At 64.2% G+C, this 56,048-nt stretch carries 56 protein-coding genes (1 of these 56 running past the window's edge); 28 read left to right on the top strand and 28 right to left on the bottom strand.

Annotated elements, in window-relative coordinates; all coding sequences use genetic code 11:
- From ACPUD7_RS13025 to ACPUD7_RS12995, 7 genes are all read right to left on the bottom strand, one after another.
- Positions 1–1,718, bottom strand: partial view of a glycosyltransferase gene (locus ACPUD7_RS13025; protein ID WP_425120145.1) — the 5' portion only. The gene continues 325 nt to the left of window position 1, outside the view; only the first 1,718 of its 2,043 coding nucleotides appear in the window; it begins with the start codon at positions 1,716–1,718; its stop codon lies beyond the left edge, outside the window.
- Positions 1,619–4,174 (bottom strand): hypothetical protein, encoded by a 2,556-nt coding sequence (locus tag ACPUD7_RS13020; protein ID WP_425120144.1) that lies wholly within the window; start codon positions 4,172–4,174, stop codon positions 1,619–1,621. Before ACPUD7_RS13020 ends, ACPUD7_RS13025 begins: the two co-directional genes overlap by 100 nt.
- 205 nt (positions 4,175–4,379) lie before the next feature.
- Positions 4,380–6,500, bottom strand: a complete 2,121-nt coding sequence (locus tag ACPUD7_RS13015; protein WP_425120158.1) for an acyltransferase family protein — start codon at positions 6,498–6,500, stop codon at positions 4,380–4,382.
- Between the two features lie 143 nt (positions 6,501–6,643).
- Positions 6,644–7,567, bottom strand: a complete 924-nt coding sequence (locus ACPUD7_RS13010; protein ID WP_425120143.1) for a glycosyltransferase family 2 protein — start codon at positions 7,565–7,567, stop codon at positions 6,644–6,646.
- Complete coding sequence (locus ACPUD7_RS13005) at positions 7,564–8,394, bottom strand: CDP-alcohol phosphatidyltransferase family protein (protein ID WP_425120142.1); 831 nt, start codon at positions 8,392–8,394, stop codon at positions 7,564–7,566. The genes ACPUD7_RS13010 and ACPUD7_RS13005 overlap by 4 nt, the downstream gene beginning before the upstream one ends.
- A 65-nt stretch (positions 8,395–8,459) precedes the next feature.
- Positions 8,460–8,849 carry a glycerol-3-phosphate cytidylyltransferase gene (gene tagD, locus ACPUD7_RS13000; protein ID WP_135538892.1) on the bottom strand — a complete coding sequence of 130 codons (390 nt, stop codon included), beginning with the start codon at positions 8,847–8,849 and terminating at the stop codon, positions 8,460–8,462.
- 103 nt (positions 8,850–8,952) lie between these two features.
- Positions 8,953–10,221 (bottom strand): CDP-glycerol glycerophosphotransferase family protein, encoded by a 1,269-nt coding sequence (locus ACPUD7_RS12995; protein WP_425120141.1) that lies wholly within the window; start codon positions 10,219–10,221, stop codon positions 8,953–8,955.
- A gap of 136 nt (positions 10,222–10,357) precedes the next feature.
- Here ACPUD7_RS12995 and ACPUD7_RS12990 point away from each other — a divergent pair, with 136 nt between their 5' ends.
- Together ACPUD7_RS12990 and ACPUD7_RS12985 are read left to right on the top strand one after the other, a co-directional pair.
- Entirely contained in the window at positions 10,358–11,098 is a 741-nt protein-coding gene (locus tag ACPUD7_RS12990) for an AfsR/SARP family transcriptional regulator (RefSeq protein WP_425120140.1), read from the top strand.
- A 9-nt stretch (positions 11,099–11,107) separates the two neighbouring features.
- The gene (locus ACPUD7_RS12985) at positions 11,108–13,489 is read left to right on the top strand and encodes an ATP-binding protein (protein ID WP_425120139.1); all 2,382 of its coding nucleotides are present in this window, start codon (positions 11,108–11,110) and stop codon (positions 13,487–13,489) included.
- Here ACPUD7_RS12985 and ACPUD7_RS12980 read toward each other — a convergent pair.
- The 3 genes from ACPUD7_RS12980 to ACPUD7_RS12970 all read right to left on the bottom strand — a co-directional run bounded on the left by ACPUD7_RS12980 (position 13,437) and on the right by ACPUD7_RS12970 (position 16,866).
- Positions 13,437–14,291 carry an ABC transporter permease gene (locus ACPUD7_RS12980; RefSeq protein WP_135538899.1) on the bottom strand — a complete coding sequence of 285 codons (855 nt, stop codon included), beginning with the start codon at positions 14,289–14,291 and terminating at the stop codon, positions 13,437–13,439. The genes ACPUD7_RS12985 and ACPUD7_RS12980 overlap by 53 nt on opposite strands.
- Complete coding sequence (locus ACPUD7_RS12975) at positions 14,288–15,328, bottom strand: ATP-binding cassette domain-containing protein (RefSeq protein WP_425120138.1); 1,041 nt, start codon at positions 15,326–15,328, stop codon at positions 14,288–14,290. The genes ACPUD7_RS12980 and ACPUD7_RS12975 overlap by 4 nt, the downstream gene beginning before the upstream one ends.
- Before the next feature lie 125 nt (positions 15,329–15,453).
- Positions 15,454–16,866 carry an MDR family MFS transporter gene (locus ACPUD7_RS12970; RefSeq protein ID WP_425120137.1) on the bottom strand — a complete coding sequence of 471 codons (1,413 nt, stop codon included), beginning with the start codon at positions 16,864–16,866 and terminating at the stop codon, positions 15,454–15,456.
- A gap of 69 nt (positions 16,867–16,935) precedes the next feature.
- Here ACPUD7_RS12970 and ACPUD7_RS12965 point away from each other — a divergent pair, with 69 nt between their 5' ends.
- The gene (locus ACPUD7_RS12965; protein WP_425120135.1) at positions 16,936–17,541 is read left to right on the top strand and encodes a TetR/AcrR family transcriptional regulator; all 606 of its coding nucleotides are present in this window, start codon (positions 16,936–16,938) and stop codon (positions 17,539–17,541) included.
- Between the two features lie 12 nt (positions 17,542–17,553).
- Here ACPUD7_RS12965 and ACPUD7_RS12960 read toward each other — a convergent pair whose 3' ends face one another.
- A complete protein-coding gene (locus ACPUD7_RS12960) occupies positions 17,554–18,489 on the bottom strand; it encodes a lysostaphin resistance A-like protein (protein ID WP_425120134.1) in 936 nt (311 codons plus the stop codon).
- Positions 18,490–18,514: 25 nt separating this feature from the next.
- A complete protein-coding gene (locus tag ACPUD7_RS12955; protein WP_425120133.1) occupies positions 18,515–19,762 on the bottom strand; it encodes a hypothetical protein in 1,248 nt (415 codons plus the stop codon).
- 127 nt (positions 19,763–19,889) lie between these two features.
- Between ACPUD7_RS12955 and ACPUD7_RS12950 the strand changes: the two genes are divergently transcribed.
- The 8 genes from ACPUD7_RS12950 (at position 19,890) to ACPUD7_RS12915 (ending at position 26,764) form a co-directional block, all read left to right on the top strand.
- Complete coding sequence (locus ACPUD7_RS12950; RefSeq protein WP_425120132.1) at positions 19,890–20,918, top strand: helix-turn-helix transcriptional regulator; 1,029 nt, start codon at positions 19,890–19,892, stop codon at positions 20,916–20,918.
- Positions 20,919–21,124: 206 nt separating this feature from the next.
- Positions 21,125–21,598: a hypothetical protein gene (locus ACPUD7_RS12945; protein ID WP_135538940.1), complete on the top strand. Its 474-nt coding sequence runs from the start codon at positions 21,125–21,127 to the stop codon at positions 21,596–21,598.
- The gene (locus ACPUD7_RS12940) at positions 21,595–22,092 is read left to right on the top strand and encodes a hypothetical protein (RefSeq protein ID WP_135538942.1); all 498 of its coding nucleotides are present in this window, start codon (positions 21,595–21,597) and stop codon (positions 22,090–22,092) included. Before ACPUD7_RS12945 ends, ACPUD7_RS12940 begins: the two co-directional genes overlap by 4 nt.
- Positions 22,093–22,259: 167 nt before the next feature.
- Positions 22,260–23,141, top strand: coding sequence for a glycerophosphodiester phosphodiesterase (locus ACPUD7_RS12935; protein WP_425120131.1), 882 nt, complete (start codon positions 22,260–22,262; stop codon positions 23,139–23,141).
- 13 nt (positions 23,142–23,154) lie between these two features.
- Positions 23,155–23,934, top strand: a complete 780-nt coding sequence (locus ACPUD7_RS12930; protein WP_425120130.1) for a dihydrofolate reductase family protein — start codon at positions 23,155–23,157, stop codon at positions 23,932–23,934.
- On the top strand, positions 23,931–24,440 hold the full coding sequence (locus ACPUD7_RS12925; protein WP_425120129.1) for a flavin reductase family protein: 510 nt from the start codon (positions 23,931–23,933) through the stop codon (positions 24,438–24,440). The genes ACPUD7_RS12930 and ACPUD7_RS12925 overlap by 4 nt, the downstream gene beginning before the upstream one ends.
- Positions 24,441–24,613: 173 nt before the next feature.
- Complete coding sequence (locus tag ACPUD7_RS12920) at positions 24,614–25,957, top strand: TrkH family potassium uptake protein (RefSeq protein ID WP_425120128.1); 1,344 nt, start codon at positions 24,614–24,616, stop codon at positions 25,955–25,957.
- Between the two features lie 66 nt (positions 25,958–26,023).
- Entirely contained in the window at positions 26,024–26,764 is a 741-nt protein-coding gene (locus ACPUD7_RS12915; protein WP_425120127.1) for a potassium channel family protein, read from the top strand.
- Between the two features lie 18 nt (positions 26,765–26,782).
- Here the strand turns inward: ACPUD7_RS12915 and ACPUD7_RS12910 are convergent, their stop codons facing one another.
- The 3 genes from ACPUD7_RS12910 to ACPUD7_RS12900 form a co-directional block, all read right to left on the bottom strand.
- A complete protein-coding gene (locus tag ACPUD7_RS12910) occupies positions 26,783–27,205 on the bottom strand; it encodes an organic hydroperoxide resistance protein (RefSeq protein ID WP_135538949.1) in 423 nt (140 codons plus the stop codon).
- A gap of 61 nt (positions 27,206–27,266) precedes the next feature.
- The gene (locus tag ACPUD7_RS12905) at positions 27,267–27,683 is read right to left on the bottom strand and encodes a ChaB family protein (protein ID WP_135538951.1); all 417 of its coding nucleotides are present in this window, start codon (positions 27,681–27,683) and stop codon (positions 27,267–27,269) included.
- A 101-nt stretch (positions 27,684–27,784) separates the two neighbouring features.
- A complete protein-coding gene (locus tag ACPUD7_RS12900) occupies positions 27,785–30,250 on the bottom strand; it encodes an ATP-dependent DNA ligase (protein ID WP_425120126.1) in 2,466 nt (821 codons plus the stop codon).
- A gap of 216 nt (positions 30,251–30,466) precedes the next feature.
- Between ACPUD7_RS12900 and ACPUD7_RS12895 the strand changes: the two genes are divergently transcribed.
- Complete coding sequence (locus ACPUD7_RS12895; protein ID WP_425120125.1) at positions 30,467–31,897, top strand: MFS transporter; 1,431 nt, start codon at positions 30,467–30,469, stop codon at positions 31,895–31,897.
- A 141-nt stretch (positions 31,898–32,038) separates the two neighbouring features.
- Positions 32,039–32,740, top strand: coding sequence for a Ku protein (locus ACPUD7_RS12890; RefSeq protein ID WP_425120124.1), 702 nt, complete (start codon positions 32,039–32,041; stop codon positions 32,738–32,740).
- 41 nt (positions 32,741–32,781) lie between these two features.
- On the opposite strand, the gene ACPUD7_RS12885 is transcribed toward ACPUD7_RS12890, so the two are convergent.
- Entirely contained in the window at positions 32,782–34,038 is a 1,257-nt protein-coding gene (locus tag ACPUD7_RS12885; RefSeq protein WP_240689697.1) for a phospholipase D-like domain-containing protein, read from the bottom strand.
- Positions 34,039–34,084: 46 nt separating this feature from the next.
- Here ACPUD7_RS12885 and ACPUD7_RS12880 point away from each other — a divergent pair, with 46 nt between their 5' ends.
- Positions 34,085–34,933, top strand: coding sequence for a hypothetical protein (locus tag ACPUD7_RS12880; protein ID WP_240689720.1), 849 nt, complete (start codon positions 34,085–34,087; stop codon positions 34,931–34,933).
- Between the two features lie 259 nt (positions 34,934–35,192).
- Here ACPUD7_RS12880 and ACPUD7_RS12875 read toward each other — a convergent pair whose 3' ends face one another.
- Entirely contained in the window at positions 35,193–35,603 is a 411-nt protein-coding gene (locus ACPUD7_RS12875; RefSeq protein ID WP_425120123.1) for a hypothetical protein, read from the bottom strand.
- Between the two features lie 103 nt (positions 35,604–35,706).
- Positions 35,707–36,066: a hypothetical protein gene (locus ACPUD7_RS12870; RefSeq protein WP_135538955.1), complete on the bottom strand. Its 360-nt coding sequence runs from the start codon at positions 36,064–36,066 to the stop codon at positions 35,707–35,709.
- A gap of 172 nt (positions 36,067–36,238) precedes the next feature.
- Between ACPUD7_RS12870 and ACPUD7_RS12865 the strand changes: the two genes are divergently transcribed.
- Positions 36,239–36,580: a hypothetical protein gene (locus ACPUD7_RS12865; protein ID WP_425120122.1), complete on the top strand. Its 342-nt coding sequence runs from the start codon at positions 36,239–36,241 to the stop codon at positions 36,578–36,580.
- A 50-nt stretch (positions 36,581–36,630) separates the two neighbouring features.
- Here the strand turns inward: ACPUD7_RS12865 and ACPUD7_RS12860 are convergent, their stop codons facing one another.
- Genes ACPUD7_RS12860 through ACPUD7_RS12850 form a run of 3 tightly spaced genes read right to left on the bottom strand, consistent with a single transcriptional unit; the run spans position 36,631 to position 38,557 of the window.
- Positions 36,631–37,614 (bottom strand): M56 family metallopeptidase, encoded by a 984-nt coding sequence (locus ACPUD7_RS12860; RefSeq protein ID WP_425120121.1) that lies wholly within the window; start codon positions 37,612–37,614, stop codon positions 36,631–36,633.
- Positions 37,611–38,000 carry a BlaI/MecI/CopY family transcriptional regulator gene (locus ACPUD7_RS12855; RefSeq protein ID WP_425120120.1) on the bottom strand — a complete coding sequence of 130 codons (390 nt, stop codon included), beginning with the start codon at positions 37,998–38,000 and terminating at the stop codon, positions 37,611–37,613. Before ACPUD7_RS12855 ends, ACPUD7_RS12860 begins: the two co-directional genes overlap by 4 nt.
- Complete coding sequence (locus ACPUD7_RS12850) at positions 37,997–38,557, bottom strand: hypothetical protein (protein WP_425120119.1); 561 nt, start codon at positions 38,555–38,557, stop codon at positions 37,997–37,999. Before ACPUD7_RS12850 ends, ACPUD7_RS12855 begins: the two co-directional genes overlap by 4 nt.
- A gap of 117 nt (positions 38,558–38,674) precedes the next feature.
- On the opposite strand from ACPUD7_RS12850, the gene ACPUD7_RS12845 reads away from it, so the two are divergent.
- The 5 genes from ACPUD7_RS12845 to ACPUD7_RS12825 all read left to right on the top strand — a co-directional run bounded on the left by ACPUD7_RS12845 (position 38,675) and on the right by ACPUD7_RS12825 (position 43,516).
- Positions 38,675–39,394 (top strand): DsbA family protein, encoded by a 720-nt coding sequence (locus tag ACPUD7_RS12845; protein ID WP_425120118.1) that lies wholly within the window; start codon positions 38,675–38,677, stop codon positions 39,392–39,394.
- Positions 39,395–39,397: 3 nt separating this feature from the next.
- Entirely contained in the window at positions 39,398–40,573 is a 1,176-nt protein-coding gene (locus tag ACPUD7_RS12840; protein WP_425120117.1) for a hypothetical protein, read from the top strand.
- Positions 40,574–40,652: 79 nt separating this feature from the next.
- A complete protein-coding gene (locus ACPUD7_RS12835) occupies positions 40,653–41,399 on the top strand; it encodes a DsbA family protein (protein WP_425120116.1) in 747 nt (248 codons plus the stop codon).
- A complete protein-coding gene (locus tag ACPUD7_RS12830; protein ID WP_135538970.1) occupies positions 41,399–42,355 on the top strand; it encodes a cytochrome c biogenesis CcdA family protein in 957 nt (318 codons plus the stop codon). The genes ACPUD7_RS12835 and ACPUD7_RS12830 overlap by 1 nt, the downstream gene beginning before the upstream one ends.
- Positions 42,356–42,358: 3 nt before the next feature.
- On the top strand, positions 42,359–43,516 hold the full coding sequence (locus ACPUD7_RS12825; RefSeq protein WP_135538971.1) for a hypothetical protein: 1,158 nt from the start codon (positions 42,359–42,361) through the stop codon (positions 43,514–43,516).
- 96 nt (positions 43,517–43,612) lie between these two features.
- Here the strand turns inward: ACPUD7_RS12825 and ACPUD7_RS12820 are convergent, their stop codons facing one another.
- Positions 43,613–43,990, bottom strand: coding sequence for an IclR family transcriptional regulator (locus ACPUD7_RS12820; RefSeq protein WP_167854389.1), 378 nt, complete (start codon positions 43,988–43,990; stop codon positions 43,613–43,615).
- Between ACPUD7_RS12820 and ACPUD7_RS12815 the strand changes: the two genes are divergently transcribed.
- The gene (locus tag ACPUD7_RS12815; protein WP_135538975.1) at positions 43,958–45,025 is read left to right on the top strand and encodes an enoyl-CoA hydratase-related protein; all 1,068 of its coding nucleotides are present in this window, start codon (positions 43,958–43,960) and stop codon (positions 45,023–45,025) included. The two genes, ACPUD7_RS12820 and ACPUD7_RS12815, sit on opposite strands and share 33 nt — an antisense overlap.
- Positions 45,026–45,059: 34 nt before the next feature.
- Here the strand turns inward: ACPUD7_RS12815 and ACPUD7_RS12810 are convergent, their stop codons facing one another.
- From ACPUD7_RS12810 to ACPUD7_RS12800, 3 genes are all read right to left on the bottom strand, one after another.
- Positions 45,060–46,343: an MFS transporter gene (locus ACPUD7_RS12810; RefSeq protein WP_135538977.1), complete on the bottom strand. Its 1,284-nt coding sequence runs from the start codon at positions 46,341–46,343 to the stop codon at positions 45,060–45,062.
- A gap of 97 nt (positions 46,344–46,440) precedes the next feature.
- Complete coding sequence (gene fdhD, locus ACPUD7_RS12805) at positions 46,441–47,322, bottom strand: formate dehydrogenase accessory sulfurtransferase FdhD (RefSeq protein WP_135538979.1); 882 nt, start codon at positions 47,320–47,322, stop codon at positions 46,441–46,443.
- A gap of 4 nt (positions 47,323–47,326) precedes the next feature.
- Positions 47,327–47,893, bottom strand: coding sequence for a MogA/MoaB family molybdenum cofactor biosynthesis protein (locus ACPUD7_RS12800; protein ID WP_425120115.1), 567 nt, complete (start codon positions 47,891–47,893; stop codon positions 47,327–47,329).
- Positions 47,894–48,089: 196 nt separating this feature from the next.
- On the opposite strand from ACPUD7_RS12800, the gene ftsW reads away from it, so the two are divergent.
- Together ftsW and ACPUD7_RS12790 are read left to right on the top strand one after the other, a co-directional pair.
- Positions 48,090–49,304, top strand: coding sequence for a putative lipid II flippase FtsW (gene ftsW, locus ACPUD7_RS12795; protein ID WP_425120114.1), 1,215 nt, complete (start codon positions 48,090–48,092; stop codon positions 49,302–49,304).
- Between the two features lie 78 nt (positions 49,305–49,382).
- On the top strand, positions 49,383–49,901 hold the full coding sequence (locus ACPUD7_RS12790) for a hypothetical protein (RefSeq protein WP_135538982.1): 519 nt from the start codon (positions 49,383–49,385) through the stop codon (positions 49,899–49,901).
- Between the two features lie 44 nt (positions 49,902–49,945).
- Here ACPUD7_RS12790 and ACPUD7_RS12785 read toward each other — a convergent pair whose 3' ends face one another.
- Positions 49,946–50,440, bottom strand: coding sequence for a hypothetical protein (locus ACPUD7_RS12785; RefSeq protein WP_135538984.1), 495 nt, complete (start codon positions 50,438–50,440; stop codon positions 49,946–49,948).
- Between the two features lie 452 nt (positions 50,441–50,892).
- Between ACPUD7_RS12785 and ACPUD7_RS12780 the strand changes: the two genes are divergently transcribed.
- From ACPUD7_RS12780 to ACPUD7_RS12765, 4 genes are all read left to right on the top strand, one after another.
- A complete protein-coding gene (locus ACPUD7_RS12780; protein ID WP_135538986.1) occupies positions 50,893–51,432 on the top strand; it encodes a MarR family winged helix-turn-helix transcriptional regulator in 540 nt (179 codons plus the stop codon).
- A 91-nt stretch (positions 51,433–51,523) separates the two neighbouring features.
- A complete protein-coding gene (locus ACPUD7_RS12775; RefSeq protein WP_205683329.1) occupies positions 51,524–52,666 on the top strand; it encodes an LLM class flavin-dependent oxidoreductase in 1,143 nt (380 codons plus the stop codon).
- Complete coding sequence (locus tag ACPUD7_RS12770; RefSeq protein ID WP_135538988.1) at positions 52,663–53,229, top strand: NADPH-dependent FMN reductase; 567 nt, start codon at positions 52,663–52,665, stop codon at positions 53,227–53,229. Before ACPUD7_RS12775 ends, ACPUD7_RS12770 begins: the two co-directional genes overlap by 4 nt.
- 110 nt (positions 53,230–53,339) lie before the next feature.
- Positions 53,340–53,816 carry a DoxX family protein gene (locus tag ACPUD7_RS12765; RefSeq protein ID WP_135538990.1) on the top strand — a complete coding sequence of 159 codons (477 nt, stop codon included), beginning with the start codon at positions 53,340–53,342 and terminating at the stop codon, positions 53,814–53,816.
- A 38-nt stretch (positions 53,817–53,854) separates the two neighbouring features.
- Here ACPUD7_RS12765 and ACPUD7_RS12760 read toward each other — a convergent pair whose 3' ends face one another.
- The gene (locus ACPUD7_RS12760; protein WP_135538991.1) at positions 53,855–54,481 is read right to left on the bottom strand and encodes a TetR/AcrR family transcriptional regulator; all 627 of its coding nucleotides are present in this window, start codon (positions 54,479–54,481) and stop codon (positions 53,855–53,857) included.
- Between the two features lie 81 nt (positions 54,482–54,562).
- Between ACPUD7_RS12760 and ACPUD7_RS12755 the strand changes: the two genes are divergently transcribed.
- Complete coding sequence (locus ACPUD7_RS12755; protein ID WP_135538993.1) at positions 54,563–55,117, top strand: DUF1453 family protein; 555 nt, start codon at positions 54,563–54,565, stop codon at positions 55,115–55,117.
- Positions 55,118–55,153: 36 nt separating this feature from the next.
- Here ACPUD7_RS12755 and ACPUD7_RS12750 read toward each other — a convergent pair whose 3' ends face one another.
- The gene (locus ACPUD7_RS12750) at positions 55,154–55,276 is read right to left on the bottom strand and encodes a hypothetical protein (protein WP_425120113.1); all 123 of its coding nucleotides are present in this window, start codon (positions 55,274–55,276) and stop codon (positions 55,154–55,156) included.
- Between the last annotated feature and the right edge of the window lie 772 nt (positions 55,277–56,048).

The raw sequence follows: 56,048 nt of genomic DNA, 5'->3' as shown, positions 1-56,048 counted from the left end.
TCGACCTCAAGCCGACTTCCACGAGGCGTCGACGCCGTCCGGAGCCTGCTTGACTCGATCGGTGGAACAGACTCACCGTCTTGGGTGCCGGGCAGCTGGGTAAGTCGTAGCTTCTCAATAGTTCTCTGCCACCGCCGGTATCCGGTTTCCGGGAGATAGCGTTCGACAGTCTTCATCGCCGCCCTCCGCATGCTCTCAACCTGGGCGGCGTCCAACGACAAGAACTGCTCAATCTGGTCAGCGAGCGCATCGACATCGCTCCACGGTGTGATGAAGCCATTGTGACCGTGATCGATCAGGTCCCTCGGCCCATACGTGATGTCATAGACGATGGGAACGCATCCGGCCCCCATCGCTTCCATGATCGACAGTGGAAGACCTTCACTCGTACTTGTCAGCATGGAGAATGACGCAGACTGCAAGCGGTCGGGGACGTCGTGCACATAACCTGGCAGATTGACACTGTCACCGAGGTCGAGTTCCTCGACGAGCTGTTCCAGATTCTGCCGCTCCGTGCCATCGCCGAGCACAGTCAATGAGACGCTGATGCCCCGGTCCCGCAACTTCGCGATTGCGCGAATCGAATGGTCCACTCGTTTGAGCTGGAGGAGGTTGGCGATCATCACAGCGTCGTTCGGTTCACGATGGACCGGCAGTTCAGACAGCACCGACCCAGACGGCAACTCCCCCGTGAGCAGCCTCAGGTTGGCGTCTGGGAGTCCAATGGCTCTGATCGCTTCAGCCTGTTGTTCGGTTTGGACACCGACAGCATCGAAACGGTCGAGATTGCGCACGGTATCCATACGCCGAGGGAGAATCTGTCCATGGTTGCCGTTCCACGGATGACGAAGATGCGTGCCGTGGAGGAAGAGGATGAGTCCGAAGCTCCGGTCGGGAATCTCGTGGATGAACTCGCTGACCTTCTTGTCATCGACGATGACAACAGCAGGACCTTCGGTGACAATCGACGAGATCCAGGCATTATAGAAGTCCCGTGGTCGCCGCCACTCGGCCATCGGCTCACCGCTCGCGGAATGCAGAACGAACCGTCGACCCATTTTCGGGTCCTGAACATCTGCAAGCAGCAGACTTCCGTCGCCCCTGAGATAGTTGCGACGAATGATCTTTCCCGTGGCGGGATTGCGGAAAGCGTCATAGTAGGCGGTGACGTTCTCGAGTTCACCGTCTTCTGCAGGCAGCGGAGCATTCGGCGATTGCCCCACAAGGGTCGACAGCTGAGATTCGGTCCTTTGTCGCAGCTCCTGCCAGATGTTCACGAGCTCGACGTCGTCTCGCATCTTTCCTTGCGAGATCAACCGATTGCGGATCTCATCGGTGTCCATCCGCGGGTCGAAGGTCAGAATGGTCTGCGACAGAGAGTTCCCGTATGTCTGAAAGCTCCGTATCCGGCGAAGGGCCGCGGTTGTCATGCCGCCCATCGACTCGGGAATCCCCCACAGCACGTTGTAGACATGGACCGCGTCGGTCCCGAACGGCGGATAGGGTTTGGATGCGGCGCCGCCGACGTCGGCAGTGCCAGATGTCTTTCGAACACTCAGGCTCACTAGTGGTACCTTTCCTCCGCGACGACTGCCGGCAGCGATATCAGGGGCGGGACTCAACGAGACAGAGCCATCTGCCCGAAGTGACGATCCTGACGCCGCCAATTGACGAGTTTCGGGGTGTCTGCAGCCTCCCACTGGGCCCGGATATTCCACTCGCTGTCGAGCTCCGAGTATCGGCCGCCGACAATCACCGGCATCGCATCGGCATAGCTGATTCCGTGGTCTGTCACGAGCCCGATCACTCTCTCGACGTTGCCGTCGTTGCGCAGACCTTCCAAGTTGAGCACGGCAACTTGTGAATCGAACGGGGTGAAGTCCTCGCTCATGCCTGCATGACTGGCAAAGACGAAGTCGAGGGCCCCGTCATGGTCGTCGCCGAAGGCGCTTGCGATTCTCCTCATCACGGTGAGTCCGCTCGAACGGTGCTTCCTGACGTCGTGCTTCGCCGCAGCCAGCGAATCCCCGAGATCGACGGTCGAGAGTTCAGCGATGTCCGCCGAGACCTCCGAGGCGGCCGGCACAACAATAAGACGTTCATGGTTGGGGAACAGCGCCGGCAGAATGGCCTGCACGAGGTCGGGATCGTTCTCCTGGCCGGCGATCGTCACCGTCGGAAGGACCTCGATCGTACCTTTCGACAGAAGTGACTGAATCTCGTCTGCCTGAGCAGCAGTGACCACACCGGCGCGCAGCCACACTCGGTAGTCTGCCGAGGCGTGAGCATCAATGGCGGCAGCCGCCCTCGCGATCAGTGGCGTCTCGCCCTTCTCCACGGTCATGAAGACATCGGTCACCTGCGGTTCGGGAGCGGGATGCTCAAGTCCCTCCACTGCCGCGGCGACGGTCGCAGGATCTGCGACTGGAAGCTCGGCTGTCGCCAGATATTCATCGGCTGCGGCCATATCGTCAGCGGTGATTTCGACCCACTTCGAGTAGATTTCGTCCTCTGAAGCGCCCGTGGCGATCAGGGGGATCAGCACTGAGAGTTTCTCGAGGATGCCGGCGCGAATGGCGTCGAATTCGACATCATCGATGCCGATGAGACCGCCGAAGCGGGAATCTGATTTGTTTTTGGGCTCGAAGTCGACGTCGGCACCGACTGAACGGGCAGGGAGATTGGCGTGCAGCCGGGAGGTGAGGACGTGCTTGTATTTGTACGCATAGTCCGCGACCCAATTGCGCGCCAGTTCGAGATTCTCAGGGAATGACTTGTCACGAATTGCTGTGACGGTCTGCTTCTTCTTCGGTCCTTTGTTGTCCTTCATCCAGTCCACTCGCAGAGTGCCTGCGCGGCGGTCGGCGGCAGGTGCGGGGAAGAGTGTGTCGACCGTGGTTGTCAGGCATCCGGAGAAGAAGGCGGGGACGCCGACTGCACGGAGCACCGCGACAGACTGCCAATCGCGACATCCGACCGGACCGTACTTCTTCAGATAGGCGATGGCGTCGGGCGTGAGCATTTCCGGATAGCGCACGAAGACCGACAGCAGAATCGGCCGAAGGTTCGGATGGAAGGGGATATTGAACGACTTTCCGAAGATGTCGTGCATGTACCATCCGAAGGCGATGTACCAGGTGTCGTCGGGAATGTCCTGATAGACGTTGCCGTCTCGATAGACCTCAACGAGGTTGAGCTCGGCCGGGGGGCCCGCATATTTTCGTTCGTCCTTGACCTCATCGCGAAGCTTTGCGAAAAGGTCGGTCAGACCTTCGTCCCCGGAGAACTGAAGGTTTTCGTAGCGGAGCAGGTGACCGATCGACGCAATCGTCTGAATGTAATCCCCGATGTTCCGAGACCGGATCCCCGGCTGGTCATAGCTGAGCACACCGAAGTTGCGTTTTCCCTCGGTCGTGGGCAGCGGCTCCAGATGCCGACCTCCGGGCAACCAGTCGAGTAGGCGCGTGAGTTCATAGTGAACGGCAGACTCGACGTCATCGGAATCGCGGTCGAGCCTGGATTCGACCAGAGTGCGCACATGGTCGAACGCGTTGATGCAGAACGCCGATTCGGCGGTGCGCAGCACGGCTCTGTCACTCCAGCGGTCTGTTTCTCCGGCTTCGTCGGAACGGTCGAGCAGCCTCAGGGCGTCTTCGCCGAGGGTGTCGATGGCTGTCGGATAGTATTCTTCGGCGGCCGAGACGATGAGGGCTCGGTCTGTCACGCCCGCGAATTGAGCCCATGCGACTTCCGGATCGGAAGAGCGTTGGTAGGCCATGCCCAGAAATATGCGGCCGGCTTCCTCGGACTCCGGCTTGCTGCGCAGATTCAACCCGATGGACACTGCTTCGGCTTGCAGCCCTTCGGCGAGGAGCGCTCGCCCCGCGTCGACTGCCGCGGCGTTGAGGGACGAGCCGTGGGCAAGAGACTCGGACAGCGTCGAGTGGGCTTTCAGCCGCGCCAGCTGACGTGATTTGGCAGCGACTTCCTGTCCAGAAGGAGCAGTCTTCCACCCGTCGGTCTCTTCGGACGTCTTGCCTTTGAGCCCGATCGCGAGCTGTCGGTAGGCACGAGCAGTCGCTGCGGCTGCCTTCTTCGAAGCTCCACCGGATTTCCCTGTTCCTCCGGCAGCGCGTTCACGCACGTATTTGGTTCCCGATGCCCTTTCGACCACAGGCAGAGCCCGCCGTGCGATCCCGTGAACCACGGGCTTCACCAGCTCTCTTCCCTTGCCGATGTATCGGTCAGCAGCTCTTCCTCTAGTGCTCAATCGTGACGTCCTTTGCAGAGATTTCGATGTTCGGTGGTTGGCTTGGAGCCGTTGGGGATGACGCTAACGGACTTGACTGTCAGTTCGATGAATAAGAACTCTCATCTGCTCAGTCGAACGTGCTGAGGCCGGTCCGGTGCAGACTCGCATCAAGCTGAGGTGCGAGAGTCTGTGCGTAGGTCGCGGTGATGTGGGCAGTATCGAAGTAGGTGATGACGCCCCCGATGACCGGCTCACATCGTCCTTCCGGGCAGAGCCAATCCTGCGGATAGATGATCGACATCCGCTTTGAGTCGATGGTCTTCGCCGAGGCAGCAAGAGGATCCATCCAATGCCACTCTTCCGGAGTCCCCGAACATTCTTCGGGATTGTCCTCATGCTTGGCGACGCAATCCGGCACGTTGATATCCGCGCCTCCTGGATAGGGAGTGTCTCGGATAACCACAACATCCAACTTCGCGTCGACCCAGCTCTGCAGAATGGGGCGGTGGCCTTCTGGAGCCTTCTCTTCAGTCTCGTCCCAGCCCATTCCCTGGAGCGGAGTCGACTGCCGTTCGGACGTGACGACGGCATCGAATCCGCCTTCGGTGGTGCGCTCGACAACCCAGTCGGAGTAGTCCTGGCAGCCCTTCGTGTCTTCCTCGGTCGACAGTTCCTGTGGCAGCGTCGACAGACTGCAGTTGGATGCCAAGAACGTTGTGATCGTCAGATCGTTCTCGTCGGCCAACCGTTCCAGAGTCGGCAGCCAATGGCCGGCGTGGGAGTTCCCGACCAGGGCCACATGTTTCGACCCATCGCCGTATGTGCATTCAGGTCTGTCCGCATATGGTGCGCTTGCCCAGCAGCCGTCGGCATAGGCTTTTGACTTGTCCTTCTTCGCGGCTGCCGGTTCCATCTGCAGCGTGTTTTTGTCGTCGCAGCGCGGATTGTCTTTCGCATCAGGCAGGAGAACCGCGGCACCGAGGCAGGAGTCCGGGTCGGCCAACTCTGATTGGAGCTTGTCCTCGTTCTGCTCGACGATTTTGTCGGCAACGACCATCTGGCTCAGGCCGAGGGCGGCGACCAGCGCCATAGCAAGTCCTGCGAAGGCAAAGGTCTTCTTCAAACTGCTCAGAAGGGCTGTCTTTCGGAACCTGTTCTCCACCCAGGTCGTCGACGCCCATGCGGCGAGAATCGACACGAGGATGATCGCGATGTTGTCGATCACCCCGAGGCTCTCTGATCGGCCCAGCTTGGCCGAGAGATAGGGCACGAGAACGATGAGAGGCCAATGCCAGAGGTAGACGGAATACGAGATGTCACCGAGGAACCGAATCGGCCGCAATGACAGGATCGGCAGCACAGAAGCACGGCCACGCGAATCTGCAAGGATGACCAGTGCGGTCGATACGACCGGAACGAGCGCGACATAGCCGGGGAACGGCATGTCTGCGCGGATGAGAAAAGCTCCTGCGACGATCCCGGCGAGTCCGATCCAACCGAGCAGCGAACTGAAGGGCAGACGCTCGGGACGGACGTAGAGAACGAAGACCGCGACCAGACCGCCCGCTGCCAATTCCCACATCCGCGTGGGGGTGACGAAGTAGGCCATGGCCGGCTCTGATGTCGTGTACCACACGGAGAAGACGAACGACGCGAGGAAGATCGCGACCACAGTGAGTCCGACAGCCAATTTGGATCGGCCGAGCTTCGTTCCGATGAGGAACGCCAACCCGATGATCATCGGCCAGACGAAGTAGAACTGTTCTTCGACGGACAGCGACCAGAAGTGCTGCACGGGTGAGGGAGCGTTGTCGGCCGCCAGATAATCGACACTGGAGATGGCGAAGTCCCAATTGACGACGTAGAGACCTGCGGAGAGGATCTGCCGGCCGGTGTCGGCCCATATCGACTGTGGAGCGACAAGGAACGTGGCGATCCCGACGAGGAAGAGCACGAGAAGTGAGGCCGGCAGAAGTCGTCGGATCCGTCGTGCCCAGAATTTGGCCACATCGGCCCAATTTCGCGGTGGGGTTTTGATGAGGTGGCTGGTGATGAGGAATCCCGAGATGACGAAGAAGACGTCAACTCCGGCGAAACCGCCGCGAAAGTGGGCCGGCCACAGGTGGTAGAGAAGAACCATTCCCACAGCCAGCGCACGCAGCCCCTGAATATCAGCGCGAAACCCGGTCGGCTTCGGCGCGGTGTTCCTTGTGGGGGAGTTTTCCGCGACGGGGGCTGTCGGCTGCATCAATCGGCTCCACTTGGTTTCTCAGTCGGATGGACAGGACCCGACTGCGGTCCCTGTCTTTACTCTGTTTCGCGATTCACGACGACCGGCGGCAAACGCGATGCGCAGATTCCGCATCTACCGGCGGCTGGGACCGTGCATGATCATACGATCGGCGGTCGACCGTGCCGCGACATGCGCAGCACCCCGCGTCCGGACAGCTTGCGGCGGTCTTCATCATCGGCCCAGGGGTCGAGCCGCCAACCGGCACGCCACCCTTCCATCCACGCCTTGAGCTGGTGAGGCTTATTCGCCCATTTGATGCACTGAATCACGGTCCACGAACCGACATAAGCCCAGCTGAATGGCCACGGCAGGTTGCGTCGTGCCAACCAGACGCGGTTCCTCGCGTTCATATAGAAGTACTCGTCGTGGCGTCTGGGGTCGATCACAGGGTGCGCGACGGTAAGGTCCCCCATGTACCAGACGATATAGCCGGCGTCCCAGACTCGCCACGCGAGTTCGATGCCCTCGTGGGCGTACCAGAACGGTCCCGGCCATCCGCCGCATTCGTCGAAGGCATGTCTCTGCATGCAGACCGCGCCTTCCCAGACTGAGAACACGTTCGACGAATGGTCGGCCGCGCCCTTCTTCAGTCGGGGGATCCAGCGTTTCGGTGAGTTCGGTCCGCCGGGCTCTTCGACGCGGGGCTGGACCAGCCCGATTCTCGGTTTGGTGCGCATCAGCTGGGCCATGCGCATCAGCGAAGTGTCATCGGGCAGCCAGGCGTCATCGTCGAGGAAGAACAGGAATTCACCCGAGACGTGGGGAACTCCGGCATTGCGACCTGCCGGTATTCCGAGGTTCTCCGGCAGTCCCAGCTTCTTGACCCCTTCGGGGATGCCCTCGGGTTCCCAGCCGTTGCCCACGCAGACGATGTCGAGGTCCACGCCCTTCTGCGCGAGAAGAGACTCGAACCCACGGTTGAGGTCGTCCAACCGTTTGCCCTGGCTCAAGACGACGACGCCGAATGTGTAGCGGCGGTTCTCTTCGGCCCGCTGAGAAAGGATGCGCGAGGAATCGTTCATGACAGTCGCCTCGACGCCATGATCGACAGGAAGTGTCCGATGACGGAGAGCATGCACAGTGGAGCCATGATGAGTACGAGCCAGCGTTCTCCGAACAGCGGACCGGCTCCCGCCGACACTGCGAACACGGTGACGATGCTTGAGATGAGTGCCATCAGCGACATCTCGACGGAGTGGAAGATGCGGTGGAACGGAACGAAGCGAGCAATGCGTTTGAGGGTGGCGACCATGCCGGGGTTGAGCGCGGTGGCTTCTTTCGAATCGGCGAGTTTGCCGAGACCGTTGAACGCCCTCGACACATGGACCATGTCGTTGAGTGCCTTGTTGAGAAGGACCAGTGCGGCCAGCGCCGTTCCGGCCAGCAGAAGCGGGTAGGAGCCGGCAGGGTCGTCGACGAGGTTGCTCCACTCCCCCACGGCTCTGACACCCAGGGCAACCGCGACGAGGCCTTCGGTCGTGTAATGGCCGACTTTGTCGAGGAACACACCTTTGGCTCCGCTGGTTCCCCTCCACCGAGCGACCTCACCGTCGCAGCAGTCGATGTACATCTGGACCTGGGAGAAGAACACAGCAAGAACTGCACCCCAGATCCCCGGGATCAGGAGACTGCCGGCGATGCACCAGCCGGCGAGGATCATCAGACCGGTGACGCCGTTGGCGCTGATCTTCGTGCGGACGAGCAGCATCGTGAAATAGATCGAGATGTGACGGAGGTAGAGCTGAGCGGTCCAGTGTTCGGCGTTCTTGCGGCTGCGGACTTCCACCGGCTGCGCCTTCGCCCGAAGCTCCGACAGAGTCGGATGTTTCGCCGGAGACTGTTCGGGCACGTCCGTTCCTCTCTGATCCTTGGATGGTGTCCAGCCACGATAGCGCGAAGACCGCGCCATCTCGGTCAGGACTTACCCAGCTCGCTCTTGATACGCGTCGTCGAGATCTCAGGCGTGCGCGGCAGATAGACGACCTCGCACTTGTCCTTGAGGAAGTCGAATTCGCCTTCCCAGTCGTCGCCCATCACGAAAGTGTCGATATGGAATTTTTCGACGTCGGTCGACTTCTGTTCCCAGTTGTCCTCGGGAATGACGAGGTCGACGTAGCGGATGGCTTCGAGCATGTGCTTGCGCTCTTCATAGGAGAAGTACGACTTCTTGCCCTTGCCAGCGTTGAATTCGTCGCTCGACAGGGCAACCACCAAGTAGTCGCCCTGTTCCTTGCACCTTTGGAGCAGTCGAATATGCCCGTAATGGAGCAGGTCGAAAGTTCCGTACGTGATGACTCGTTTCATTGCTGAATCCATCCAGTGTTCAAAGCCCAACTCGTGAGCCGCGGAAATGGTCCCGCGCTACTTTACCATTCTGTTACTTCAAGTTAAGAAACTGTAATGCGCTTCACTGACCGACCTTCTGCCGGTATTCCTCAGTCCTCAGCTCGATCACCCGTTCGCTCGAACGGATGAAGCGCGCGGTCTGCGCACCTGGTGCGGTGTCGCCGAGGTAGAACTCTGCCAGAACGGCGACCGAGCCGTCGCGGGACACGGCCAGATCGATGAGGTCGACGACGTCGTCCTGTCCCCCGGGCTCCACTGTCGGGCAGTGGTCCAAGAGACCTCCGTCGAGGACTTCTGCTCCGGGTTCGTGCGGTTGGACCATGACCAGAGGCTTCCCGGACGACAGCCAGTCGAAGGCCACGGACGTCATTTCGACGACAGCGACGTCAGCTTCCTCGAGCTGCCACGACACGTCTGGGCTCTGGTCCAGGTAGCCTCTCGGATCCGATTCCACGATCTCTTTGACTGTTTCCAGTGCCTTCTCGAAATCGTGTCGCATGACTCCGGTGCGTGGATGCGGTCGGAAGATCACTCGATACCCCGCTTCGAGCAGTGCGGTGACGATGGCCTCTCCGTTGAACGCGATGGTCCCGTACGACATCGAGGGTGAGTCGCCCTCCCACGTGGGAGCGTAGAATACCGTTTTCGCATCGGGTTGGGCAGTCTTGAACTCTTCCCATTCTCGAGGAATGGAGCGCGGCCGATCCAACTGCGGCCGTCCGACGTCATACATACGATCGTCACTGAGCCCATAGAGAGTCTGCTCGATGCGCTGTCGAGCGGCCTGTCCTGCCGTGAAGACGAAATCATAGCCCTTGAGCTGGTTGGAGATCATCGAGATCTTCTCACTCTCACCGTGGCTGAGGTGAATGTGAGCCGGCTCCGGATAGCGAAGCGCCTGGAAGTTGCTTGTCGCCTGATTGACATAGAAGACAGCCCGAAGGCTCGGCGACTGCATGAACTTGTCCAGGCCGGTGGTCAAACGCGAGAACCGCACCGGGAAGTCTGTGACGCCTTGCAGATACTCGGCGACCGGCGCGTTGCGGACGATGATTCCGAAAGGGCGACTGCTGTGACCGTTGTCTTTGAGACGAGCTTCCAACTGTTCGAAGGGCCACAGCCACTGTTCCAGCTGATATACCGAGCTCAGGTCTCCTGCGAAGTAGGCCGCCGCTACGAATTCGTCGTGATCCTGGGGGTCGAACTCATCCGAGAGCCGCGATTCGCGAACCCGCTCACGCAGTCTCTGCGCGACGAGTTTCGCCGCTCCCTGCGCGAAGTTGGCACCACGAACCGCGGTATGCGGCAGATCTGCCGGAAGAAGACTCATGGATCCTATTGTGCATGTCTGTCTGTGCTCATCCTGAATTCGTCCTCCACTCGAGCTTGATTACGTCACCCGCAGTCCCATGTCCGCGGGGAGCACGGGCACCCATTTGCGATGCAGCACAACTTAGACTGGACAGGTGAAGAACCCCCGGCTCAGACTCATTGAGGACGTCACCTGGGACGGCATCCCCGTCACGGGCGAGCGCATCAGGTCCCTGTTGCGCCTCCTCGCCGATGCCGGGCCCCGCGGGCTGTCAAGCTCGAGTCTGATCACAGCGATCTGGCCCGAATCACCGCCGGCACATCCGACCAAGGCCCTGCAGATCCTCGTCTCCCGTGCCCGCACCCTGGCTTCGGCAGAGGCGATCGCCCGCACCGAATCCGGTTACCGGCTCAACCTGGCCGACGAGGATGTCGACATCTGGGCGCTCGACTCGCTCCTCTCCGGCGCCGAGGAAGCGCTGGCGAACGGAGCGACGGACCGGGCACTCGAATCCGCTGAGATGGCCGCGGCTCTCGACAACGATGAGCGGGCAGCGAGGATCATCGCCATCGCGCGCTCTCGGCAGGGACGACGCCGTGAAGCTCTCCCCGAACTCGAGGCACTGGCCCAGGCCGATCCGCTCGATGAGGAACTCGCCGCCGAGCATCTTCGCACCCTCGCCGCGGTCAAAGGGCCCTCGGCTGCCCTTGAACGATTCGATAGGCTCCGCGGCCTGATGATCGAGTCGCTCGGCACGAGTCCAGGACACGTCCTGCGCAGAGTCCACGAGGAGCTGCTGGCCCTCGACCGACCCATGCGTTCCGGTCTCCGTCATTCCGTTGCGAGCCTCCTCGGCCGGCACCGAGACATCGAAGAGCTGTCCGGGCTGCTGTAGACGGCGCGCTTGATCTCGATCGTCGGGCCGGGCGGACTGGGCAAGACACGTCTGGCTCAGGAGCTCGCTCAGCTCAGCTCGCTCCCGCGCGTCCATGTCATCGAGCTCGCTGCCATCAGCCACGCCGATGAGATCCTCAACGCGATCGCCGACGGCCTCCGTGTCCGAGAGACCGTCAACCACCTTGATCGCAATTCCTCGGGCCCGGATCTGCGCCGCCGGGTCATCACAGCGTTGGGCACGGGACCGAACCTGCTCGTCCTCGACAACTGCGAGCATCTCATCGACGGAGTAGCCGCCATCGTCAACGACCTCCTCGCCGCTGTGGCCGACCTGCGGGTCCTCACCACCAGTCGCACTCCCCTGCGTCTCACGGCCGAACACGTCTACATGCTCGGGCAGCTGTCGCCGAGCGAGGCCGAGGAGCTCTTCATCCAACGTGCCCGTGCGGCACGACCGACCGTGACGATCGACGATGACACGGTCGCCTCCCTCGTCGGCCACCTAGACGGACTGCCGTTGGCCATCGAACTCGCGGCCGCGAAGACTCGCACACTCACTCCCGAAACGATCCTCGACAACCTCACCGATCGGTTCGTCCTTCTGCGCGGAGGTGACAGAACGGCGCCTGAGCGGCATCAGACCCTGCAGGCGGTCATCGACTGGTCCTGGCAGCTGCTCGACGACGACGCGAAGACGGCGCTGATGACGATGGCCCTCCTGCCCGATGCCTTCGGTGCGGACTGCGTCGAGGACATTCTCGAGGCCACGCCCATGCGGACGATCGAGGACCTCGTCGACCAGTCCCTGCTCACTGTCATCGAACGTGACGGCAGAGTACGTTTCCGAATGCTCGAGACCATCCGTGAATACGGCCACCTCCGCCGGGGCGAATCGGCAGAGGCCGAGCAGATCGAGAATGCCGTCGAACAGTGGGCGGTGGATACCTGTCAGAGCCTCATCGATGACATCCTCGGCCCCCGGCAGCTGCAGGCAGTGGGCAGGCTGCGAGCCGAGGAACACAACCTCACCCCTGTGCTCAGGCACCTCCTCGACTGCCGTGATGACAGATCCATCGTCATGCTCGCAGCGTTGCTGCCCTACTGGATGGTCGGTGGTGAGCATATCCGCATCATCGAGCATTTCCAGCTCCTCGAACGCTTCCTGAGCGACTGGACGATGCCGCGACACCTGGCCGAGCACACCCGCAGGGTACTCGCCGTTCAGACCACGACCTGGGGGATGCTTCCGCGCTGGCACGAGCTCCCGGCGACCTCTCAGCTGCTCGAAGAACTCGGGCCCGAGTCCGCCGATCCCCTCGTCCGTGCGATGGCTCGACTCGGGCTCGTCATCGTCAGGGCACCGAATACGAGCCAAACCTCGCCTGCCGCTGCCGAGCTGCGCGAGCTCACCGAATCCGCTGATCGCCTCACCCGTTTGGTCGCGTCCCCCTATCTGTCGGGAATCCAGGAGAACGCCGGGGAGTTGACCGAAGCCATCGCCCTGCTCGACAGCGCCTTCGCAGATTTCCAGGCCGATGACCCACCGTGGCTGCCCACGCGGTACCACGAGTCCCTGGCCCAGCTGCATCTTCAGCACGGTGACTTCGCCGAAGCCCGCGAGCACGCTATGGCCGCCCTGCCGACGCTTGCGCAGTTCGGCGACAGCATCGAATGCCGATCCTGGCTGGCCTTCGCCGATCTCGGTCTCGGTGAGCTCGAGCGCGCCGAGGCGGAACTCACGGCCCTCGCCGAGGCCGAGGAACAGAACGAGCCGTTCGGCAACCGCTATATGCTCCTCCTCGGTCGTGCCGAACTCGCACTGCTGCGCGGAGACGTCGCGGCCGGTCTCGAACTGCTCGCTGTGGTCCGGCGCACCGGACGCACCCGTCCCGCGCTCCCGGGAGTGCCGGACAGCGACGGGCTCGACCCATGGACTCTGCTCATCGGCGCGGTCTCAACCGTGGTCACCGCCCGGCATGAGCCCGAGTCCTCGGACGAATTTTTCGACTCGCTGATCGATCGAGCCGAACGCGCAACCGACCCGCACCGGGTGCATTACGATTTCCCGGTGCTGGGCACAGTCGCCTACGCCGTCGCCGTCTGGCTCCGGCAGCGCGGGCAGTGCGTGCACGGCATCGACGGTGAGCAGGTGAGCCGATTTGCGGCGCTGGCCGCCCGGTTCACCTTCAATCGGGTCTTTCCCTCACTCGACTGGACGAGGCTGACCAAGGAGCTCACCTCGGCGCAGATCGCTCGGTTGGACGAGATCACGACGGAGATCGATTCGCTCGACTTCGCCGAGGTGATCGCGCGTTATCACACCGACGCTCTCGCGCTCAGGCGCTCCGTTGGTACGACTTCACGGTCAGCGGCGCGAAGATCGCAATGACGACGGCGCAGCCGAGCAGGGCCCAACCTGCCTCGGCGGAGAAGGTCGCCGAGTTCGCCAGGTCCCGCACCCCGGACACGACGTGGGAGATCGGGTTGATGCCCACAAACCACTGCAGCCAGCCGGGCATGGATTCGACGGGGACGAAGGCATTGGACAGAAAGGTCAGTGGGAAGAGGATCATCATCGAAATGCCCTGCACCCCTTGGGCCGAGCGCACGATCGTGCCGATGTAGGCGAACGCCCAGGACAGGGACCACCCGGTGACGATGACGAGCACGATGGCCGAAACGACACCGATGAGGCCGCCTTCGGGTCGATAACCCATGGCGATGCCGGCGAGGAAGGTCACGGTCGCGGCGATCCCGTAGCGCAGCAGATCCGCGACCATCGGCCCGGCCAACGGCGCGATGCGAGCCACGGGCAGGGTCTTGAACCTGTCGAAGATGCCGGAGTCCATGTCTTCTCGCAGCTGCACTCCGGTGGCCATGCAAGCGGTCAGGCAGGTCATCGCGAGGATGCCGGGGACCATGATCGGCAGGTAGTTCGCGACGTCGCCGCTGATGGCACCGCCGAAGATGAAGCCGAACATCGCAGTGAACAGGACCGGTTGGATGAGCACGTCGGAGAACTGCTCGGGCTCACGGCGCATGTGTTTGAGTGCGCGCGAGGCGAAGCCCATGGTCTGGTTCCATGTCTCGGCAAGACCCGGCCGGCTGGGCAGGGAAGCGGTGTCTGTGTGGGTTCGGTCGATTGTCGTGGTCGATTCGGAAACGGATCGTTCAGCGGGGGCGGTTCTCATGCTGGGACTCCTTCTGTGATCTGAGGCTGGGCCGGACGGTCGGTCGACGCCGTGTCTCCTGTGATGGTGAGGAAGACATCGTCGAGGCTGGGTTCGGCGACCTTGATCGAAGCGACGTCGATGGAGGCCTCCCGCAGGGCGACGAGGACGGAGGCGGCCTCCCCGGCCTGCTGCAGGGGGACAGTGATCTCACCGGCACCTGAGGAATGGACAGCGGCCTCACCGACGACGTCGGCGGTGATCCTCAGCGCGCGGGCGATCTCGCCGGTCGACGATTCCGCGTCAAGGCCCACGTGGAGGCTGGATCCGCCGATCGAGGATTTGAGCTCGGCTGGCGTGCCCTGAGCGACGATCGTTCCGTGGTCGATGACGGCGATCCGATCGGCCAGCTGGTCGGCCTCCTCGAGGTACTGCGTCGTCAGCAGCACGGTGACTCCGGAGGCGACGAGACCGCGGATGGTCTCCCACATCTGGTTCCGGGTCCGCGGGTCGAGGCCGGTGGTCGGTTCGTCGAGGAAGATCAGCGGCGGACGGCTGATCAGGCTCACCGCCAGGTCCAATCGTCGACGCATCCCACCTGAGAACGTCGACAGCGGTTTGTCGGCGGCCTTCTCCAAGCCGAACTCGTCGAGGAGTTCGGCCGCGATCGACTGTGCCGCGCTGCGGGACAGCCCTTGCAACCGGGCGATGAGTCGGAGATTCTCGCGGCCGGTAAGCTTCTCATCGACCGAGGCGTACTGGCCGGTGACTCCGATGAGCTGGCGAACTCGATGCGGGTTGCGGGCGACATCGACTCCGAAGATCTCCGCCACTCCCCCGCCGATCGTCAGCAGGGTCGAGAGCATATTGATCGTCGTCGTCTTCCCGGCACCGTTGGGTCCGAGCAGTCCGAAGACCTCCCCGGGGCGGATGTCGAGGTCGATTCCGTCAACGGCGGTGAAGTCTCCGAAGGACTTGCGCAGTCCTCGGATCGACACCGCCGGAATAGTTGATCGGTCCTGTGCGCGTCCGGTGGACGCTGTGCGTGTTTCATTCATGCCGCCAGTGTTCGCCACTGCGGTTTCAGCGTGGTTTCACGGATGGAGCACGATGGTTTCAGCAGTTCGGGCCGGGCTGAAATCGCGGTGAGTTCCGGCGACAGTGACTCGAAGCAGGAGTGGAGTCACTCGGCTTCTTCGGGATTCCTCCGCGGCAGCGACACGGAGAGCACCGCGCCGAGCGCAGCAAGCCCCGTTGCCCACCAGAACGCCTGATCAAAGCCGAGCGCGAGCTCGCCGATTGTCGAGGCGCCGTGGGTGGAAGCGGCAAGGACAACCGCGAGCAGTCCAGCCCCGAAGGCTCCGCCGAGCTGACTGGCGATTCTGGTGATGATGCTGGCATCGGGCATCTGGGCGCGGTCGAGTCCGCGGAATCCCAATGCCATGAGCGGAACGGTGACCACGCCGAGACCGGCTCCGCGGACGAGGAGCGAGAGCATGATCAGCCATCGGCTCGTGCCGGTGCCGACGAAGGCGAACGGCAGTGTTCCGAGTACGACGATGACGAAGCCGATGACGACGAGCCAGCGCGGACCCATCGCGTCCGAGAGGCGGCCGGCGATCGACCGGCTGGCCAGAGTGCCGATGCCCTGCGGGATGAGCAGCATTCCCGCCTCGAGCACGCTGGAGCCGTGCACCTGTTGAAAGAACAGCGGCAGAAGGATCATGGCACCGTAGAGCGCTGTACCCGAAAGGAAGAGCAGCAGCGATGCCGAGGCCAGCGGCCGGCTCTTCAGCAGACGGATATCGACGAGCGGCTGCTCCTTCGTTTTCAGCGTGTGAACGGCGAAGAGGACCACGAGCACCACGCCGGCGATCAGGGGAAGGAGAACATCGACTCTGGCGAAGCCACCGGGCTCGCCGGAATTCGACAGCGCCCACAGGAGCCCGGCGAGCCCTGGAGCCAACAGCACGAAGCCGAGGCCGTCGAAGGGGACACGTCGGAACGGCTGGTCTCTGGGCAGGATGATGATCGCGAGCGCGATCCCGATGACGCAGAAGGGCACATTCACCCAGAACATCCACGACCAATGCAGGTGCTGGAGAATCGCGCCGCCGACGACCGGTCCGAGGATCGGGCCGAGAACCGCCGGAAGGCTCACCACAGACATGACCTTCCCGATGTTCCTCCCGTGTGCCGCCTGCATGACGATGGTGGCCATGAGCGGCAGCATGATTCCCCCGCCCAAGCCCTGGATGACGCGGAAGGCGATGAGACTGCCGGCGCTCCAGGCGAGACTGGACAGAATCGAGCCCACCAGGAACACGGACAGTGCGATGATCCACAGACGTTTGCCGCCGAGGCTCCTCTGCGCCCACCCCGTCACCGGAACGGCGATACCGAGTGCGAGAAGGTACCCGGTGGTCACCCATTGGATGGTCGCAAATCCGGCATGGAGTTCGCGGGCCAAGGTGCCAAGGCCCACGGCGACGATCGTCGTGTCGAAGAGCACAGCCAGCGCACCGACGAGCACCGCGCCGGCTGTCCACCAGACGTGTGGGTCGACTCTGGCAGAGGCAGTCTGAGTAGTGGTCATCGCGGAACTCCCGAAGAATTTTAGATACAATCTGTATCTAAATGGTAAAGCGAGATTTTAGGATACGCAATGTCTCTTAATGAGTCACCCGATAGCCCACCGCCGCGCCGGCGACGCGGCGCCGAGCTCGAGGCCGCCCTTCTGGATGCCGCATGGCAGGAACTTGCCGAGAAGGGGTTCGACGACTTCACCCTCGAGGGATGCGCTGAGCGGGCGCAGACGAGCAGGGCGGTCTTCTACCGCCGCTGGCCGGGCAAGGTCGAGCTGATCAACGCAGCCGCGGCCAGAGCCGGTTCGAGCGAGGAGGTGCCGGATCCAGATACGGGGTCTCTGCGGGGAGACACACTCGAACTGCTCAGGCACACGAACCGTTCGCGTGCACGCATGGGAATCCAGATGATGATGCGGCTGGGAGGATACTTCGAAGAGACGGGTGGAAGCTTCGCCGACCTGCGCAATTCGTTTCTTTCCCGCCGCGGCAGCGCCATGGACGCGGTCATCGAACGCGCGGCGGAGAGAGACGAGGTCGACCTCAAAGCGTTGACGCCGCGCATGATCGCGGTGCCGTTCGACCTCTACCGACACGAACTGATCATGACGCTCAAGGAGGTGCCCGACGACGTCCTGGAAGCCATCGTTGATGAGGTGTTCCTGCCGCTCGTCACACGCAGATGACGAGTGAGCCCGTCAGCGCCGGGCCTCACTTCCAGCGCTTCGATTCCGGTCGGCCCTCCGCCGTGGCACACCGAAGAACAGTGCCCGATCACTGATGACGATCACGGTCGACAGCACCAGCAGCAGACCGGTCTGCAGCACCTTCGAATCGGGGTCGGTCATGAAGAGTTCGGCGGAGACATTGGCTGCGGCATGGAAGACGATGGGGACGATGATGCTGCGCCCGCTGCGGAAATAAAGCCAATTCATCAGCACAACGAAAGCCACCATCGAGGCGGGGAAGTTGAGCGTGTAGAGCAGCCCTGACTTCACGACCTCATTCTGATAGTAGCCGTCGATGAATGACAGCGGCACATGCCAGAGAGCCCAGATGAGCGTGAACAGCATCGATGCGGAGAAGACTCGCATCTTTCGCACCAGCGTATCGGTCCCGTAGCTGTGCCAGGCGAGCTCCTCGACCACAGCCGCGCCGAGCAAGGTCACCCAGACCGGCATAAGTCCTGATGAGAAGCTGAACCCGGTGCGCAGCTGGAACTGTTCGGCCCCATGCCCGAAGAGCAGAGACAGACCCTGAGCAGCCATGAGGCTGAGAAACGGCAGGGCCACAGCACAGACGACGAAGAACCACCCGCGACCCTTCGGCCGATGCAGGCGATTGACGACATCAGCTACAAGCGCCGGCCGTCGGCGGATGAGAAGGAAGACGACGGCGAGCGGAGACAACAGGCCGGCAACGGACAGGAGCAGAGTTCCGATGAGTACGGGTTCATTCTGGTGTGGCAACCGGCTGAGGAGGGCCGCAAGAGACCAGAAGCCCCACGGAAACGCCGTCGCCAGCACGTAGAACAGGACGGGCCGGTCGTACTCGCTCAGGATCGCCTCGTTCTCCACAACCCCGGTGCGACCTTGCCCCTGCCCGCTCCACCCCGTCAAAGCCCGCGTCGTCATGATTCCTGAGAATGGTCAGTCGCTGTCATGTAGCGAGCTCCTCGAGGCGTTTCTGCCAGAAGACGATCTCCTCGAAGAGGCGGGCAGGATCGAGTCCGGCCGCGTACTCGATGAGTTCGTCCTCTTGGTTCGGTGACATCACCCCGGCGGTGCGAAGACGTAGGAACGGTGTTCTCGGTTCGTCATAGATGCGCCGGCGCCATCCGTGCTCATCCTTCTCCCACCCGATCGGCTTGCGCGTGGGGGTGAAGTAGTTGAGTCGGTCGTCGACGGCCCGCCACAGTTCATTGAGCGCATGTCTGGCTGCACCCGAGTCGTACCGACGGATGCCGCCGTACTCGTGCACGAGGTGCTGATGGCGGGACGCTTCGGGAAGCCGGTCCCGTTGGTGGTCTTTGAGCACCGGGCTGAAATGGATGTCGAGTTTCCGGGCCCATCGCCCGGTCGCCTCGTGGACCGCTTCGTCGGCATTGTCCAACTCGATCGCGTTGACCCAGAAGGGGATTCCCTGAACCTCGTCGAGCGACCACTCGAGCAGCTCCACGACGGCGGCTGCATCGTTGTTTTCGAGGCTGCGGGTGAATACCCATCCCGTGTGCAGACAGGTGGCGTTGATCGTGAAGATGCAGTTGTGCGGAAGGGTCGGCCCCGCGTGAGCGATAGTGTCGGCGAGGAAGAAGCCGGGCTCGGACGCGTTCGGCCCTGAGGCGAAATCGAGAAACTCCTCGGTGGGGCTGGTGAACCGTTTCGTCGACACGCGACGATCCCGATAGTCAGCTGATCGCGCGGTGCGCAGGTACCGGTCGATGGAGGCCGGACTGACCGTCAGCAGCTCGTCACGGACTCGACTGCTGTAGCCGCCGCGGCCGGGCATCAGCGCACCGTGCCGTTCGGCCGCGTCAAGGAGCTGAGGCATCACCGCGGCCAGATACTTTCCGCTCTGATATCCCGACCATTCCCACACCTTGACGAGCAGGGCCCGTGACTCGGTCGAATACCGGCAGCACCGCGTGCTCGGTTCTCCCCCAGCCGGGCCCTGGGCATCGGATCCGACCGCAGCCGTGTTGTCACTCACCACCCCGGCCGCGAGCTGCGCCAGTCGCCGCCGAGCGTGATCACGCGACCATCCGGTGAGAGTCATGATCTCGTCGAGGATGCGCCCCTTGTCCTTCTTCCGCGCCTCGGAATAGAGGCCCAGAAAGTCACGGACCAGGATCTGCGAATCCGCATTCGAATTGCCGACGATGTCGTGATTATCCTGTTGTTTGCTCATGAACGTCTTTGTTCCTCCGAATTCTGGGGGGGTCGCATCGTAGTTTTCGATCAACCCCAACTCAATTCGCACGATGCTATTCTGTGATTAGGCAGGAGGTCTTCCTAATCGTCGGAAGACAGCGGAAATGTCACAGACCGCAGCACGGTTGCTCGGATTATTGTCATTGCTGATGGTGCCCAGGACCTGGTCGGGCACGGAACTGGCCGATCGTCTGGAGGTGAGTCCTCGGACCGTTCGGAACGATATCGGTGCGCTGCGCGACATCGGCTACGTCATCGACGGCACCCGCGGCAACGAGGGCGGCTACCGGCTTTCCCCGTTCAATTCGGCCATTCCGCCTCTGCCGCTCGACTCCGATGAGGCGGTGGCCGTCGCTGTCGGCCTCCACTCGGGGCTGAGCTGCATCATCGGCGGTATGGAGGAGACTTCGGCACGAGCATTGGCCAAGCTCGAACACATCCTGCCCGCCGCGGTCCGCACCAGGGTGCACTCGCTGGCCCACTTCACCGTTCCGGTCACAGGGAACCAGCCGATGCCGATCGTTGAGCCCGGTCTCATCGTCAGCCTCATCGATCACTGCCACCGACACGAGCGACTGCGTTTCCGCTACCTCCCCGAGGACGCCCCCGGAAGTCAACCGACCGAGGAGCTCCATCTCGAGGTCGAACCCTATCGGCTCGTCAACCGCCAACACCGCTGGTATCTTCTCGCCTTCGACCCCACGACCAATGATTGGCGGGTCTTCCACGCCGAACGCATTTCGCCGAAGACTCCCAGCGGGCTCCGCTTCGAACCGCGCCCTCTGCCCGCCCGTGATATCGGCGACTATGTCGAACGGCACTCCATCGGGCCCCGTTGGCGACACTCTGCCACGGTCATCGTCATGGCACCGGCCGCCGAAGTGAAGTCGATGATCATGCCTGCAGAAGGCACGGTCGAACCCGTTGACGACGATCGTTCGCTCGTGACCATCGGCGGACAGGACCCGACCACCATGGCGTTGGCCCTGGCAAGGTTGGAGGTCGATTTCGCTGTCGTCGACAGTTCCGAGCTCCGCGACAGTCTGCAGACGCTGGCGGACCGGTTGGGACGAGCAGCTGAGCAGAACAAGGCCGTCGGTCAACCGGATCGCCCCTCGGACATCTCTGGGTGAAAGGTTCAATCGCACAGTGAGCGCATTGTGCGATTGTGCGGAATTTGGCGGGCATGACCGGTGAGTCGTGTCCATTCATTGTGCCCAGATAATCCCCGACTGTAACTTTTCTGGACGCCTTTCAATCACAGATGAACATGATCTCGACTAATCGTCTGATGAAGAATTCGAAGAAAACAGGCTTGTCCCCCGAATGGAGAACATCGATGCTCGTGCTGTTCCGACACGCTTTCATCGTCCTGGCAGCCGTCCCCCTCATAGCAGGATCCATCCCCGCCGAGGCGGTCCCGAAGAGCACGGATCCCCTCGGCCCCGAATCCGCCCAGTCCCTCGATATCCGTCCGCGCCAGATCGCCAGCGAGGAGTTCGTCACCGGAAAGAACTCGGTGCGTATCTCCGTCGAGGGCCTGTATCCGGACGAGGAGGTGCGACTCGATGTCGATGCCGCACCCCGCGAGATCGACGACTTCCAGCAGACGAAGCGGGTCGGTCAGAACGGGTCGGTGACCTTTGACGTCATGGGAGTCTCCGCATCGGACCCGAACCGGTATGCCGGGAACTACCGAGCTCAGGTCATCACCATCGGCGGAGACCGCACGGAACGGATGACCGCCGCGTTCACCGTGATCGCGGTCGCGCCCCACACTGACCGTCTCAAACTCGACAGCGTTCCCCGATGAGCAGCGACCGTTCATCTGCCGCACCCGCAGCGACCTTCCACGCCGAGCAGCTGACCACCCGCATCGGCAAGGTGAACCGCACCTACGCCCGCTTCTACGGTCCAATGTCGCTGCTGGTCATGCTCATGTCGTTCTTCCCCTACTACTCTCAGGGGGCCGAAAGCACGACGACCTACGGAAATCTGTGGCAGGAGGTCCTCCTCACCGGTCACGACACCGATGTCTTCGCCCTGGTCGTGCTGCTCCTCACCGCCGGATTGCTGGTCCCGGCCTCGGCTGGAAGGGTCTCGACGACCGGGCTCATCGGCATCCTCACCGGCTCGATCATCATCGGGTGCACGCTCCTGCAGTCGCCGGGCTATGTCAGCCCACCGGCGCTCACGATTTTCGGCATCGTCGATATCGTGCTGAGCTTCCTCATCGCATCCGTCGCCGTCATCCACGCCTTCCACCTGTTCGCCCTCGACCTCGAATTCCAGCAGCGCTTGAGCTGACGACGTCGGCCTCCGAGTCCGTCGGCCGCACGAACCGACACCTACGGCTCGAAGCGCCCTCGTCTCTCGCCTCCGGCCCGACCGTTCTCTGCCCGTTCGCCTGACCGGCCGGCGGCGTTCACGGCGTCTTCGCCGCAAGGTCGCCTGCTCTCCGTAGCGTCACCGGCATGACACCACAGAGAGCGACATCCACCCGTTTCCGTCCCGTGACGATCCTCGCCACTGCAGTGCTCGCCGCCTCCGCTGCCTTCGGCATCGGCCTTGCCCCCGCCTCGGCCGCCTCCCTCGGCTCGAGCGACGATGCACCGGGACTCGCTTCACCCGGTGACCACGACTTCGCAGCCCCTGACAGGGTCGCCGACGTCGCCTTCCCCACCACGATCTCCCACCGCGGCGGAGCCGACGTCTACCCCGAGGAATCGATGGAAGGATTCACCGCCTCGGCGAAGGACGGGTTCCTCCCGGAGATGGATATCCAGTTCCTCGAGGACGGCACCCCGGTCCTCATCCACGATGACACCGCCGACCGCACTCTCAACGGTGTCAGCGGACCCATTCGGGATCTCAGCCGGGAGGAATGGGACTCGGCGACGATCAAGCACCCCACCGGCGGAGAAGAGGCCGCGACGGTCACTCTCGACGAACTCCTCGACGAGATGGGCGGCGAGGTCGTCATGGCGCCCGAGATCAAGCCCGGGGCCACCTCGGCGGAGGTCGTTCAGGTCCTCGACGAATTCGACGAACGCGGACTTGCCGACTCCCTCATCGTCCAGTCCTTCGACTTCGAAGCGGCGAAGACGATCGCCGAACGCGGGTACACCTCGCTCTACCTCATGGGCGCCACCCTGCCGAAGGAATCACCTCAGGAGATCGCCGAAGCCGGCATCGAATGGGTGGGACCGAGCGCGAAGATGCCGACGAACACCATGCGCACACTCGACAAGGCCGGCTTCCACGTCGCCCCCTACACCCTCGATACCGCGAAGGACGGGCACCGACTGCCCGGATGGATCGACGGATTCTTCACCGACGATGCCTGGAGCAGATGAGTAGACTGCACGGATGGAGCCTCTCGAACGCAGTGCACCGATCCCGGACCCGCTGACGCCCTACCTCGAGGTCGACCGGTCTCAGCCGCGGCACGAATGCTGGGTGACCGGACACATGGTCGCCGGCCTCGACGGCACCGCCGCCATCCACGGCCGCGTCGGCGCCCTGTCGACGGCACCCGATCAGGAACTGTTCCGACGGATGCGCCAGATCGCCGATGTCGTCATGGTCGGTGCGCAGACGGTGCGCAACGAAGGATACGCGCCGATACGGCTGAGTCAGGACGCTCAGGAGCAGCGGCGCCGAGGCGGCCAGTCCGCGATGCCGCCGGTGGCCGTGGTCAGCCGCAGCCTCGGCCTCGACTGGTCGTCATCGGTCTTCGCCGCCGCCCCTGACCATGCCAGGACGCTCGTCATCACCTGTTCGAAGGCGGATCCTGAACGCCTGGCAGCCGCCGAGAAGGCGGCGACGGTGATCATCGCCGGCGAAGACCGGGTCGAGCCGGCAGCGGCCCTGCAGGCTCTGGCCGGGCTCGGCCATCGTGTCGTCCTCTGCGAGGGCGGGCCCAGGTGGCTCGGCGAACTCGTCGCCGCCGACCGTCTCGATGAGCTGTGCCTGTCGATCTCCCCGCTCATGGGCGGCGATCCGCTGCCGGTGAGCATCGCACCGTCGGGAGCGGGCATCGCCGACTTCGACCTCAAGTCCACGATGATCGAGGACAGCACGCTCTTCCTCCGCTACGAGGCGGCCGCGGCGAAGACCCCGGCAGACACTGAGAGGAGCCCGAAATGAGTGAGACGGGAATCGACGACCTCATGGCCTCGGTCGACTCTGCGCTGATCGTGGTCACCACCTCGGCGGAGGGAGAACCGGCCGGGTGCCTGGTCGGATTCCACACCCAATCGAGCATCTCACCGGAGCAGTACTGCTTCTGGCTGTCGAAGGCCAACCACACCTACCGGGTCAGCCTGCGGTCGACTCGCTTCGCCGTCCATTTCCTCACCTCCGCTGACCTCGAATTGGCCCGCCACTTCGGGTCGCAGACGGGCGAGGACACGAACAAGTTCACCGACCTCGACCACACCACCGCCGAGGAGGGGGTGCCCCTGCTGACGGATCTGCCGAACCGCATCGTCGTCGAACGCCTCGCCATGCTCGACGACGGAGGTGACCATGTGGCCAACACCTGCCGGGTGCTCTGGGCGGAGTCGGCCGGGTCCTTCGAGCCGTTGCGTGCCTCGCAGGTCGGTGACCTCTCCCCCGGTCATTCCAGCGAGGAACGTGCCGTGCATCCCTAGCCGTCGGCGCCCGCCTTGGCCCAGACGGCACAGCCTCGTTCAGCAGTCGGCTCTCACTCTGGAACGTGCGCCGATTCATGAGGCTGCACCACAGACGACCCTTTGTGACCTTGGCGAACAGCAGTACTGTTGAGCCATGGTGACAATGGCGGAAGTCATTCGGAGTCGACAGCATGCCGTCTGTCCATAATCCTCATCGCAATGCCATCGACCGTGTGGTCGTGACCTATCTGGCCGCCCTGCTCATCGGAACAGGCCTGCTGATGCTGCCCGCCGCGACAACCACTCCAGGCGGTATCTCGCTGCTGTCTGCTCTCTTCACTGCGACCTCTGCGATCAGCATCACGGGTTTGGAGGTGCTTTCGGCCGGCAGCGACTTCACGTTCTTCGGTCAAGCCGTGATCCTCGGCCTCATCCAGGCCGGAGGCCTCGGTGTCCTCCTGCTCACCACTCTGCTGGCCATGCTCGTTGCGGGAAAGGCGGGTCTCAGACTCCGCGAGTCGGCCGCCGCCGAGGCCAAGACTTCCGATATCGGAGGCATCAGGCCCATGGTGTTGCGGATCATCTGTCTGACCGCCGCGACAGAGGGGATCGTCGCGACGGTGCTGTTCCTGCGTTTCTTCACCTCCTATGGCGAGGAGGCGGGAACCGCGTTGTGGGACGGTGTGTTCCATGCAGTCTCGGCGTTCAACAACGCGGGCTTCGGACTCCGAACCGACAGCCTCGCCCTCTACGCCGCTGATCCCTTCGTGTGCGCACCCATCGCCGCGGCGATCATCCTCGGCGGACTCGGATATCCCGTGTTCATCGAGATCGTCCGCCGCTACCGGACTCCGCTGGCGTGGAACATGACGACACGCGCAGTGATCGTCGCGACGCCCGCGCTGCTCCTGGCCGGCACCGTGTTCATCGCTGTCGTCGAATGGAACAACCCCGACACTCTCGGCCAGTTCGACTGGTGGGGCAAAGTGCAGGCGGCTTCATTCCAATCGACGACCACGCGCACAGCCGGCTTCAGCTCGGTCGACATCTCGCAGCTGCACCCGGCCACCTGGTTCGGCATGGACATCCTCATGTTCATCGGCGGTGGTCCTGCGGGAACAGCGGGCGGCGTGAAGATCACCACCATTCTGGTGCTGTTGGCGATGACGTGGGCCGAGATCACCGGAGGCACTTCAACGAACCTCTTCGGAGCCCGGGTGGCACGCTCGGCTCACCGGCAGGCGACGACGGTGATCGTTCTGGCTCTGGCGCTCATCGCCACGGCGGTTGCCATCCTCATGCTCGACGCGCCACAGCTCGGGCTCGATCGGATCCTCTTCGAAGTGATCTCGGGGTTCGGCAACGTCGGCCTGTCGACCGGCATCACCGCCGGGCTGTCGGGAGTGAGTCAGATCGTCCTGATTCTGGTGATGATCCTCGGACGTCTGGGGCCGGTGACCGTCGCCTCGGGTCTGGCGCTGAGGGCCCGGACGATTCGCTACGAACTCCCGGTCGAACGGCCGCTCATCGGCTGAGCGTCCGGTTCACCATCGACTTCATCCAGATTCAGTCGTCACATCGGTTCGGAAAGGACAACGTATATGAAGAGAAGGAAGTGGCGCACGAGGCCCGCGGCGTTCTTCATGGGCAACCCCACACCCATGGCGCGGCACGGAGCCGTGGCCGTCATCGGGCTGGGCCGCTTCGGCGGGTCCCTGGCCACAGAGCTGGCCGCCTACGGTGTCGATGTCATCGGCATCGACATCGACGAGGCAGTCATCGCCCAATACTCTGACAAGTTGGCTTTCGTCTCTCGGACGGATGCAACGGATGAGACGGTGCTGCGTCAGCTCGGCATCGACAGTGTCACACGAGTGGTGATCGCGATCGGCGGCGATCTCGAGGCCAGCATCCTCACTGCTTCGAAAGTCCTCAAGATCGGGAATCGCCACATCTGGGCCAAGGCTGTCAGCCAGACGCACGCGGACATTCTTGGTCAACTGGGGATCGAGAATGTGATCCGGCCGGAGAACGACATGGGCCGCCGCATGGCGCATCTCATCCGCGGGCACATGTCCGACTTCATGCCGGTCAGCGAAGATTTCGTTCTCGCCCGCACAGCTCCGCCGGTGCGCATTTCGGACTCACCACTGGCTTCATTCGACATCAAGCGCGAATACGGAGTCAGCGTGGTGGCGTTCAGGCGGGACGGCGAGGAGAGCTGGGACATCGCCGATCAGGATGTCACTCTCTACGCCAACGATGAGATCCTCATCGCGGGAAGCCCCCGAGAGGTGGAGGACTTCAGCACCCTCGACGAAGAGGACGACGAGGAGGACTGAAGTCCCGAACCACTGCTCTCAGACGGCGACGACTTCGACCGGGATATTGCCGCGGGTGGCCTTGGAGTACGGGCAGAGTTCGTGGGTGCGGTCGACGAGCTTCTGTGCGGTCTCGTGATCGACATCGGGAATGGAGACCTCGAGCCTGACCGACAGTCCGAAGCTCTCACCCTCCTTGCCGATTCCCACCTGCGAGTTGACCACCGACTTCGAGGTGTCGATGCCCTGTTCCTTTCCGGCCAGGCCGAGTGCGCCCTGGAAGCAGGCTCCGTAGCCGACGGCGAAGAGCTGTTCGGGGTTGGTTCCGCCGCCCGGTCCTCCCTGCTCCTTCGGCGTGCGCAGATCGACGTCGACCATCTTGTCGTCGGTGGCTCCGTGTCCGTCTCGGCCACCGGTGATCTGGGCCTTCGCGGTGTAGGCGATGCTCTCAGGTGTGTTCAACTTCTTCTCCTTCTCGTCCGGGCTGAAATTGATTCAGCCGTGTGCTTTCGTGCTGGGCTGTTCAGGACCTGTTCTTCGTCTTCCGGCTGCTTTCGCGTTCGAGCGCTTCGACGAGTTCGTCCTTGGTCATGGTCGAGCGGCCAGAGATGCCGAGTCGCTTCGCCTCTGCATAGAGGTGCTCCTTCGAGGCATTCGCATCGACACCGCCGGCTGTCTGACGGTTGGTGTTCTTCCCGCCCTTGCTCTGGGAATCGGAAGGCCCGGGCGCAGGTTTGGCCTCCCACCGGTCGCCGACCTTCTCAAAGGTGTGTTTGAGCGCATCGTAGGCGACTCGGTGGGCCCGTTCCTCATCGTGATACTCATCCATCGCCGAGTCGTAGGCCTTGGCGAACGTGCGCTGAGCCTTCTGGCTCGACCGTTTCAGTGTTGCGGGCAGCTCCGACTTCTTCGGGGTTCCCGAACTGGTGGTTTTCGGCATGATGACCACTTCTCCTCAAGGTGTCGAGGTCATGGTGCCACTGACACTAACGCAGTTCCCGTGTTCATGTAAGGGGGCGCAGAGTCGGCAGCGATCCCCGTTCAGATACGGACGTCACCCGGGTCGACGTCATCGCGCAGGCCCCGCCAGATGGGGTGGCGCAACCGTCCTGCATCGGTCTCTCCTGCGTAGCGGACTTCACCGACCAAGGCGGGCCGGACCCAGTGAGCATCACGTGATTCGGCGTCCGGAACCTCGAGCGGCGGTGTCTTCCGTGACAACCGGTCGAGGCTGCGGCGCAGCGAGCGCAGCCCGTGTTCGTCGAAGCCGGAGCCGACGCGGCCCAGATAGACGAGATCGTTTCCGTCATAGGCTGCCAGCAGGAGGGAGGCGAAGGTCGGCGAGCGCTCTCCGGTGCCGGTGCGCCAGCCCACGATGATCACGTCTCGGGTCATGGAGTGCTTGAGCTTCACCCACGTCTGCGTGCGTCGACCCGAGAGGTAGACGCTGTCTCTCCGCTTGGCCATGACGCCTTCGAGTCCGAGCTGCTTGCTGGACTCCATCGCTTCGTCGATGCTTCCCTCGAAGGCTTCCGGGACATGGATGCTCTCGCCCTCGGACACGTGGCCCCCCAGCCGCTGCCGCCGATCGACATAGGGCACGCGCAGGAGGGAGTCCTCTCCTGCCTCGAGCACGTCGAAGACCATGAGGTGCACGGGCGTCCTCCGACGCTCGCGCTCGACGTCGGCCGTGCGGCTCAGCCCCATGCGCCGCTGGAGACGCCCGAAGTCGGGGCGGCTGCCGGGCCCGAGGGCGACGATCTCTCCGTCGAGGACGCAGTCGGAGTCGACGCAGTCCGCCAGTTCCGCCAATTCGGGATAGGTCTGAGTCATGTCCTTCCCGTTGCGGCTGGTGAGGACGACTCCTCCGGGAGAGTCTCCGCTGGCTGCTCTCACCGTCGCGAGGGCACGGATCCCGTCCCATTTCATTTCGAACGCCCAGTCCTCGGCTTCTCGTCGTACCGAGCCGAGGTCTCCGATGCGAGCGAGCATCGGCTGGATGTCCGATGCTCGCGGCCCTCCGTCCTGGCCGGTCGCAGACTTCGAAGTCTGGTCGGACTTCGACTCTCTCCCGGTGATGAGGTGGATCATCCAGTTTTTTTCGGGGTCCTTGTTCGGACCATGCTCACCGGTGTTGAACAGGGCGAAGCGGCGCACTCCCCCGAGCCCGCCGTCCTTCCGGCCGTGGAGGACGGCGATGATCTCATGCCCGTCCTCCCACTTCTCGACCTCACAGGTCCCGGCGTCCCAGATCGAGACCTCGCCGGCGCCGTATTGGCCCTTGGGGATCCGTCCTTCGAAGTCGGCGTACTCGAGCGGATGGTCCTCGGTCTGCACGGCCAGACGGTTGTGCTTCGGATCGGTCGGCGGGCCCTTCGGCAGCGCCCAGGAGACGAGCACCCCTTCGTGTTCGAGCCGGAAGTCCCAGTGCAGGCTGCTGGCATGGTGTTCCTGGATGACGAAGCTGAGGTCGCGTCCGCTCGTACCGTGCCTGTCGGGGATAGGTTCGCTCGTGTGCTTCGGATCCCGTTTGCTCCGATAGATCTCCAATCGATCGCGCTCGGGTTCCTGCGGTGCTTCGACACTGCCGCCGGTCGCCTCGGTGAGGGGCTCGAGCAGGTCTCCGTCGTCGAGACGATCGAGGACCTCTTCGAAACGCAGCTGTTCGACAGTCGCCGGATCATCGAATTCGGCCCAGGTGCGGGGCGCGGCGACCGTCGGAGCGAGTCGACCGCGCAGGGAGTAGGGGGCGACGGTGGTCTTCGCCGCCGAGTTCTGCGACCAGTCGATGAACACTCTGTTCTCCCGCAGGGTCTTCTTCATCGCCGAGACGATGAGGTCCTTGTGATCGGATTCCAGGCTGCGGGCAAGCTCGTGAGCGACATCGGAGATCTCCTGGGACGTCGCAGTCCCGTCCAGCGGAGCGTAGAGGTGGACACCTTTCGAGCCGCTGGTGACGGGGAATACGTCGAGGCCCATTCCGTCGAGCAGCTCGCGGACGAGCTGGGCGACTTCGACACAGTCGGCCAAGCCCCGTCCCGGTCCGGGGTCGAGGTCGAAGACCATCCGATCGGGGTGCCTGCTGTCTGACGAGATGGTGCCGGGGTCCTTCGCCCCGGTTCGCATCGTCCACTGCGGCACGTGGATCTCGAGTGAGGCCATCTGGGCCAGATACGTCAGCGTCGCCAGGTCGTTGACCAGCGGGTACCGCTTGGATCCGGTGGAATGGCGGATCGCGCGCGAGGGGATCCGCGACGGGGCGGAGTCGGGCAGATCCTTCTCGAAGAACACCTGTCCCGGATCCTCGGCCGTGCCGACGCCGTCGACCCAGCGTTTGCGCGTGGCGATGCGATCCCGAGCATGACGGATGAACGGCTCGGCGACCCTGGCGAAGTAGTCGAGGACTTCGCCCTTGGTCGTCCCCGTCTCCGGGTAGAGGATCTTGTCGAGGTTGGTCAGCGTCAGCCGATGGCCGTCGACGGTGACCTTCTGCTCCTGACGTGGCATGGGCACCTCCTGTGGACTGCAGGGTACTCGACTTCGGCGCAGCGCACGAGGGGGCACCACAACGCTGCCCGGACGTGGTAATGTCCCGAGCGCAAGCGCCCACCCTGCCTCGGGCAGGCATTCGGGCCGAGTTGGTCCGGCTCAGTTGAGCGACACGAAAACGGGTGTGAGACCACCGCTCGATCACACCCGCAGACAGTCGGGAGGTTGAGAATCATGAGCGAATCCTCATCGGACGAGAAGATCCCCACGCCGGACGGCATCGACATGAGCAAGATGCCGCCAGACGACAAACGCACACTCAAGCGCGCCATCGGAGGCTCAGCGCTGGGCAACGCCGTCGAATGGTTCGACTACGGCGTCTACTCCTATGTCTCGGTCTACATCGCCAATGCGTTCTTCCCCGGCGAATGGGGCGTAGCCCTCACCTTCGCCTTCCTCGCCCTCTCCTTCGTCTTCCGGCCGCTCGGCGGTTTCGTCCTCGGCCCCTTGGGCGACAAGATCGGGCGCCAGCACGTCATGGTCCTGACCATCATCATGATGACGATCCCGACCACACTGATCGGCATCCTGCCCACCTATGCCACTCTGGGCGCCTTCGCCCCGATCCTGCTGCTCCTGTGCCGGATGGTCCAGGGCTTCTCCACCGGCGGGGAGTACGGCGGTGCCGCGGTCTACATGGCGGAATCGTCACCGGATAGAAGACGTGGCTTCTGCGGTTCCTTCCTCGAACTCGGCACCGTGGCCGGGACCGCCTCGGCGGCTCTGGTCTGCACCATCCTCCTCGTCCTCGTCGGCAGCGACGGCATGGACGCCGGCTGGTGGCGTCTGCCCTTCCTGCTCACCCTGCCGCTGGGCGCAATCGCTCTGTGGCTGCGGATGAAACTCGATGAGCCCGAGGCCTTCTCCGAGGCGACGTCGCGGCAGAAGACGACGAGGAAGCCCTTCCGGGATCTGTTCCGCGGATATTCGAAGCAGATCACGATGCTCATGGCGTTCGTCGTTCTGCTCAACATCGGCCAGTACATGGTGCTGACCTATATGCCGACCTATCTGGCCGATACGCTGGGGCATTCGGAGGTCGAGAGCAACTTCATGCTCATCGGTCTGCTCGCGGCGATGATGGTCGTCATCACCCCGCTGGGGCGGCTGACGGACTCCATCGGCCGCAAACCGGTGCTGTACACCTCGGCGATCGGTTTCATCCTCCTCTCCGTGCCCGCCTTCATGCTCATGCATGCAGAGGGCCCCGGCTGGCAGATCCTCGGGTTGGGCATCATCGCCCTGCTCCAGGTGATGCTCCAATCCTGCGTCTCCGCGACACTGCCGGCGATCTTCCCCACGCAGGTGCGCTTCTCCGGATTCGCCATCGGCTACAACATCTCGACGGCGATCTTCGGCGGCACCACGGCAGCGGTCAATACCTTCGTCATCAAGCAGACGGGATTCGACCTTTTCCCAGCCTTCTACCTGGTCGCGGCCGGTATCATCGGTCTCATCGGCATCCACTTCTTCAATGAGACAGCCGGGCGGCCCATCAATGGTGACACGCCCCCGGGCTCCGAAGACGAGGAGCTCGCCGAGATGGGCTATGAGCTCATCGGGTTCAACGACAACGGTGCCGGCGAGGAGAAGGCGACGACGTGATCACCACCCACGTGATCACACTTGCAATGCCCTGTTCCATGCATTGCCGGGCAGCAGCCGGGGTCTTCTCCGCGTAGAAGGCCCCGGGCGACAGTCACGCAGGGGCTGGCCAAGCTTCGGTGCCTGCGTTTCAATGGAGGTATGAGAGCGATTTGGACCGGGTCGATTGCTTTCGGTCTCGTCAATGTGCCGGTGAAGCTGTATTCGGCGACCGAAAGCCACGATGTGCGGATGCACCAGGTGCATGAAAAGGATGGCGGGCGCATCCGCAATCAGCACCGCTGTCAGGAATGCGGCAAGGTCATCGACTACGAGAACATCGTCAAGGCCTACGATGACGGCGATCATCGCGTCATCCTCTCGGACGAGGATTTCGAGGCTCTGCCCGCCGATGACAGCGACGACCTCGACGTGTTGCAGTTCGTCCCCAGCGATCAGATCGACCCGATCATGTTGGAGAAGTCGTACTTCCTCGAACCGACATCGAAGACGCCCAAGGCCTATCTGCTCCTGCGCCAGACGCTCGAGGACACGGACCGGACGGCGATCGTCAAGATCACCCTGCGCACCCGGACCCGGCTGGCGATCCTGCGCGTGTGCGGAAAGCTGCTCATGCTCCAGACGCTGCGCTGGGCCGATGAGATCCGTGACGTCGATTTCAAGGGTGTCAATTCCCGCGCCCAGATCTCTGACCAGGGTGAGACGCTCGACCTCGAGGAGGCCTTCCCCGAGGACGAGGAGGATGAAGCGCCGTCCGGCGACGTCATCGACCTGATGGAAGCGCTGTGCAAATCCGTGCACAGCATCCGTTCGCAGAAGCAGACGAAGAAGCGCACAGGCTGAACCTGCCGAAGACCAGGATCAGGGGAACGGATGAGCCCGCATCACAGCCAGGGGCGCATCGGCACGAGCACACGTTCGGCGAGCTTGGTCAGCCGGTGGCGGTTGAGCCACTCGGAGCCGAGTTCGACACAGTGTGCGGAGTCGCTTTCGAACACCTTCTCCATTTCAGCGGCGAATGCGCTGTCGATGACTTCGACATTGGTCTCGTAGTTGAAGGTCAGCGACAGTCGGTCGATGTTGGCCGTACCCACCGTCGACCATTCGCCGTCGACGGTGGCGACCTTCGAATGGATCATGCTCGCGGTGTAGAGCAGGACCGTGACCTCGGAGTTGATCATCTGCTCGAAGAACCCTCGTGAGAGCCAGTCACCGAGGATGTGGTTGGACTCCTGCGGAACCATCACCCGTACGTCCACTCCCCGACCGGCGGCTTCGATGAGGGCAGCCAACAGCTGCTGGTCGGGGATGAAGTACGGAGTTGTCAGCCAGATCCGCGTCCGGGCCCGGGCGAAGGCGTTGAGGTACATGTTCCGAATCGGATAGACGAGGTGGATCGGAAGATTCGCCGAGACCCGAAGCTTCGATTCCCAGGCCGCAGGAGGAACCCAGGGGATCTGTTCGTCCGCGTCGTGGAATTCGTTCCAGACCTGCGTGATCGTCTGCCGCAGACCCCAGGCCCCGGGACCGACCGATCGCAGGTGGGTGTCACGCCAGTGACGGGCGTAGAGAGCTCCGATGTTGAATCCGCCGACGAATGCCACATCATCGTCGATGACGAGGATCTTCGAATGGTTGAATCCCGAGTGGCGCATCGGTCCGCGCCAGAACCGCCGTGCCACCGTCGGCAGGCGCAGTACATGAATGGATTCGGAGAGCTGATGGTAGAACGAACTCGGGACCGACAGGTTCGCGAAGCCGTCGTAGATGAGGTGGACTTCCACCCCGCGTGCGGAGGCGGCGTTGAACGCGTCGATGAACCTCTGCCCCACCTCGTCGTTCTTCCAGATGAATGTCTCCATGAGGATCGACTCTCGGGCGGAGCCGATCGCATCGAGCATGTCATCGTAGAGGGTGGAACCGTCAGTGTAGATGTTGAGTTCGGACTGTTCGACCGTCGAGCTGAAGGTTCCCGGTCGCGGAGCGATGCGCGACTTCCGTCCTCGTTGCTGGATGAGATCGACGGCCATCGAAGCAACGACGGTCGCCGGCACCGCGCTGGCCACGCCGGCAATCGCCCAGGGGATGATTCGCTGCAGTCCGCTGACATGGCGGAGGGCCGAATTTCTCACAGGAGACACTCGTTCACTCTATCGCCTCCACCCCGTCAACCTCCATCAGGTGAAGATGCTGCTCACTCCCCCGAGTCCGACGAGGCAGCCGTCGACCCGACACGCGACGGCCACACCCTCTTACGCCTCTGCCGGAGCTGAACTATTCTGGCCGGAATTCGCCACCGACCTGCTGCAGTTCGCCAAGGGTGTGATCGCCGCGACCGCGGCGTGGTGGCTCTCGGACTCCGTCCTGGACAGCCAGATGGCTTTCCTTGCGCCGTGGACCGCGCTGCTGACAGTCCATGCCACCGTCTACAGGTCGTTGTCGCGAGGTGTGCAGACGACGATCTTCGTCCTCGGTTCCGGATTCGATTCTCAGCAGCCGCTGCTCGGCAACCGATTGCTCGAACTCGGTCTCGGTGTGGCCGTCGGCCTCGTGGTCAATCTCCTCGTGGTCCCGCTCCTGCAGGATCGGCAGGCGGCACGCTACATCGACAGCGTGAACCGGCAGATGGGAGACGTGCTCATCGACATGCCGGACCAGTTCCATCGCGCATGGGACGCAGATGCTGCCCAGCAGTGGTTCGAACGCACAGAAGCCATGACCCAGGAGCTCGAATCCGCATGGCAGACCGTGCGATTCGCCCGCGAGAGCCGACGCATCAATCCCCCCACAGCGCTGCGTTCCAGCAGACTGGGCCGACGGGCCGCCGCCGATGCCGGACGGTCCATCGCCGATCCCGATGCCGAGGTCCAACCGATCTTCGACCGCCTCGAGCAGCTGCCGACCGATAGCTCGAAGGATCTGACGCTTCCGCAGATCGCCTGGCCGTTCTACGGCTCACTCATCACGAGCCTGCGCCACATCGTCGTCATCGTCGACGACGTCGCCTCGGCACGCAGAGCACGAGAATCGGGCTGATGCGCGCGAGCTGAGTCTCCGATCACCCGTTGAGCCCGAGCCCGGCCTATGTCTCGTCACCTCGGCGCTCGAGCCTGCCGCGTCGATTGTGCCAGACAGCTCCCTGCCTGATCGCTTCGCGCACGGCCGCACGGAAGCGTCCCGCCCCCATCGGCGAGCCCCGATCGCGCGGTAGAGTTCCACCTCGCCGACAGGTTCCATGCGGTGGACGAAATCGATGATCCCGTTGACCTCGTTGGCAGAGACCCCGGTCGGAACATCACCTGAGGACGCCGAGGGCCACGGCGCATAGATGCCGGTCAAGTGTGACGGGGCCGGCGAAATCGCTCAGCGACCACAGGAAGATGAAGATCGGCACGTTGGCCATTGCCACACCGTAGAACCCGTGGAAGAGCGTGACGAGGTTGAAGGTGATTCCGTTGCAGAGGAACGCCTGTCCGACAAAGAGGATGAGGCAGAGGATCGACCGTTTGGGGTAGATCGTGAACGCGACCTTCATGATCTCGACGAAGGAGATCGTCTTCCGCTGTCGCACGGTGATGATCTTCTCCGGTGCCGGCAGGGCCTGGGAGGTCTCCACCTCGACGCCGTCTTCGATGTCGCCGACGATGCGCTCGGCTCCGTCCTTCTGCCCAACAGGAACCGTTGATGATGAGGTCGATACGTCCACGCACGCGGGCCGGGATGAGTTCGTCGATTGCCGAATTCACGGCCGCGTATTCGCCGCCGATCCCGGCGCCGGTGAGGAAACGGGTGTATGACCCGACCGCTCATCACCAGGGGTTGGCGTCCTGCCACCGACGGAACCAGTACGGGTCGCCCTGATAGTGGGACTTCTCCGGTCGGCACCCGCGCAGATCCGAGTGCTCTCCCAGCCAGGTTCGCACCACGGACTGGACCTCATCCATGCGTTCGAGCCAGTCGTCGAGCGGCAGCAGGAGGACCGCCTCGTCGACGGCTTCGAGACGGCACGAATAGGTCGGCAGTCCCTCGGTGATCTGCGAATGCGTGTAGCTGATCTGGTCGCATCCGGTGGTGAGGTAGAAGCGGATGTACTCGCCGCAGACATATGAGCACAGCGTCTTGAAGTTCTGGTAACGCACAATCCATGCCGGCACCTCGTATTCGGACATAAGTTCTATTATGCGTTACTGAACGTCGTCTCACCAGCCCCGAGCACCATTCCACGTGTAATCGGGCCAGGGCAGATCGATGGGCGCCTCGAAGTCCTCCGCCAAGAGGGGCGGCATCGGCTCAGCGTCGACCCTGCGGGCGAATTCCGATTTCGCGTCGGCCAGAGAGCGGGTGACGAAACCTCTCGATGCAGGTGTCATCCGCATCTCAGCTATCCAGCCCGGCGGCATCTCGCGCAGCCGGTTCTCCATCGGTCTCGGGATCTCCGCCCGCGGGGACGTCAACGCAGTCCGAGAGCTGATTCTTGCCACACCAGCTATCCACTTCGCCGCCCGCGCCCACGGCAGCTTCGACTTCATCGCCACCGTCCATGGCCAGGTCTCGAGCGAAGTGCTCGCGACTGTTGAGTCTCTGCGAACCCTGCCGGAGGTCGCTTACCTGGATTCGTGGACCCACCTCGACCTCGTCAAGGAAGGATATGCCCGCAGCGTCGGACACGAGCTGCGCCTGTGAGAGTACGGACGGAAGACAGAATCCGGCTTGCCCTCGCCCCAGGACTGCCTTCAGGGCAGGGTGCAGCCAGTGAGCAGGACCCCGACGTAGGTGGCGATGACCGAGGAGAAGAGGACGCAGAAGGCGGCCAGCGCACTGCTCAGGGCCACCGTCGGCAGCAGTCCCGGGGACATCCCCACGGGCGCGACGAGTTGCCGGACCCGGTCGGGCCCGGCGATATTCAGCGCATATGAGCCGCCGAGGTGGCCGCCTTCTCCCACCTGGGGTCCGATCTTGAGAAGAGCACTGGCAAGCGCGGGTGTCCCTGCGACTTTCCGTGCACGGTCGTCGGCCGCGATCTCGAGGTAGAGAGGGACCGAGGCGGCGACCTCGGCGAAGAGCGGGATGAACCGCAGCGGCCGCACGAACGCCTCCACAACAGCCATGACGGCATGGTGGCCTTGGTCGACATGAGCCCTCTCGTGCTCGAGCACCGCCTTCAGCTCGCCTGGCTCCAGTGCCGAAAACAGGTCCTCAGACAGCACCACTCCCCCGTACCTGCGGGGCAGCGAGAACGCCAGAAGACGACGACCGCTCACAGCCTTGACGGTCCGGCCGGCCACCTCGACGTCCACGGCCTCGCGGCTGAGGAGGCGTGCCGTTTCAGCGTTCTCACGATGCCGCCGCCTGGCCAGAAGACCACCACGGATGAGGAATCCGAGGGAGACGACCAGAGGCAGAAGGAGGAAGAGGACGACGGGGACGAGCGTGTCGATCTGAGCACCGCCGAAGGGGTTCGCCGCGATGAGGCAGCGCTGGCACACGTCGCCGATGGGCATCGGCAGCACATCGGGGCCCTTGAGCAGCCATGCCGCCATGAGGCTGAGCGCGGTCACCACGGCCCAGGACAGCAGCGGCAGGGACAGGAGGGCGAACACCGCCACGCGCGGCACGCGCATGAGCACCGGCGCGGCCGCGCGGACGAGAGCAGGGCCGGCCCAGGCGAGGACGAAGGCGAGCGCGGCGACGCACGCACCGCTGATCAGCATGCTCATTCGGCGACATCCTTCGCCTCGAGGTAGTCGCGCAGCAGTCGGATGTCGGCGGCATCGATGCCCTCGACGAAGTGGAGGATCGAGGCCGCTCGGTCTCCGCCGTCGACCAGGGCCGCCCGCATCATCCGCGCAGTGTGCTGCTCACGACTGACGACCGGAGCGTGGAGAACCGAACGGCCGCGACGCTCGCGGCTGACGAGTCCCTTACGTTCGAGGTTGGTCAGCACGGTTGCGATGGTGGTGTAGGCGGGCTCGGCCTCCGAGAGCTCGATGATCTGCCGAACCGTGAGCGGTTCGTGGTCCCACAGCAGTCCCATCACCTGCTTCTCGAGAGCGCCGAGGCGAATCGGCGAGGAGCTCGCACCCCGGTCGTCGGTGTCAGTCATGAGCGGGTACTCCTTTCGGACGTGGGAAGCGGGCACGAGTACTGGCCCTTGAGACGGATGATCACGGCTGCCAGCAGAAGGATGACCGAGACTGCGGCCAGGAGGGGTTGGAGCGGTGCGAAGTAGGTCAAGGCGCCGGTGTAGCCCAGGGCCAGCAGTGCGATCTTGTTGCACACCGGGCATCCGACGGCGAACCATCCGAGCATTCCGCCCACGCCGCCGAGGACACCCGACCGCCCCTCGGAAGCGACCTCCGGGCCGCGTGCCCCTCCCTCGTAAGCGGAGTCCGGGTCGCTCGACCGCCCCTCGGATGCGGATCCCGGGCTGCGCACATAGCTGGCGATGAGCATTCCGAGCAGCAGCGCCGTGAGGATCCACACCGGGTAGTCCCACCACACGGGCGGGATGTCGCGGGCGAAGAGGGCATTGGGGATGAGCACCGTCGCGAACCCGATGATCACAGCGGACCCCGCGGCCGTGGCCGCGGCCACACCGATGCGCCTGCGGTCCCAGAGCAGGAGGCCCCGGTAGGCGTCTCTGAGCGCGTCGACAAACATGAGATCCCCTCTCTGACATGGTGACGACATGAGTCTACTATGCACATTAGTATACTATGGTCCATAGTAAATTGGTCGACTCGATCACACCCGACGCCCTCACCCCAGGAGGCTTTTGTGCTCCGCACCGAACGCGGCCCCATGTTCTGGCTCGTCCCTCTGACCGTCATCATCCTCGCCACTGTCGTCATCGGCATCGTCATCGTCAACCAGGGAGGCTCCGATGCCGATACCCAGGGGCAGAGTACGAGTTCGCAGAACGATTCCGCCGAGGAGGACGTCGATCTGTCCTTCGTCGAGCACAGGGATTCCGAAGAGACGAACGCGGTCGGCGACGTCGATGCCCCGGCCACTCTCGTCATGTACTCGGACTACCAGTGCCCCTACTGTGCAACATGGAACGAGGACACCCTGCCGGCGATGCTGGACTATGTCGACTCCGGTGACCTCCGGATCGAAATGCGCGACCTCGCGGTCTTCGGCGAGGAGTCCGAGCGGGCCGCTCGTGCCGTCTTCGCCGCAGGCATGCAGGATGAGTACTGGGACTACCACAACGCCCTATTCGAAGGCGGCGAGCACCGCCCGAAATCCCAGCTCGACGATGACTCACTCGTCAGCCTCGGCGAGGAGCTCGGACTCGATCCTCTGCAGTTCAAGCGCGACATGAATTCGACTCAGGCCCACGAGGAGTTCGAAGCCGTCTCCGAGGAAGGGCAGTCGATCGGCGTCTCGAGCACCCCAGCCTTCGTCATCGGAGGAAAACCGCTGCTCGGCGCACAGCCCACCCAGGAGTTCACCGACGCGGTCGATGAGGCGCTCGCCCGAGCCGAGGACTGAAACGTGCTCCGCCCCGCAGCCGGAGCGATGATCCTGCCCGCCTGCCTGCTCACCCTGGCCTCACTGACGGCCTGCACCGGCCTCGATGAGAACAGCGCATCGACCGACCCCAGGCCGGTTCACTCGCCGGCCGAGAAGCACACCCCCTCCACCACTGGGACCGGAGACGGCGAGACGGGTGTCGTCGACCCCGGCTGGGACATGGCGGCCCAGGAGGCCGACGGCGTGTTCCTGTCGCTGCACGAAAATGGCGCGGACCTCGAGTTCCGCGCCGTCGATTCCGCGGGGACGATCCTCTGGACGGCGCTGCGGCCGCGCGTCTGCTCCGGCTTCCTCGTCAGCGAGTCCGAGGCCGGACCCGTAGCCGTCCTCATGGACCAGCAGTCCGGATCGAACGGCTCACTGGCGACCACGGCCTCAGGATTCGACCTCCACACGGGCAGAGAACTCTGGGGCCCGGTCGAAGTGCCCGGGCCACTGCTCGGCAGCGGACTCGTCTTCGCCGGCCCACCGCAGGACTTCATCGGCGAAGGCGGCCCCCGCGTGGCACTCGACCCCGCCACAGGGAAGAAGCTGGCAACCGAGAACGAAGACTCACCCCGGGTGATCACTCTCCTGGGCAGTCATCTCATCCTCGCCGACGGTGGGAGGCTCGTCGCCCAGGACCTCGAGGGCCACCGCCTCTGGGCCCGCGAAGTCGAGGGCCTCGGAGTCTCAGCCGACGAGGCCCGCGAGACGCCATGGGAAGCGATCGGCGGATCCCACGCACTCCTCGGCAGCGCAGGCGACCGGCAGCGCACCCTGATCGACCTGCGCTCTGGCGCCGCTGTCGCCAGCAACATCGACAGCGCCGGCTACGATGCGGGCAGCCACACCCTCATCACGGCCGATGCGCAGCTGCACGGCTTCGACCTCAACGGCACGAAGCGCTGGGACGCACCGCTGGCCGACGACGCTGAGCTCTCGGCCGTCGGCGACGGTCGGATCGTCACTGCAGCCGGGGCCGGGAACGGTCCGAACGGAACCGAGACGAGATCGGCAAGTGACGGCCAGACCATCGATGGGGCCGAGGACGATCCGGCCACCCGACGTTTCGGCGCTGCGCACCATATCGCCGAAACCGGCGCCCGCCTCTTCGGCGATCCCGACAGCCCCCTGCTGTCGCCGAAGAAGCAGTGATCGCGGCAGCGGAATTTTCGACCCGGAAGACCGATGATCTATAGTTTACTAAGCATCTTAGTAATTAAGGAGTGAGGGCATGGCCAAACATGCGGCGCCGCGCACGCAGTACCGCTGGTGGATCCCCGCCGCGGTGGTCGTCACCGCCGCTGCGCTCGTGCTCATGATCCTCGTCATCGATCGGGGCGAGGACGAGGGGACATCGACCACGGCCGACAGCTCCGGCCCCGCTCCGGAAGCAGTCGTCACCGAGGTCGTCGACCCCGAACAGTCCGACCTCGGCGAAGACGACTCCGCTGACGAATCCGACCCGATGTCCGATGGCCCCGCTGATGCACCGGTCAAACTCGTCGTCTTCTCCGACTACCAGTGCCCGTACTGCGCGGCCTGGTCACAGGACACGCTGCCGACGATGCTCGACTACGTCGACTCCGGCGATCTGCGCATCGAGTGGCGAGAGGTCAACGTGTTCGGCTCCGCATCCGAACAGGCTGCGAAGGCCGCCTACGCCGCGGCCCTGCAGAACAAGCACTGGGAGTTCCACGATGCGCTCTTCGCCGACAGCAAGCCGCGCTCGCCCGATGAGCTCACCCCCGAAGCGCTCACCGAGGTGGCCGAGGACATCGGACTCGACACTTCCCGATTCACCACGGACATGAACTCCGAGGAGACAGCTCAGGCCGTGCAGGACAACGCCGAGATGGGCACCGACCTCGGCGCGTTCTCCACCCCGACCTTCATCCTCGACGGCCAGCCCTATGTCGGTGCCCAGCCCACGGACGTCTTCGTCGATGCCGTTGAAACGGCACAGAAAGGACAGCACTGATGGACATCAGCCTGATCAGCGCCTTCATCGGCGGAATCCTCGCTCTGCTCAGCCCCTGCGCCGCACTCCTGCTGCCGGCGTTCTTCGGATCCACCGTCGGGGCGGGGTCTCGGCTGGTGCTCCACGGCCTCATCTTCTACGTGGGCATGCTGCTCGTCCTCATCCCCTTGGGCATCGGCGCCGGCACGCTCGGGGCACTGTTCACCTCCCATCGCGGCGCGATCGTCCTCGTCGCCTCGGTGATCCTCATCGTCTTGGGCATCGTCCAGTTCTTCGGATTCGGATTCGATCCGGCGAAGGTGCTGCCGGGAGCCGATGCCGCCCGGCAGCGCTCCGCGCAGGCGACGGGCTGGACGAAGACCTTCCTCCTCGGCGCCACGAGCGGGATCGCCGGCGTCTGCGCCGGTCCCATCCTCGGCGCGGTGCTCACCCTGGCCGCGACCAAGGGCAGTCTCGTCCTCGGCGGCATGATGCTCGCCGTCTACGGAGCCGGGATGGTCGTGCCGCTGTTCATCATCGCGGCCCTGTGGACCCGCGTGGGCACCCGGACGCGTTCGATGCTCCGCGGGGGTTCGGTGACGCTCTTCGGCCGCAGGATCCCGGTCGTCTCGATGGTCACCGGGATCCTGATGATCGTCATCGGCATTGTGTTCTGGGCGACGAACGGCTTGGTCTCGGCACCGTCGCTGGTGCCGACGACCACGTTGGCCCATGCTCAGGAATGGGTGAGCTCCTGGTCCTCGACCACGACAGACATCATCGTCGTCTGCGTGCTGGCGGTCCTCGCGATCATCCTGTGGTTCCGCCACGAGCGTCGGCGCGCCCGACGCGCCGCTGCCGCGGATCAGCGCGAAGCGTCCTCGGACAAGGACGGTGCGGCCGCCGACCAGAATGACTCGGACGCCTCAGCCGAGGCGTCAGCGAAGCCGTCTCAGTCACCGGGGGCGAAGCACTGAACCATGCGCAGCCGCAGACTCCTCTTCGCCCTCGCCGGACCGCTCATCGGTGTTTTCGCCCTCGCGGGCTGTTCCTCGGCCCCCGACGACTTCGACCGGGCACCGGAGCAGGTCACGACCGATCTCGATGCCGTCGACGCCTCCGATCTGCAGCTGCCGCTCATCATCGAACCCCTCGAACTCGTCGAGCCCGGGTGGGACCTGCCGCCGGCCCACCACGGTGAGGTCTTCCTCTCCGCGAGCACCGGCGACGAGAACCTCGAGTTCTCCGCCGTCGACGTCCACGGCTCGATGCTGTGGCAGGCGAAGCGCCCGAGCGGGTGCACCGGCTTCACCGTCAGCGTCGATGGCGACGGCGATCCCCTGGCCGTGCTCACTGATTCCGACTCGTCGACGGACTGTGACGAGGATGTCACCGCCAGCGCCTTCGATCTCGAGACCGGCAAGCAGAAATGGGGGCCCGTGGACGTGCCCGGCCCGATGCGCGGGCCCGGCACGGTCTTCGCCGCCGAGGATGCCGCACCCACTGACGCTCTCGCCCTCGACCCGGCCACCGGCGAGGCGGTGCAGGACGGATCCACGGATGTGCGCCACCTCGGCGAATATCGGGGAACGATACTGAGCATCGACGGTGAGAAGCTGCGCGCCACCGGTGAGGAGTCCTGGGAGCTGTCACTTCCGGACAACGGCTGGAACGCCGATGAGCTGCGTGCCGCGCCCGGGGCAGCCCCGGGTGAGACAGTCATCCACCTCGACGCCGGCGACGGTGTCGGGCCGGTGCTCGACCGGAAGACCGGTGAACTGCTCGATGACGATGCCCGCGGGGTGGCTGCAGACGCGAACACCGGGGCCATCGTCACCCTCGGAGCGCAGGGGCTGACGGTCATCGATGACACAGGTAAGAACGAACTGCCGGTCTCTGTGCCGAAGACCGTCGAGCTCGAGGCAGCCGTCGGGGGCCTGATCTATCTGCGCGAAGAAGGCACACTGCGGGTCCACAACGCCACGACGGGCAGTCTTGCCCGCGGCTATCCGGCCGAAGGCTCGGGTGTGGTCGCGGTTCCGGTGGCGTTCACCGAAGAGGGGCTGGGCACGCTGCAGGCCGGCGATCGGACACTGCTGGCCACGGACCGCGTCGTCGAGGATCCCGAAGAGTCCTGAGGAGGCGCCTGGACAGGTTCGGTCAGAGGGTGCCGACAGGACCGGTCAAGGATCTTCTCAGAGTCTCGTCCCGCTGAAACGCAGGGCGCCCCGTTCTCAGTCGCCCGGTCTCCCGACGGCTTGGCGGGCCGCTGCGGCGACGAGCGCACCGAGTTCTGCGAATCTCTCGTCGGGGATCCTCTCCTGCGGTCCCCAGATGCTGATGACCCCGATGGGGCTGTGCTGCTTTGCCCGGATCGCAGCCGAGACACCGTGCACGCCATGCTCCAGCTCTCCGGCGGCGACGCTGTAGCCTGCAGTTCGGATATCAGCGAGCTCGGCTTCCAGTTCCTCAGTACGCGTGTGCGTGGACTCGGTGTGACCGGTGAGCGGCGCGGCAAGAACGGCGCGCGTATCACTCTCGGGAAGCCACGCCAGCATCGCCTTGCCTGCCGAGGTCGCATGCAGCGAGACCCTGCGCCCGATCCACCGCACGGTATCAGGCTGGGAGTCGGCGGCACCTTCATCGAAGTCATCCGCGACTTCGTGACCCTTCTGCTGCCGGTCCGCCCCGAGGGGATCCGCACGGCCCTGCACTCCCTCAAGCTGTGGCCAGTGCTCGACGGGGCCCGCGGCCGACCACGCGCCGATGTCGATGCCGCTGTCGAGGCGATCAGCGTGATCGTCAACTGGGCCCTGGCCGACAGCACGGTCTCCGAGCTCGAGGTCAATCCGCTCATCCTTCGACAGGCCCCAACCACTGTCGAGACCATCGGCACGACGGCTCTGATCACCCTCGACCGGCCGAAGGCCAACGCCGTGGACGTCGCAACCAGCAAGGCCCTCTACGCGGCGTTCTCGAAGTTCGAGGCCGACCCTCAGCTGCGGGTGGCGGTGCTCACCGGCCGTGGCACGCGCTTCTTCAGCGCCGGCTGGGACCTCAAGGCCGCGGCCGGGGGTGAAGCAGTCGATGCCGATCACGGCCCCGGCGGCTTCGCCGGACTCACCGAGTACTTCACCCGGACGAAGCCGATCATCGCCGCCGTCAACGGCTTGGCCTTGGGCGGTGGCTTCGAACTCGCCCTGGCCGCCGACCTCATCGTTGCGTCCTCGGCAGCCGAGTTCGCGCTGACCGAAGTGCGGCTGGGCATGATCGCCGACTCCGGCGGGGTGCTGCGCCTGCCCAAACTCCTGCCCACGGCAGTGGCTCTGGAGATGCTCATGACCGGACGCCGGATGGGCGCGGCAGAAGCCGAACGGTGGGGCTTGACGAACCGGACCGTCGAGCCTTCCGAGGTCGTCAGCAGCGCACTCGAACTCGCCGAGGAAATCAGTTGCGGGGCGCCTCTGGCACTGCGGGCGATCAAGGAAGTGGTCTTGGCCACCCAGACGCTCGACGTCGAGGAGGGCTTCGCTCTCATGCGCTCGGGCCAGCTCGAGGGCTACCAGACGATGCTGAGCTCGGCCGATTTCTGCGAAGGTTCGCTGGCCTTCGCAGAGAAGCGCGGTCCTGTCTGGCAGGGTCGCTGACTACCTGTGCTCGGCCCTGGGATGCACCCTCGGTTCAGTGTGTCGTGCGCGCCGCGCGGATGAGCACGAGGGCGAGCAGCACGCACAGCAGATAGGACGCTCCGACGGCGACCCAGCCGAGCGGGAACCCGCCCGGCGAACCGACGACCACACCCATTCCCAGCGGGCCGATGGCGAAGCCGAAGAACATTCCGGCCGTGACCATGCCGCTGGCCGAAGCCATCGAGCCCGCGGGGATGACGCGCATGAGCGCGGCCATGAGCACCACGGAGACCCCGAGTGCGGAGATGCCGTGGAAGGCCACGGCCAGCCACACCAGCAACGGCGAGCCGGCGGCGTCGGCGGTGAAGAAGAGGATCGCTCCGGCCAGGGCGATGAGGGCGAGGACGAGCAGAAGATGCGCCCCCGAGGCGCCCTTGGCCATGCGTCTGGCCCAGGTGACGCGGGCGATGACGCCGATGACTCCGGCCAGAGCCGCGGTAGCGCCGCCGAGGACGAGGGAGAAGCCCATCTCCCGCACGGCGAACAGGGGCATGTACACATTCGTCGCCTGCACGCCGATGCCGTTGATGAGCCCGAAGGCGGCCAGCGCCCACACCATTGCCGGGTGTCGGGCCGGTCCCGCAGGGGACGGTGCACGGCTGCGGTCGGCCGCCTCGGCGGGTGTGGCTGGGGTTGGGGTGCTCGGTGCCGCCTCTGCGGGCGCGTCTGCGGTGCCGACCTGTGAGCTCGGGGCGGGCAGCAGCGGGGTGGTGCGCAGGGATCGCCAGGTCATCGCAAGCAGGATGAGTGGAATGATCGCGACGGTCAGGGCGGCGCCGCGCCAGCCGACGCCGATCGCAAGCACGGGAAACACGAGGCTCGCAACGAGTTGGCTGACCTGGACTCCGGACTGTTTGATGCCGACCCAGCCGATCCGCTTGGCGACGGGGACGCGCTCGAGGAGGATCCGGTTGGTCACCCCGTTGGGGAAGGATTGGGCGATGCCGGACAGGCCTGCGGCGAGGAGCAGCATCCAGAACCCGTCGGGCACGGCCACCAGCAGCAGAGCGAGCGTGGCGAGGACGAAGATGAATGCCATGAGCGAGAGGTCGGAGTGCCGGTCGGCGAGCCTGCCCAAGGTCGCGTTGCCGATGGCCGCGGTGCCAAAGCAAGTGGTGGCCAGGAGACCGAATTGGGCTTCGGAGATGCCGAGCTCGGCAATGATCGAATCGCTGGTGGCGCTGAGGCCGTAGAGCAGGATGGGCCCGGCGGCCACGGCACCGAGGAGGACGGTGAGCAGCCCAATTCCCGGGGCTTTCCGGTCACTGCCGGTCATCGCCGACCTCTGCCGCTCATCCGAAGCTTCCCATCGCTGTTCTGTTCGTCTTGCTCCAAATGAGCATGGTATCCGGTAGGAGGCAGAGCCGGTCAGATCAGTCCACGCGCTCGGGATACGAATACACGTTGAACCTGCCCCTGCGGTTGAATCCGATGACGGTCACGCCGACCTCGCGGCCGTATTCGACGGCCATCGCCGAGGGGGCGCTGACCGCCGACATCATCGGAATGCCGGCCATCGCACATTTCTGCACGAGTTCGAACGACGCCCTGGCCGAGACCTGCAGAACGGTCGATCGCAGCGGCAGACCCCGGTTGGCCATGGCCCAGCCGATGACCTTGTCCACGGCGTTGTGCCGACCGACGTCTTCACGTCCGACGAGCAGTTCGGGTTCTTCTCGGGGATCTTCACCGACAGCGAAGAGTGCTGCGGCGTGGACTCCCCCGGTCTTGTCGAAGATCTCCTGGGTCTCGCGCAGCCGGTCGGGAAGCTCACCGATCCGGGCGGCCGAGATCAGCCGCGGGAACTCATAGTCTTCCTCGTCTTCGAGATGGCAGGAGGCGGGGATGAGCGGGAACGCCGAGGTCTTCGTGACCGCATCGGCGGCTGCGGTTCCGCAGATTCCGCACGAGGAGGAGGTGTAGACATTGCGGGCCGGGGCCGACTCGGGGTTCCACACCCCCGGTCGCAGTCGCACGCGGGCGACGTTGTAGTTCCGGGTTCCGTCGGGGGCGATTCCGGCAGAGAAGTTGATCTCCTCGATGTCATCCATCGCGGTCACGACCGCCTCGGAGAGCAGGTATCCGGAGATGAGCTCGACATCGTTCCCGGCGGTGCGCATGGTCACGGTGTACTGCTCACCGTTGAGCTGGATCTCCAACGGCTCCTCTCCTGCCAGGGAATCAGGTCCCGCGGAGATCTCGCCGGTGGCGTCGAACTTGTGGACTCGGGCGCGGACGGCCTTGCGCATCTGCATGGCTTCAGACCCTCGGTCCGTGATCGGTGGTGTCCTCGACCGACGTCTGGATGTGCTCGAGGAGGTCGTCGATGACCGTGATGCCGTCCTTGACCCCGCCCTTCGAACCGGGGAAATTGATGACGAAGCTGCGACCGCGCACACCCGCGACGCCGCGACTCATCACCGCCGTGGAGGTCGATTCCAGGCCCTTGCGCCACATCGCATAGATGAGCCCCGGCGATTGGCGCTCGAGAAGTTCGGCGGTGAACTCCGGGGTGCGATCGTCGGGGGCGAGCCCGGTGCCGCCGCTGGTGACGATGACGCGGGGACGTTCACCCTCCGGGGTGTCGACGAGGAGCGCGCGCAGCGCCTGACCGACGGGTTCGCCGTCGCGGACGACGACGGCATCGGGGGTCTCGTATCCGCGGCAGCGCAGCCAGTCGACGAGGATCGGGCCCGTGGTGTCGGCGGCCTCTCCCCTGGCCGCCGAGGTGGAGGCGATGATGACGGCGGCGGACCGTCCGGCGCCCAGGAGGGCATCGCCCTGACCATCGGCGGCGGAGTCGGTCACGTTCCTTACAGTGCTCACCCCTCCATCGTACGTCCCCCGCCCCTACACAGTCCTGCCGGAACCTGACTACAGCCGAACTTGCAGGTTGGGCGGACTCCTGAAATGGTGGTCGGTCACAGCGGGACGAGATCAGTGGGGGTTCATGGTCGGTCGAGAAGGCAGTCTGGCTTCGGCGCACTCCGAGCCGTCAGCGAAGATGCGTGTACTGCGCGGGATGTTCAAGAGACCGCCGCGCCTGCTGCCCGGGACGACGATGCTCGTCGTGGCCTGCCTGTGCCTGGTCAGCCTCGGCCTGCTCATGGTGCTCTCGGCGACGTCGATCACCTCATATGACGGTTCCAGAGGCTCCTCCTTCTCCGTCTTCGCACGGCAGGGGATCTTCGCGGTGGTCGGGTTGACGATGATGGCCCTCGCCGCTCTCACTCCCGTCCGGGTCTGGGAGCGGCTGGCGTGGCCACTCGCAGGTGCCGGTCTGTTGCTGCTCGCCCTGCCCCTCGTGCCCGGATTGGGTGCGACGGTCAACGGAAGCACGAACTGGCTGCGGATCGGAAGCCTGCAGGCACAGCCTTCGGAGCTGTTCAAACCCATCCTCGCGGTCTGGTTCGCCGTGGCTCTGGCGCATCTGACCTCCCAGCACTACCGCCCCCGCAAGCTCCTGCTCACCCTCACTCCCGTCATCGTCGCGGCCGGGTTCATCCTCCTCGGAGGCGATCTCGGCACGACCCTGGTGCTCATGCTCATGGCATTGGCAGCGCTGTTCGTGTCCGGAGTGCCGAAGCGGTACTTCGCCATCGCCTTCGGGGTCATCGCAGCGGGCGTCACGCTCCTGGTCATCTCGAGCCCGTATCGGATGGCGCGAGTGCGTGCGATGTTCGCCAGCGACGCCCAGAGCGAGGCCGACGCCCTGGGCCAGCACTGGCAGTCCAACCACGGCCTGTTCGCTCTCGCCTCCGGAGGATGGACGGGAGTCGGTCTCGGAGCCAGCCGCGAGAAGTGGTTCTGGCTGGCCGAGGCCCACAACGACTACATCTTCGCCATCATCGGCGAGGAGATCGGACTCTTCGGAACACTGGCAGTCGTGGCTCTGTTCGGTCTCATCGCCGTGGGGCTCATACGCGCCTCACTGATGAGTCGGAACAGGCTGACGAAGATCCTGGGTGCGTGCGTCCTCGCCTGGATCGTCGGGCAGGCTCTCATCAATATGGGAGTGGTGACGACCCTGCTGCCGGTCATCGGAGTGCCCCTGCCGCTGGTGTCCTATGGCGGATCATCGCTGGTGGCCACGCTGACCGGCGTCGGCATCGTGCTGGCCTTCGCTCGCGCCTCTGACCCGGGTGCGGAACGCCCGCCTGCACACGGTTCGACGACCGATGTGAGCAAGACCGACCACCGCCGAGGCGAGCGCCGGGTTTCGCGGACATCAACGTGAGTCTCGTCCACCGTTGCCCTCTCACTGCCGGATGCGGACGATGGTGTTCGAAGAGCCGTACACGTGAGAGAGGACCCGATGGCGACTCCGAATGCGATCACCACTGGCCGGGGCGCCGATATCGACTCGTGGAAGCACCGCCTCGATGGCGGCTGTGCCCGCTTCTATGCACCTTTGAGCGTCGTGACCTTCGCGCTGACCTTCTTCGCCTATTACGCATCCGAGCCCGACAGCTCGGTTCGATATGGCAACCTCTGGCAGGAAGTCGCGCGGACCGGTCACAGCTTCGATGTCGCGGCCGTGCTCGTATTCCTCGCCGTCATCGTGCTCCTGGCCGTGGCAGCGCTCGAGAAGCTCGGTCCCGCTGGGCTGATCGCCTGTGCCACCGGGGCGGTCGTCATCGGCTCGATGCTGCTGACGACTCCTGGTTTCCAGCGCAAGCCCTCACTCACCGAGGCAGGGATCCTCGACGTCGCATTGAGCTTCCTCAGCGCCGCCGTGCTCCTCGGCCACGGACTGACCCTGATCATCCTCGACCTCGGCGAAAGGCGCCGCCGAGGCAGACCATCGGGATCGGCGCATGCGAAAAGCGCTTGAGAGACAGGCCGCGAATGTCTTCGAATGCCCATGGTCGGCCCGACTCACGGGCCCTGTGGGGATCCGTCCCGTTGCGAACGGATGAGATCGCTCTTCGCCGAGAAGCCGATCATCAGGGTCGGAACCGTGAGGACAAGGGCCCAGGCGACTCTGCGGGAGCGCTGTTCCCCGCAGAGGGCCACTCTGAACGTCTTTTCGGTCTCGAGCCTGTTCACCTTGGCTCTCGCCGTGGCGGCGACGCCGATGTCGGCGGCAGTGTCCATCGCGAACTCGGTCTCTTCGAACATGCTCACGGGGTAGGTCGTCGTCGGACCGAGGGCAGGGAAGCAGATGAAATGATCTCCCTCATAGAACCGCTGGTTAGCTCCATGACTGCCGAGCGTCGGAAGAATGAGCAGCAGGAAGATGACAACCGCGCCGCTCCAGGCGAGGATCCTCTTGCTCTTCGAACTCGACTCCAGACGCGTGTCCTGCCGCTGTGAGGATGCAGAAGTCCGCGCGGAGTGCGGATCAGGCGATGATTGTTCGTGTTCGGACATGTCTGACAGTGTGGCTGCAGGCAATGCCGGGGTCGAGGGCTTCACACGCCTCATAACGATGCCCGCGAGCTCCCCATGTCGATCCGGGGAAGTCCGGTCGCCCCTACCGTGCCACCGCATTCAGTGTCGCGTCATCATCGACCACCATCGTGTGATTGCAATTTCACCCACTCATGGAGAACGCTGTGCACGCTGCGAAGGGCGGCAGGGAACTCGACGGACTCCCCGCCTCGGCAAAACAGTGGTCGCCATCGGATGCTTCGTGCGCCGAAAAGTATCCGATCGTGACCACCGCTTGAGCCGCAGGCCCGCGCTATGAGTCTGCAGCGGATCCTCCAGCCGCTCCCGCAGCGGATCCTGCACCTGTTTCCGCGCCCATGCCTTACCCCCACTTCAGTCCAGGTATTGTGAGGACGAATCGCAGCGAGTGAGACGTCGGCAGAGGAGGCACAGTGGAGGAGCTGTCACTGAGCACGCTCATCTGGCTGCGGATGGCCCGCTTCGTCCAGAACAGCAATCAGCTGTCCAATGAGCACCTGCGTCGGTTCGGACTCTCCGTCGCCCAATTCGAAGCCCTGGCCCATATCCGCAACTTCCAGCCGATCACTCAGACCGACCTGGCCCGCGGACTGACGGTCAGCGGAGGCGGCATCTCCCGGATGCTCGCTCGCCTCGAGCGCGAGGGCCTCATCTGCCGGCAGCAGGACTGGAAGACCAAACACATCACGCTCACCGACAGGGGCGCCGAGGTTCTTGCTCGGGCCTACCCCTCGCAGCTCGAACAGCAGGCGTCGCTCTTCGACGAGGTCCTCGACGAGGAGGAGAAGACGACGCTGCACGCGCTGATGAAGAAGCTCTACGAGCACAGCGTCGATCGTCGCTCAGATGCTGACCAGCACCCCGCGCCCGAGCAGGCTCCGGAGACCGAGCAGGCTCCGGAGACCGACCCCTCGGATGAGACCAGTCCCTCGGAAGAGACCGACCCGCGCTGAGGAATAATTCGTCGCAATCATCAGTTGACATGGCAAATGACATTCTGAGGTCGCCCGTTCCGGTCGGCCGCCCTGCCACAGAAGAGAGACGATGAGCACAAACGCACCGCAGCAGACCACACCGGTGATGGACCAGGTCGGCATCGACCCCGGCCAGGGTCTGCAGTTCGGGATGTACAGCCTCGGCGATCACCTGCCGAATCCCGCCGATGGCACACGTGTCAGCGCCGGCGAGCGCATCCGCGAATTCGTCGGCTACGCCCAGGCGGCCGAGCAGGCCGGGTTCGACTTCTTCAGCGTCGGGGAGAGCCACCAGGAGTTCTTCGCCTCCCAGGCCCACGCCGTCATCCTCGGCGCCATCGCACAGGCGACGAACACGATCCGCATCGGCAGCACCTCGACGATCGTGAGCACCTCGGACCCGGTGCGGGTGTTCGAGAACTTCGCCACCATCGACCACCTCTCCGGCGGGCGCGCCGAGCTCGTCGCCGGACGTGCCTCCCGCGTCGGCCTGTTCCGCCTCCTCGGCTACGATCTGCGCGATTACGAGGAGCTGTACGAGGAGAAGTTCGACCTCCTGCGCAGAATCAACACCGAGGAGCGTGTCACCTGGTCGGGACAGTTCCGCGCGCCCCTCGACGACGCCGAGGTCCTCCCCCGCCCGGCCCATGGCAGCCTTCCGATCTGGCGCGCTGTCGGCGGCGCGCCCGCGAGCGCGATCAAGGCCGGTCTGGCCGGTGTGCCCATGGTCATGGCCCATCTGGGCGGGACCACCTCGTCGTTCAAACCCACGATCGATGCCTACCGAGAAGCGGCCCGGCGTTCGGGCTTCGACCCTGCCACACTGCCGGTGGCCACCGCCGGCTTCCTCTACACGGCAGAGACCTCGCAGGACGCCCTGCGCGAGTTCTACCCGCACATCAACGAGGGAATGAAGCGCACCAACGGGCAGGGCATGCCCAAACAGCTCTTCGCCCAGAGCGTCGACCCGGCCAGCATCGTCAACATAGGCAGTCCCCAGCAGATCATCGAGAAGATCCTCCACCAGCACGAGGTCTTCGGCCATCAGCGCTACCTGGGACAGATCGACTTCGGCGGCATGCCCTATGACCGGGTGATGGCTCAGATCGAGACACTCGGAACGGAGATCATCCCCGCCGTAAAGAAGTACACCGCGAAGCCCGAGGGCACCACCACCGAGGAGAACGCCCCCATCGAGGAGAACGCAGAATGAAGCTCGTCGCCCTGTCCGGTTCGAACGTCGGCACGAAGACTCGGACCGTCATGGAGCATGTCACCCAGACCGTGATGACTCGGGATCCGACCATCGAGGTAACGCTGATCGACCTCGCCGAGCTCGACATGGTCTTCGCCGACGGCCGGAATTTCACCGAGTACACCGGCGACACCGCACGGGTGGCTCAGGAGGTCATGGACGCCGACGCGGTCATCATCGGCACTCCGATCTTCCAGGCCTCGATCCCGGCGGCGTTGAAGAACGTGTTCGATCTGCTGCCGGTCGACGCCCTTCGCGACAAGGTCGTGGCCATGGTCGCCACCGCCGGATCCGCCAAGCACTACCTCATCCTCCAGCAGCAGCTGCTGCCCATCCTCACCTACATGAAGGCCCAGGTCGTCAGCCCGTATGTGTTCGTCGAAGAGAAGGACCTGCACCGGGGCCAGATCATCAACGAGGATGTCATCCAGCGGCTCGACCGTTTGGTCGAGGACTCCATCGTGCTGACAACCACCTTCTCCCGCATCCGGGAGGACAGGGAGGCCGCCTACGGGTTCTGAGCCCGGCTCGATCCCGATCACCTCGGGTGACAGACGATCCTGTTGCCAGGCTCTGTCCATATTCGGCCAATAACGTGTAGTTGTCATTTCAACCAACACCGGAGGTCTCCGTGTACGCAGCAGCTGGACTCCCGCCCCTCATCCGCGACATCGTCACCCTCATCGCTCGCATCGGCCTCGGCGCCATCGTCATCGCTCACGGATGGCAGAAGTTCGACGAATGGACCGTCGCCGGAACCACCGAATCGTTCTCACAGATGGGCGTGCCCTTCCCAGAGATCGCCGCGCCGTTCGCCACCTTCGTCGAGCTCATCGGCGGCGCCCTGCTCATCCTCGGTGCACTGACACCGCTTGTCGGCGTCCTGCTTGCCGCTGATCTCATCGGCGCACTGGTCATCGTGCATGCGGTGCCGACGCCGTTCGTCGACCAGGGCGGCTGGGAACTCGTGGCGGCACTGGCCGCAGGTGCCCTTCTGCTCGCCGCAGCCGGCCCCGGACGCTGGAGCGTGGACAATGCACTGTTCCGTGGGAAGAAGGGACAGCGCTCAAGTCGGTCCGTCGCCGCACACTCGCCGGCCGAAGTTTGAGGTCGCGTCGCCGCGCACTATCGACGGGCGACTGAGACTCAGCCCCTCAGCCCTTCAAGATGCGCAGAGAGCACGACCTTGGCACGGTCGGGCGTAAGCACGTCCGGGTGCAGGGTCGAGCGCAGCGTCAACCCATCGATGAGCGCGGCGAGCGAATCGGCTTCGAGCTCGAGGTCGAGATCGGCGCGCAGGACGCCGCGCCGGTCCATATTCTCCAGGGTGCGAGCCATGAGTGCGCGGGTCCCACGCACCGAGGTCTCGAAGACGTCGGCGAGATCCGGCTGCGTGCGCGCCTCCTCCTCGAAGGCGAGCCACACCACCGACTCCCGTCGACGCACGCCATCGAGCGGGAGCAGTTCGGCGAGGAAGTCGGCGGTCCTGGCCTTCGCCTCATCGCTGCTGAGCGTCCCGGACTCGAGCGCGGGCAGCAGAGCCTCCAGCCGCTCTTCGAGCCGTGAGCTCACCCGCTCGACCAGCGTCTCGAGGGCGAATCGGACGATACCTTCGGCGGTTGTGAAGTAGTGGCGGATCGACCCGATCGCCAGTCCGGTCTCCTCGGCGATCGCCCGCAGCGACACCCTCGAGAATCCGTGGCTGAGAACGATGTCGAAGACGGCATCGGCGATGACTTCGCGGCGGTGGGCGGGATCGACGAACTTCGGCATAGATCTTTTATAGCACACTCCTGCTACATCGTGATATCTTTTTAGCACGCTTCTGCTATATCAAGGAAAGGCAGACCTGCCATGCGTGCAGCACTGATCGCCATTGCCGTCATCGTCATCATCATCGTCGTCATCGTCCGACGGTTCCGCGGTGAGCCCGTCGACGCGAGGGACCTCGCAGTGCCTCCGGTCATCCTGCTGGCACTCTCGGCCAAGGAGCTGTGGGGCTTCACGCATTGGACGTCGGCGAACATCATCTTTCTCGCCGCCTCGATCATCGTCGGCATCGGTTTCGGCATGCTCCGCGGCGCCTCGACCACCCTGTTCGCCAGGGACGGGACGCTGCATCAGAAGTACACAGCGAAGACCCTGATCGTGTGGGCGCTCAGCCTCGCGGCGGGCCTGGGCCTGCACTTCGGCGCCCGTGCCATCGGTGCCGAGGAAGCGGTTCGTCCGATGACCCTAAGCATCGGCCTGAGCCTGCTGGGCGAGGCGATCACCTGCGGGTGGCGTGGTCTGCGCTCGGGCATTCCCTTCAGCCAGCGCCCCTCGGGAAGCCAGAAGGACTCGCAGAGCCGGGTCGACGACTTGAGTTCGCAGCTGTCTCAGCTGCTCGACCGCGAACGTCGACGCTGAGACCACCGCGACGATGCCAGGGCGACCGCGACCACCTCACCCATCGACAACGCGGCAGTCGGAATAGTCGGGCAGGACGATGTCGGCGGATTTCGCGAACTGCCTCGCCAGTAAGTCGCGCAGCGGCCACCGACCGGCCAGCCGCATCGATGTACGCATCAGCCAGATGCCGAGATCGCTTCTGGGCGCGAACCCCGCACCTCCGCCTGGCAGCTCCTGGGACTCGACTGCGTACGGGCGAACCAGGCGATCATAGGTGCGACCCGCGAGCCGAGGGTCATGGCATCGCGCGAGCTGTCCAGCCAGGACATAGGCGCCGACCAGCGCCACGCTCGTCCCCAATCCACTCAGCGGGCTCGGAGCCGCCGCCGCGTCACCGATGAGTGCACATCTGTCCTGCCACCATCGATCCATTCTCACCTGGCCGAGCTCATCGAAAGCGAAATCCTCAGCATTCGATGCTGCAGGGAGAAGGTCTTCGGTGTGCCATCCGGCTCCGTCGAACCGCTCTCTGAGCAGTGCGAGCTGCCCCTGGCGATCGTGCCGGTCAATGCCGGCCCCGTTACCTTTTAAGTAGCCTCAACATCCGTCAGGATAGAAGGGGTCGCTGGCCTGAGGACCTCGGCATGATTCATGCCCCCAGTCGTCATGATCCGGGGGGTGTTGTCACCGAGGTTCGAAGGCACCAGGGAAATCGCTGATAGGGGCCAGAACCACTGGCAGAACACATGCCTCGAGCCCGACCGTAACGTGGATGCCGAACCCCGGAGCCACCCAGCACCACCGGCCAGCCGAACCACTCATAACCGCAGTCACACCAGTCGAAGAAGATGAGTGACATGATCACCAACCACGACACCATTGACGTATTCATCGGCATCGATGTCGGCAAACACGACCACCACGCCGTGGCGCTGGCCAGGGACGGCAC

Source organism: Brevibacterium sp. FAM 24630, assembly GCF_049804075.1.
Lineage (GTDB): Bacteria > Actinomycetota > Actinomycetes > Actinomycetales > Brevibacteriaceae > Brevibacterium.
Note: the sequence above shows the minus strand (reverse complement) of the source record. Positions and strands in the feature narration are given on the sequence as shown.

What these genes read in the sequence shown, in the direction of transcription:
- ACPUD7_RS12760 (WP_135538991.1), bottom strand. Translation starts at nt 54,481, where the DNA reads ATGCCGAAGTTCGTCGATCCCGCCCACCGCCGCGAAGTCATCGCCGAT.
- ftsW (WP_425120114.1), top strand. Translation starts at nt 48,090, where the DNA reads ATGTTCAAGAGACCGCCGCGCCTGCTGCCCGGGACGACGATGCTCGTC.
- ACPUD7_RS12980 (WP_135538899.1), bottom strand. Translation starts at nt 14,291, where the DNA reads ATGAGAACCGCCCCCGCTGAACGATCCGTTTCCGAATCGACCACGACA.
- ACPUD7_RS12950 (WP_425120132.1), top strand. Translation starts at nt 19,890, where the DNA reads ATGTCACAGACCGCAGCACGGTTGCTCGGATTATTGTCATTGCTGATG.
- ACPUD7_RS12850 (WP_425120119.1), bottom strand. Translation starts at nt 38,557, where the DNA reads ATGTTTGTCGACGCGCTCAGAGACGCCTACCGGGGCCTCCTGCTCTGG.
- ACPUD7_RS12965 (WP_425120135.1), top strand. Translation starts at nt 16,936, where the DNA reads ATGTCTCTTAATGAGTCACCCGATAGCCCACCGCCGCGCCGGCGACGC.
- ACPUD7_RS12995 (WP_425120141.1), bottom strand. Translation starts at nt 10,221, where the DNA reads ATGAGTCTTCTTCCGGCAGATCTGCCGCATACCGCGGTTCGTGGTGCC.
- ACPUD7_RS12975 (WP_425120138.1), bottom strand. Translation starts at nt 15,328, where the DNA reads ATGAATGAAACACGCACAGCGTCCACCGGACGCGCACAGGACCGATCA.
- ACPUD7_RS12775 (WP_205683329.1), top strand. Translation starts at nt 51,524, where the DNA reads ATGAGCACAAACGCACCGCAGCAGACCACACCGGTGATGGACCAGGTC.
- ACPUD7_RS12835 (WP_425120116.1), top strand. Translation starts at nt 40,653, where the DNA reads ATGGCCAAACATGCGGCGCCGCGCACGCAGTACCGCTGGTGGATCCCC.
- ACPUD7_RS12955 (WP_425120133.1), bottom strand. Translation starts at nt 19,762, where the DNA reads ATGAGCAAACAACAGGATAATCACGACATCGTCGGCAATTCGAATGCG.
- ACPUD7_RS12750 (WP_425120113.1), bottom strand. Translation starts at nt 55,276, where the DNA reads ATGCGTACATCGATGCGGCTGGCCGGTCGGTGGCCGCTGCGCGACTTA.
- ACPUD7_RS12860 (WP_425120121.1), bottom strand. Translation starts at nt 37,614, where the DNA reads ATGAGCATGCTGATCAGCGGTGCGTGCGTCGCCGCGCTCGCCTTCGTC.
- ACPUD7_RS12855 (WP_425120120.1), bottom strand. Translation starts at nt 38,000, where the DNA reads ATGACTGACACCGACGACCGGGGTGCGAGCTCCTCGCCGATTCGCCTC.
- ACPUD7_RS12930 (WP_425120130.1), top strand. Translation starts at nt 23,155, where the DNA reads ATGGAGCCTCTCGAACGCAGTGCACCGATCCCGGACCCGCTGACGCCC.
- ACPUD7_RS12900 (WP_425120126.1), bottom strand. Translation starts at nt 30,250, where the DNA reads ATGCCACGTCAGGAGCAGAAGGTCACCGTCGACGGCCATCGGCTGACG.
- ACPUD7_RS13010 (WP_425120143.1), bottom strand. Translation starts at nt 7,567, where the DNA reads ATGAACGATTCCTCGCGCATCCTTTCTCAGCGGGCCGAAGAGAACCGC.
- ACPUD7_RS12920 (WP_425120128.1), top strand. Translation starts at nt 24,614, where the DNA reads ATGCCGTCTGTCCATAATCCTCATCGCAATGCCATCGACCGTGTGGTC.
- tagD (WP_135538892.1), bottom strand. Translation starts at nt 8,849, where the DNA reads ATGAAACGAGTCATCACGTACGGAACTTTCGACCTGCTCCATTACGGG.
- ACPUD7_RS12770 (WP_135538988.1), top strand. Translation starts at nt 52,663, where the DNA reads ATGAAGCTCGTCGCCCTGTCCGGTTCGAACGTCGGCACGAAGACTCGG.
- ACPUD7_RS12790 (WP_135538982.1), top strand. Translation starts at nt 49,383, where the DNA reads ATGGCGACTCCGAATGCGATCACCACTGGCCGGGGCGCCGATATCGAC.
- ACPUD7_RS12925 (WP_425120129.1), top strand. Translation starts at nt 23,931, where the DNA reads ATGAGTGAGACGGGAATCGACGACCTCATGGCCTCGGTCGACTCTGCG.
- ACPUD7_RS12870 (WP_135538955.1), bottom strand. Translation starts at nt 36,066, where the DNA reads ATGTCCGAATACGAGGTGCCGGCATGGATTGTGCGTTACCAGAACTTC.
- ACPUD7_RS12755 (WP_135538993.1), top strand. Translation starts at nt 54,563, where the DNA reads ATGCGTGCAGCACTGATCGCCATTGCCGTCATCGTCATCATCATCGTC.
- ACPUD7_RS12915 (WP_425120127.1), top strand. Translation starts at nt 26,024, where the DNA reads ATGAAGAGAAGGAAGTGGCGCACGAGGCCCGCGGCGTTCTTCATGGGC.
- ACPUD7_RS12825 (WP_135538971.1), top strand. Translation starts at nt 42,359, where the DNA reads ATGCGCAGCCGCAGACTCCTCTTCGCCCTCGCCGGACCGCTCATCGGT.
- ACPUD7_RS13015 (WP_425120158.1), bottom strand. Translation starts at nt 6,500, where the DNA reads ATGCAGCCGACAGCCCCCGTCGCGGAAAACTCCCCCACAAGGAACACC.
- ACPUD7_RS12830 (WP_135538970.1), top strand. Translation starts at nt 41,399, where the DNA reads ATGGACATCAGCCTGATCAGCGCCTTCATCGGCGGAATCCTCGCTCTG.
- ACPUD7_RS12945 (WP_135538940.1), top strand. Translation starts at nt 21,125, where the DNA reads ATGCTCGTGCTGTTCCGACACGCTTTCATCGTCCTGGCAGCCGTCCCC.
- ACPUD7_RS12960 (WP_425120134.1), bottom strand. Translation starts at nt 18,489, where the DNA reads ATGACGACGCGGGCTTTGACGGGGTGGAGCGGGCAGGGGCAAGGTCGC.
- ACPUD7_RS12970 (WP_425120137.1), bottom strand. Translation starts at nt 16,866, where the DNA reads ATGACCACTACTCAGACTGCCTCTGCCAGAGTCGACCCACACGTCTGG.
- ACPUD7_RS12880 (WP_240689720.1), top strand. Translation starts at nt 34,085, where the DNA reads ATGCTGCTCACTCCCCCGAGTCCGACGAGGCAGCCGTCGACCCGACAC.
- ACPUD7_RS12890 (WP_425120124.1), top strand. Translation starts at nt 32,039, where the DNA reads ATGAGAGCGATTTGGACCGGGTCGATTGCTTTCGGTCTCGTCAATGTG.
- ACPUD7_RS12815 (WP_135538975.1), top strand. Translation starts at nt 43,958, where the DNA reads ATGCAGCGAGACCCTGCGCCCGATCCACCGCACGGTATCAGGCTGGGA.
- fdhD (WP_135538979.1), bottom strand. Translation starts at nt 47,322, where the DNA reads ATGCAGATGCGCAAGGCCGTCCGCGCCCGAGTCCACAAGTTCGACGCC.
- ACPUD7_RS12895 (WP_425120125.1), top strand. Translation starts at nt 30,467, where the DNA reads ATGAGCGAATCCTCATCGGACGAGAAGATCCCCACGCCGGACGGCATC.
- ACPUD7_RS12810 (WP_135538977.1), bottom strand. Translation starts at nt 46,343, where the DNA reads ATGACCGGCAGTGACCGGAAAGCCCCGGGAATTGGGCTGCTCACCGTC.
- ACPUD7_RS12785 (WP_135538984.1), bottom strand. Translation starts at nt 50,440, where the DNA reads ATGTCCGAACACGAACAATCATCGCCTGATCCGCACTCCGCGCGGACT.
- ACPUD7_RS12935 (WP_425120131.1), top strand. Translation starts at nt 22,260, where the DNA reads ATGACACCACAGAGAGCGACATCCACCCGTTTCCGTCCCGTGACGATC.
- ACPUD7_RS12905 (WP_135538951.1), bottom strand. Translation starts at nt 27,683, where the DNA reads ATGCCGAAAACCACCAGTTCGGGAACCCCGAAGAAGTCGGAGCTGCCC.
- ACPUD7_RS12940 (WP_135538942.1), top strand. Translation starts at nt 21,595, where the DNA reads ATGAGCAGCGACCGTTCATCTGCCGCACCCGCAGCGACCTTCCACGCC.